The sequence below is a fragment of the Nonomuraea cypriaca genome (assembly GCF_015645445.1).
Lineage (GTDB): Bacteria > Actinomycetota > Actinomycetes > Streptosporangiales > Streptosporangiaceae > Nonomuraea > Nonomuraea cypriaca.
In genome coordinates this window covers 1-44,754 of the sequence record NZ_JADOGI010000073.1, presented here as the reverse complement: position 1 = coordinate 44,754, position 44,754 = coordinate 1, and the positions used below count along the sequence as shown (strand labels likewise).

43 protein-coding genes are annotated in these 44,754 nt (G+C 71.1%); 12 read left to right on the top strand and 31 right to left on the bottom strand.

Annotated features, from left to right (window positions below):
- From ITP53_RS23960 to ITP53_RS23890, 15 genes are all read right to left on the bottom strand, one after another.
- The coding region (locus ITP53_RS23960; protein WP_195897675.1) for a hypothetical protein at nucleotides 1-330 on the bottom strand (330 nt) is incomplete at its 3' end.
- Nucleotides 331-558: 228 nt separating this feature from the next.
- A complete protein-coding gene (locus ITP53_RS23955) occupies nucleotides 559-1,263 on the bottom strand; it encodes a VIT1/CCC1 transporter family protein (RefSeq protein ID WP_195897674.1) in 705 nt (234 codons plus the stop codon).
- Nucleotides 1,260-2,477, bottom strand: coding sequence for a prolipoprotein diacylglyceryl transferase (lgt, locus tag ITP53_RS23950; RefSeq protein ID WP_195897673.1), 1,218 nt, complete (start codon nucleotides 2,475-2,477; stop codon nucleotides 1,260-1,262). The genes ITP53_RS23955 and lgt overlap by 4 nt, the downstream gene beginning before the upstream one ends.
- A 26-nt stretch (nucleotides 2,478-2,503) precedes the next feature.
- Complete coding sequence (locus ITP53_RS23945; RefSeq protein WP_236051126.1) at nucleotides 2,504-3,247, bottom strand: DsbA family protein; 744 nt, start codon at nucleotides 3,245-3,247, stop codon at nucleotides 2,504-2,506.
- A 23-nt stretch (nucleotides 3,248-3,270) separates the two neighbouring features.
- The gene (locus ITP53_RS23940) at nucleotides 3,271-3,759 is read right to left on the bottom strand and encodes a MauE/DoxX family redox-associated membrane protein (RefSeq protein ID WP_195897671.1); all 489 of its coding nucleotides are present in this window, start codon (nucleotides 3,757-3,759) and stop codon (nucleotides 3,271-3,273) included.
- Between the two features lie 175 nt (nucleotides 3,760-3,934).
- Complete coding sequence (locus tag ITP53_RS23935) at nucleotides 3,935-6,958, bottom strand: endo-alpha-N-acetylgalactosaminidase family protein (protein WP_195897684.1); 3,024 nt, start codon at nucleotides 6,956-6,958, stop codon at nucleotides 3,935-3,937.
- Nucleotides 6,959-7,183: 225 nt separating this feature from the next.
- Nucleotides 7,184-7,978: a tryptophan synthase subunit alpha gene (trpA, locus tag ITP53_RS23930; RefSeq protein WP_195897670.1), complete on the bottom strand. Its 795-nt coding sequence runs from the start codon at nucleotides 7,976-7,978 to the stop codon at nucleotides 7,184-7,186.
- A 135-nt stretch (nucleotides 7,979-8,113) separates the two neighbouring features.
- Nucleotides 8,114-9,319, bottom strand: coding sequence for a tryptophan synthase subunit beta (gene trpB / locus ITP53_RS23925; RefSeq protein WP_195897683.1), 1,206 nt, complete (start codon nucleotides 9,317-9,319; stop codon nucleotides 8,114-8,116).
- 38 nt (nucleotides 9,320-9,357) lie between these two features.
- Nucleotides 9,358-10,197 (bottom strand): indole-3-glycerol phosphate synthase TrpC, encoded by an 840-nt coding sequence (gene trpC / locus ITP53_RS23920; protein ID WP_195897669.1) that lies wholly within the window; start codon nucleotides 10,195-10,197, stop codon nucleotides 9,358-9,360.
- A gap of 119 nt (nucleotides 10,198-10,316) precedes the next feature.
- On the bottom strand, nucleotides 10,317-10,748 hold the full coding sequence (locus ITP53_RS23915) for a DUF2752 domain-containing protein (protein WP_195897668.1): 432 nt from the start codon (nucleotides 10,746-10,748) through the stop codon (nucleotides 10,317-10,319).
- Between the two features lie 52 nt (nucleotides 10,749-10,800).
- Complete coding sequence (locus ITP53_RS23910; protein WP_195897667.1) at nucleotides 10,801-11,367, bottom strand: CD225/dispanin family protein; 567 nt, start codon at nucleotides 11,365-11,367, stop codon at nucleotides 10,801-10,803.
- Nucleotides 11,368-11,520: 153 nt separating this feature from the next.
- Nucleotides 11,521-12,147, bottom strand: a complete 627-nt coding sequence (locus ITP53_RS60415) for a DUF4190 domain-containing protein (RefSeq protein ID WP_328815544.1) — start codon at nucleotides 12,145-12,147, stop codon at nucleotides 11,521-11,523.
- 126 nt (nucleotides 12,148-12,273) lie between these two features.
- The gene (locus ITP53_RS23900) at nucleotides 12,274-12,930 is read right to left on the bottom strand and encodes a TIGR02234 family membrane protein (RefSeq protein ID WP_195897666.1); all 657 of its coding nucleotides are present in this window, start codon (nucleotides 12,928-12,930) and stop codon (nucleotides 12,274-12,276) included.
- Between the two features lie 9 nt (nucleotides 12,931-12,939).
- Nucleotides 12,940-13,296 (bottom strand): phosphoribosyl-AMP cyclohydrolase, encoded by a 357-nt coding sequence (hisI, locus tag ITP53_RS23895; RefSeq protein ID WP_236051125.1) that lies wholly within the window; start codon nucleotides 13,294-13,296, stop codon nucleotides 12,940-12,942.
- 62 nt (nucleotides 13,297-13,358) lie between these two features.
- Nucleotides 13,359-13,700 carry an STAS domain-containing protein gene (locus tag ITP53_RS23890; protein WP_195897664.1) on the bottom strand — a complete coding sequence of 114 codons (342 nt, stop codon included), beginning with the start codon at nucleotides 13,698-13,700 and terminating at the stop codon, nucleotides 13,359-13,361.
- A gap of 267 nt (nucleotides 13,701-13,967) precedes the next feature.
- Between ITP53_RS23890 and ITP53_RS23885 the strand changes: the two genes are divergently transcribed.
- A complete protein-coding gene (locus ITP53_RS23885; RefSeq protein ID WP_195897663.1) occupies nucleotides 13,968-14,336 on the top strand; it encodes an ATP-binding protein in 369 nt (122 codons plus the stop codon).
- Between the two features lie 3 nt (nucleotides 14,337-14,339).
- Here ITP53_RS23885 and ITP53_RS23880 read toward each other — a convergent pair whose 3' ends face one another.
- Both ITP53_RS23880 and ITP53_RS23875 read right to left on the bottom strand, forming a co-directional pair.
- Nucleotides 14,340-16,121 carry an ABC transporter ATP-binding protein gene (locus tag ITP53_RS23880; protein WP_195897662.1) on the bottom strand — a complete coding sequence of 594 codons (1,782 nt, stop codon included), beginning with the start codon at nucleotides 16,119-16,121 and terminating at the stop codon, nucleotides 14,340-14,342.
- A complete protein-coding gene (locus ITP53_RS23875; protein ID WP_195897681.1) occupies nucleotides 16,118-17,920 on the bottom strand; it encodes an ABC transporter ATP-binding protein in 1,803 nt (600 codons plus the stop codon). The genes ITP53_RS23880 and ITP53_RS23875 overlap by 4 nt, the downstream gene beginning before the upstream one ends.
- 115 nt (nucleotides 17,921-18,035) lie before the next feature.
- On the opposite strand from ITP53_RS23875, the gene ITP53_RS23870 reads away from it, so the two are divergent.
- The 3 genes from ITP53_RS23870 to ITP53_RS23860 all read left to right on the top strand — a co-directional run bounded on the left by ITP53_RS23870 (nucleotide 18,036) and on the right by ITP53_RS23860 (nucleotide 20,484).
- Nucleotides 18,036-18,665, top strand: a complete 630-nt coding sequence (locus ITP53_RS23870; RefSeq protein ID WP_195897661.1) for a TIGR03085 family metal-binding protein — start codon at nucleotides 18,036-18,038, stop codon at nucleotides 18,663-18,665.
- A 234-nt stretch (nucleotides 18,666-18,899) separates the two neighbouring features.
- Nucleotides 18,900-19,061 (top strand): hypothetical protein, encoded by a 162-nt coding sequence (locus ITP53_RS23865; protein WP_195897660.1) that lies wholly within the window; start codon nucleotides 18,900-18,902, stop codon nucleotides 19,059-19,061.
- 61 nt (nucleotides 19,062-19,122) lie between these two features.
- On the top strand, nucleotides 19,123-20,484 hold the full coding sequence (locus ITP53_RS23860; protein WP_195897659.1) for a glutamine synthetase family protein: 1,362 nt from the start codon (nucleotides 19,123-19,125) through the stop codon (nucleotides 20,482-20,484).
- 48 nt (nucleotides 20,485-20,532) lie between these two features.
- On the opposite strand, the gene hisF is transcribed toward ITP53_RS23860, so the two are convergent.
- The 9 genes from hisF to hisD form a co-directional block, all read right to left on the bottom strand.
- A complete protein-coding gene (hisF, locus tag ITP53_RS23855; RefSeq protein ID WP_195897658.1) occupies nucleotides 20,533-21,297 on the bottom strand; it encodes an imidazole glycerol phosphate synthase subunit HisF in 765 nt (254 codons plus the stop codon).
- The gene (locus ITP53_RS23850) at nucleotides 21,294-21,695 is read right to left on the bottom strand and encodes a Rid family hydrolase (protein ID WP_195897657.1); all 402 of its coding nucleotides are present in this window, start codon (nucleotides 21,693-21,695) and stop codon (nucleotides 21,294-21,296) included. Before ITP53_RS23850 ends, hisF begins: the two co-directional genes overlap by 4 nt.
- A gap of 21 nt (nucleotides 21,696-21,716) precedes the next feature.
- Entirely contained in the window at nucleotides 21,717-22,439 is a 723-nt protein-coding gene (gene priA, locus ITP53_RS23845) for a bifunctional 1-(5-phosphoribosyl)-5-((5-phosphoribosylamino)methylideneamino)imidazole-4-carboxamide isomerase/phosphoribosylanthranilate isomerase PriA (RefSeq protein ID WP_195897656.1), read from the bottom strand.
- The gene (locus ITP53_RS23840; RefSeq protein WP_195897655.1) at nucleotides 22,440-22,769 is read right to left on the bottom strand and encodes a hypothetical protein; all 330 of its coding nucleotides are present in this window, start codon (nucleotides 22,767-22,769) and stop codon (nucleotides 22,440-22,442) included.
- Nucleotides 22,770-22,833: 64 nt separating this feature from the next.
- On the bottom strand, nucleotides 22,834-23,466 hold the full coding sequence (hisH, locus tag ITP53_RS23835) for an imidazole glycerol phosphate synthase subunit HisH (RefSeq protein WP_195897680.1): 633 nt from the start codon (nucleotides 23,464-23,466) through the stop codon (nucleotides 22,834-22,836).
- The gene (locus tag ITP53_RS23830) at nucleotides 23,463-23,618 is read right to left on the bottom strand and encodes a hypothetical protein (RefSeq protein ID WP_195897654.1); all 156 of its coding nucleotides are present in this window, start codon (nucleotides 23,616-23,618) and stop codon (nucleotides 23,463-23,465) included. Before ITP53_RS23830 ends, hisH begins: the two co-directional genes overlap by 4 nt.
- The gene (hisB, locus tag ITP53_RS23825) at nucleotides 23,615-24,208 is read right to left on the bottom strand and encodes an imidazoleglycerol-phosphate dehydratase HisB (protein ID WP_195897653.1); all 594 of its coding nucleotides are present in this window, start codon (nucleotides 24,206-24,208) and stop codon (nucleotides 23,615-23,617) included. The genes ITP53_RS23830 and hisB overlap by 4 nt, the downstream gene beginning before the upstream one ends.
- Nucleotides 24,205-25,275: a histidinol-phosphate transaminase gene (locus ITP53_RS23820; RefSeq protein WP_195897652.1), complete on the bottom strand. Its 1,071-nt coding sequence runs from the start codon at nucleotides 25,273-25,275 to the stop codon at nucleotides 24,205-24,207. The genes hisB and ITP53_RS23820 overlap by 4 nt, the downstream gene beginning before the upstream one ends.
- On the bottom strand, nucleotides 25,272-26,588 hold the full coding sequence (gene hisD / locus ITP53_RS23815; RefSeq protein ID WP_195897651.1) for a histidinol dehydrogenase: 1,317 nt from the start codon (nucleotides 26,586-26,588) through the stop codon (nucleotides 25,272-25,274). The genes ITP53_RS23820 and hisD overlap by 4 nt, the downstream gene beginning before the upstream one ends.
- Before the next feature lie 432 nt (nucleotides 26,589-27,020).
- Here hisD and ITP53_RS23810 point away from each other — a divergent pair, with 432 nt between their 5' ends.
- The 3 genes from ITP53_RS23810 to ITP53_RS23800 all read left to right on the top strand — a co-directional run bounded on the left by ITP53_RS23810 (nucleotide 27,021) and on the right by ITP53_RS23800 (nucleotide 30,017).
- Complete coding sequence (locus ITP53_RS23810; protein WP_195897650.1) at nucleotides 27,021-27,215, top strand: hypothetical protein; 195 nt, start codon at nucleotides 27,021-27,023, stop codon at nucleotides 27,213-27,215.
- A 48-nt stretch (nucleotides 27,216-27,263) separates the two neighbouring features.
- The gene (gene ligD / locus ITP53_RS23805; RefSeq protein ID WP_195897649.1) at nucleotides 27,264-28,274 is read left to right on the top strand and encodes a non-homologous end-joining DNA ligase; all 1,011 of its coding nucleotides are present in this window, start codon (nucleotides 27,264-27,266) and stop codon (nucleotides 28,272-28,274) included.
- A 441-nt stretch (nucleotides 28,275-28,715) separates the two neighbouring features.
- Complete coding sequence (locus ITP53_RS23800) at nucleotides 28,716-30,017, top strand: trypsin-like serine peptidase (RefSeq protein WP_236051129.1); 1,302 nt, start codon at nucleotides 28,716-28,718, stop codon at nucleotides 30,015-30,017.
- A gap of 116 nt (nucleotides 30,018-30,133) precedes the next feature.
- On the opposite strand, the gene ITP53_RS23795 is transcribed toward ITP53_RS23800, so the two are convergent.
- Nucleotides 30,134-31,246, bottom strand: a complete 1,113-nt coding sequence (locus tag ITP53_RS23795; protein WP_328815535.1) for an MFS transporter — start codon at nucleotides 31,244-31,246, stop codon at nucleotides 30,134-30,136.
- A gap of 53 nt (nucleotides 31,247-31,299) precedes the next feature.
- On the opposite strand from ITP53_RS23795, the gene ITP53_RS23790 reads away from it, so the two are divergent.
- Nucleotides 31,300-32,043, top strand: coding sequence for an AraC family transcriptional regulator (locus ITP53_RS23790; RefSeq protein WP_195897647.1), 744 nt, complete (start codon nucleotides 31,300-31,302; stop codon nucleotides 32,041-32,043).
- A 59-nt stretch (nucleotides 32,044-32,102) separates the two neighbouring features.
- Entirely contained in the window at nucleotides 32,103-32,558 is a 456-nt protein-coding gene (gene ybaK / locus ITP53_RS23785) for a Cys-tRNA(Pro) deacylase (RefSeq protein ID WP_195897678.1), read from the top strand.
- Nucleotides 32,559-32,597: 39 nt separating this feature from the next.
- Here the strand turns inward: ybaK and ITP53_RS23780 are convergent, their stop codons facing one another.
- Nucleotides 32,598-35,114: a transglycosylase domain-containing protein gene (locus tag ITP53_RS23780; protein WP_195897646.1), complete on the bottom strand. Its 2,517-nt coding sequence runs from the start codon at nucleotides 35,112-35,114 to the stop codon at nucleotides 32,598-32,600.
- Between the two features lie 53 nt (nucleotides 35,115-35,167).
- Nucleotides 35,168-36,478, bottom strand: coding sequence for a UDP-N-acetylglucosamine 1-carboxyvinyltransferase (gene murA / locus ITP53_RS23775; protein ID WP_328815532.1), 1,311 nt, complete (start codon nucleotides 36,476-36,478; stop codon nucleotides 35,168-35,170).
- A gap of 63 nt (nucleotides 36,479-36,541) precedes the next feature.
- Between murA and ITP53_RS23770 the strand changes: the two genes are divergently transcribed.
- Nucleotides 36,542-37,054 carry a hypothetical protein gene (locus ITP53_RS23770; protein ID WP_195897645.1) on the top strand — a complete coding sequence of 171 codons (513 nt, stop codon included), beginning with the start codon at nucleotides 36,542-36,544 and terminating at the stop codon, nucleotides 37,052-37,054.
- Here ITP53_RS23770 and ITP53_RS23765 read toward each other — a convergent pair whose 3' ends face one another.
- Nucleotides 37,055-38,425, bottom strand: coding sequence for an amidase (locus ITP53_RS23765; RefSeq protein ID WP_195897644.1), 1,371 nt, complete (start codon nucleotides 38,423-38,425; stop codon nucleotides 37,055-37,057).
- A gap of 194 nt (nucleotides 38,426-38,619) precedes the next feature.
- Nucleotides 38,620-42,135, bottom strand: a complete 3,516-nt coding sequence (dnaE, locus tag ITP53_RS23760; protein WP_195897643.1) for a DNA polymerase III subunit alpha — start codon at nucleotides 42,133-42,135, stop codon at nucleotides 38,620-38,622.
- 170 nt (nucleotides 42,136-42,305) lie between these two features.
- Here dnaE and ITP53_RS23755 point away from each other — a divergent pair, with 170 nt between their 5' ends.
- Nucleotides 42,306-43,682, top strand: coding sequence for an amino acid permease (locus ITP53_RS23755; RefSeq protein ID WP_328815528.1), 1,377 nt, complete (start codon nucleotides 42,306-42,308; stop codon nucleotides 43,680-43,682).
- A 28-nt stretch (nucleotides 43,683-43,710) separates the two neighbouring features.
- Nucleotides 43,711-44,754 (top strand): SGNH/GDSL hydrolase family protein (locus tag ITP53_RS23750; protein WP_195897642.1); only part of this gene is annotated, 1,044 nt, incomplete at its 3' end.

Below are 44,754 nucleotides of genomic sequence, written 5' to 3'. Positions count from 1 at the left end.
ACCGGCCACTACCTCGGCCCGCCGCAGACCGGCCACCGCCATCCGCACCCGCCGCAGGCCAACCGCCACTCTCCGGACCCGCCGCAGACCGGCCACTACCTCGGCCCGCCGCAGACCGGCCACCGCCATCCGCACCCGCCGCAGGCCAACCGCCACTCTCCGGACCCGCCGCAGACCGGCCACTACCTCGACCGGCCCCGGACCGGCCACCGCCATCCACACCGGCTGCGGACCAACCGCCACTCTCCGGACCCGCCGCAGACCGGCCACTACCTCGGCCCGCCGCAGACCGGCCACCGCCATCCGCACCCGCCGCAGGCCAACCGCCACTCTCCGGACCCGCCGCAGACCGGCCACTACCTCGGCCCGCCGCAGACCGGCCACCGCCGTTCGGACCCGTCGCGCGCCAATCGCCGCTCTCCGGACCCGCCGCGGAGCGGCCGCTACCTAGGCCCGTCGCGCCGGCGCCATCGCCACCCGGGGGGCCGCCGCCGTTCGGGGAAGGGCCGTTGCCGGAGCGGCCGTCGCCCTGGCGGGGGGTGGCTCGTCTGCGGGCCATCACAGGCCCGCCGCCCCGATCAGGTTGCCGACGGCGAACGTGACGCCGGCCGCCACCGCGCCGACCGTCAGCTGACGCAGCCCGGAGTACCACCAACTGCGTGCCGTCACGGCCGAGACCACCGCGCCCGCCGCGAACAGCGCCACACAGGACACCACAGCGGAAACCGCCAGCCCACTCACCCCGAACAGGTACGGCAGGAGCGGCAGCGCCGCCCCCACCGCGAACGACAGCAACGACGAGACCGCCGCCAGCATCGGCGAGGGCAGCTCCCCCGGGGAGACGCCCAGCTCGGTACGGGTGTGGACCTCCAGCGCCCGGTCCGGGTTCTCGGAGATCTGCCTGGCCACCTCGGCGGCCAGGTCCGGGGCCACGCCCTTGTCGGCGAACGACTGGGCCAGCTCGGCCCGCTCGTCGTCGGGGTGACGGGCCAGCTCACGACGTTCGACGGCGATCTCGGCCTGGGCCAGCTCGCGCTGACTGGCCACCGAGACGTATTCCCCGCCTGCCATGGACAGGGCTCCCGCGGCCAGTCCGGCGACACCGCCAAGGGCGATGACCCTGGTGTTGGCGGTGCCGCCCGCGACGCCTGCGATGAGCGCGAAGTTCGACACCAGGCCGTCCATCGCGCCGAACACCGAGGGCCGCAACCAGCCTCCGGTGACGTCACGATGCTGGTGGTGGGCCTCCGCGCGATCGCTCATCGCGTGTTCTTCTCCTTGCTCACGGCGTCGGCGTCAGAGGTCTCGGCGCTCGCGGCGTCGGCGTCAGAGGTCTCGGCGCTCGCGGCTTGGGCGTCAGAGGTCTCGGTCCGGCCGGTGTCCGTCGAATCGCCCTCCGCCCCGGCGCCCTCATCCGGCTTCGGCTCGGACGCCGCCGCCGACGCCTCAGCCGCAGAGGTCTCATCGGAAGCGGTGGCCTCAACAGCGTCCTCGGACGCCGCCGAGGAGGACCCATCGTCCGAAGAATCGGGCGAATCCGAGGAATCCGAAGAGTCCGCGGCCGAGTCCGGCGAATCGGTGTCCGCCTGGTCGGCCGAGTGCGCCGGGTCCGCCGGATCCGCCCCGGGCCCCGCCCCGAGGTCCGACGGCGGCACCACGACCTCCGCCGAGTCCTTGTTCCTGACCGCCCAGAGGTAGACCAGCGCCCCCAGGAACACCACGATGGACGTCCACTGGTTGAGCCGCAGGCCGAGCAGCGTCACCGCGTGGTCGACACCGCCCACCGGATCGATGCGCAGCCCCTCGATCCAGAAGCGGCCCAGCGTGTAGCCGGCGACGTAGACGGCGAACAGCCGCCCGTGGTGCAGCGCGAAGCGCCGCCCGGCGAAGATGAGCACGAAGCCGAGCGCCACGTCCCACAGCGACTCGTACAGGAACGTCGGGTGGTAGAGCACGCCCGGCTCGCCGCCGTGGTCGATGTCGATCTCCAGGCCCCACGGCAGTGTGGTCGGCGAGCCGTACAGCTCCTGGTTGAACCAGTTGCCCCAGCGGCCGATGGCCTGGGCGAAGGCGATGCCGGGGGCGACCGTGTCGGCGACGGCGCCCATGGAGATGCCGCGCTTGCGCACGGACAGCCACACGCCGACACCGCCGAGCGCGACCGCGCCCCAGATGCCGAGGCCGCCTTCCCAGATGAAGAGCGCCTGGTAGGGCTCTTTGACCCGGTTGTCGCCGAAGTAGGTCTGCCAGTCGGTGATGACGTGGTAGAGGCGGCCGCCGATCAGGCCGAAGATGACCGCGGGGACCGCGATATCGATGATCGTCCCCTTCTGGCCACCGCGGGCGCGCCAGCGGCGCTCGCTCAGCCAGACGGCGACGACGACGCCGAGCACGATGCACAGTGCATAAGCCCGGATCGGGATGACTCCGAGATACCAGACCCCCTGAGAAGGGCTGGGAATCGAGGCAAGGGGCATGTCAGGTGAGGGTAGCGGAAGCGAGGCTACTTGGCGGCCTCCGTGACCGCATCGCGCAGTTCCCGCGGGCTGAAGATCACACCATTCTCGATCTCCGTTCCGTTGAGCTTCACGGTCGGCGTGTGCGTGAGCTTCTGCTCGTCGCCGATCTTCTTGCTGTACGCGAGCTGCGCCTCACTGTGCTGCCCGGAGGTGACGCACTGCTGGAAGCCCGGCGCCGTCACCCCGGCCTGCTGACCGAGTTGTACGAGCTGGTCGGGCTTGAAGCCCTGCTCGGTCTCCGGCGGCTGGTTCTCGAAGAGCAGGTTGTGGAACGCCAGCCACTGCTTGCCGTCGGCGATGCAGCGGGCGGCGTTGCCCGCGCGTACGGAGTTGGACTTGGTCGGCTCCTGCGAGAAGATCGTTATCGGGTGGTAGACGACCTTGGCCTTGCCCTCGCCGGCGAGGTTCTTGAACGTCTGCCCGCTGACCCGCTCGGCCTCCTTGCAGGCCGGGCACTGGAAGTCCTCGTAGATGTCCAGCACGGGCCGGGTGACGCCCTGCCTGGCCATCACGACGCTGCCGTCGGCCTGCACGGTGATCGGCGCCATGGCGCCGGCGGCCTCCTCCGGCTGGGAGGTGCTGGCGGCATACCACCAGCCGAGCCCGACGGCGGCGACCGCGACCACGCCTGCGGTCACGTAGGTCACGATGCGCCTGCGCCGGTCGCGGGCGCGGGCCGCGGCCTGCTGCTCCCTGATCTTCTCACGTGCGGATTTACGGTCGCTCATCTTCGTACGCTGGCCCTTGCTCATCAGTCGTCTGCCCCTTCATCGTCAGTGTCGCCCCCCAGCCCGAGGGCTCCGTCGAGCGCGAGGCGGCCCGGCGGGAAACGGACCGTCCAGGCACCGAGCAGCACGAGGCCGAAGTCGCGCAGGATGTCGAGCAGATATGTCGGCTCCTGTCCCGCCCCCAGCTGACCTCCGCCGCCGAAACAGCCGCAGTCGATACGCAGACCGTTCGCCCAGGCCCAGGCGATGCCGAACACGAACGCGAACATGAGCAGCCCCGCCACGACGGCGGCCACCCTGGTCAGCAGACCGACGACCAGCAGCACGCCGACCACGATCTCCAGGATCGGCAGGGCGTAGCCCACCGGGACGGCGATCGAGTCGGGCAGCAACTGGTATGCCTTGACCGCCACGACGGAGTCCGCCGGGTTGCCGATCTTGAGCGCCCCCGCCACGATCAGCACCCCGCCGAGAACCAGTCTGGCGACGGTCGTCACCCAGGGTATCGCCATTCGCACGTTGCGTGACGGTTGTGACGCGGCCACAGGTCATCTCCTCTGTCTCTGCGCTGGGATGCGCACAGTACCCGCAACTCATTCGATCACGCTGGAGATAAGCATCGACTAAGCCATGTCCCAGCTTACGAACCAGGGAGAACGCCCATGTATCCGGCTGTATCCGAAGTCGTCAGCGGCACCTCGGCGTGTCGGGCGCGGAGCCGAGGTCGGTGATGGAGAAGTCGTCGAGGATGAAGTCCGCCCCGGCCTGCTCGGCCTTGAGCGAACGCAGCCCAACCCACACGTCGCCGCACCCGGCCACCACCCGCTCGGTGAACCTGGCCGTGGCGCGCCGCTCGGGGATCGGCGTGCGCCGGGTCTCGACGCCGGTCCCGCCCTCGTCGTGGCCGGTCACCCACTCGTACGTGCCGGCCAGCGCGTTCTGGTAGGAGAACGACACGTCGTACGCGTGTCCCGGCTCGAACCGCGCGGTCCACGGCAGCGTACGGTAGACCAGCCCCTGCCGCTCCTCATGGACCTTCAGCGACCAGTCGCCGCTCAGCACGTCGTCGACCGTCTTGCCGTTCCACCCCGCCTGCGTGTACGGCTCGTGCCGCTCGGACAGGTGCGTGCGCGCGTCGAGCGAGCCGCCCGCGTCGCCCTTCACGAACGGCCCCCACCCGGGCTCGACGGACTCGAACGTCTCCACCGGGCTCTCCGGCTCCCGCCCGAACAGGCGCACGTCGTCCACCCGCACCTCCCCCGCGCCCGCGGCGGCCGTGATCCGCAGCGTCGTGGCCGGTCCCCGCGCGGCGAACGTCACCTTGACCCGCTGGAAGTAGGTGTCGTGCTTCTCGTCGGAGGCGACGTGGTTCCTGACCGTGGACCGGTTGATCGTCACCGACTCCCCGCCCGCCTCCAGGGTGGTCTCACGTGTCCGTCCCGGCTCCACCTCGACGAACGCGGACGCCGTGTACGTACGGCCCGGCTCGAGGCCCGTCAGCCGCTGCTCAAGCCGCGCCTGCGTCCCTCCGCCGAGCAGCGCCACCCGTTGGCCCAGGTCGTTCTTCTCGACGCGCACAGGGCCGCTGACGCGCCATCCGGCGAGCCGGTCGCCGTTGAAGCCGGGATCGCGCACGCCGCTGCCCTCCCCCCAGCCCGGTTCCGCCTGCTCGGGCGCCTCGCCGGGGTAGAGCGCGTAGGGCACTCCCGCGGCGGCCCGCAGGGTGATCTTCCCGTCCACCGGAGTGACCGTGCCGGCCGGCACGCGTCCCTGGTCGGTGAGCTCGTAGACGGTCAGGGGCCGGTCGGCCTCCCACGTGGTCTCGCCGCCCGCCGGGTTGTAGTGGTAGAACCTGCCCTCCCACGGCAGCAGGTACGTGTCGCCGTCCAGCACCTTGCGGCCCTCGGCGTACCACTCGCGCCTGCCGTCCCGGTACGTCCCCCGCACGCCGCCGGTGAAGACGATCTCGTCGGCGTTCCAGTCCATGATCTCGTGGTGCTGCAGGAACTTGGCCGGCAGGTTGTGCTCCCAGATGTTGCGGTAGAAGGCGGTGAAGTCGTTCTCCGCCGTCCAGCCCTCGAACTCGACGATGCGGGCGTTGCCGAGGATGGGGTGCGGGTTCCAGACGTCCTTCTCGCCGTTGCGGATGAACCTGATGATCTGCGAGTTCAGCCCCTTGTTGGTGAGCCCGCCGTAGTTGAGGTCGTTGGCCCAGTGCGCCCACAACGACGCGCGTTCGAGCTTGTCCGACCACTCCGTGGTCACCTGCCAGCCCTGCCTGCGCAGCTCCGCCAGGGTGCGGTCGGCCACCCACCCGTGGGGCCTGAACACGTCCACGTACAGGACCGCGAGATTCCTGTCGGTCTCGGCGCGCAGCCGCGCGAGCCGCCCGGCGAGGGTGCCCCTGGTCAGGTCGCCGCGCTGGTCGATCAGGTACGCCTGGTCGAGCCAGTTCCAGCCCTTGGCGCCCGGGTCGGCGAGCCGCTCGTCGAAACTCTTCGCCTCCGGGTGGGCCTCTGTGGCGTTGACGTGCGCGCCGAACGTGGCGTTCCAGCTCTTGCCCGCCTTGAGCAGCGTGTTCAGGTCCTTGAGCCCGCCGGCGCGCCGGTTGTGGTTGCCGCCGTAGTCGGGGTGCGCCGCGTCGTGCCCCTCCGACTGGTAGCCCTTGAGCAGCGCGAGCTGGCCCAGCCCGTCGGTGGCCAGGGAGACGCGCTTGACGTCGTCGAGCGTGCGCAGGAACGGGTGCGTGGCCTGGCTGGAGAAGTTGAACGGGATGTGCGTGACGGCCCGGTCCCTGGTCAGCTCCGCGCCGAGCGCCTTGATCCCGATGCTCCTGAACGCGATCGCGCCGTCCTGCCAGTCGAGGCCGCCGTCGCCGTTGGCGTCGGGCGTGACCACGACCTTGGCCCAGGGCGGCTCCTCGGTGGACGGCGACCCGGTGGCCCGGTGCGTCCACTGGCCGCTCCACACGCCCACGGTGACCGCGCCGCCGGCGTCCCTCCTGGCCTGGTGCCAGAGTCTGGCCGCGTCGCGGTCGGTGGCGCCCGAGGGCCGGTCGTAGGTGGAGTTCGACTCGACGGCGGCGGCCAGGCGGCCGTTGTTCACGATCGCGTACGTCGCCCCGACCGGCGCCTGGTCGGCCGCGGTGTCGCCGGTTACCTGGCCGAACACGTCGGCGGTGCGGGTGGAGTCCGGGTCGAGCCTGGTGAACGCGGTGGCCGCGCCCGCCTCCTCGCTGGAGACGGACACCAGGTCGTGTCCGGGCAGGTCGATCGTGTTGACCCGGAACTCCCCGGTGTCGGCCACCGAGTCGATCATGAACGTCGTCACCCGTTCCCGCACCCCGACGCTCGCCCCCAGGGCCACGCCGGGCAGCCCGGCGAAGGTCAGCCGGTAGCGCACGATCGCGCCGTCGTTCGCGGTCAGGGCCACCGTGGCGGGCCGCGCCTGGCCGTTCAGCACGACGGCGGGCACCCCGGCGGCGCCGCCGAGCGTGGCGCCGCTCGCCCGGTCCGTGTAACGCAGGACGCGCGGGAAGCCCGGGTCCAGGTCCACGCGCAGCGACCCCGACGAGATCGTGATCGGCTCCGCCACGGGCGCCGGCCTGGGCGACTGGTTCTGCGCGGTGGGGCTCGGCGGCGGCGCACCGGTCCGCGACGGCTCCGGTGAGGGCAGTTCGTACGTCGGAGCAGGCGGCTCCGGGGAGGCCATGGCCGTGGCCGTGAGTGCGAGGACTGTCGCGAGAATGACGGGACCTGGACGCATAGATGTCCTCTCGGATCATGCGTCACACCGCTCAGGAGCCCCGATCAGCACCGGGGCGCGGGCACGCACGCCATGGACCGACGCGCTAGATCCTCGCATTCATCCACAAATTTCGTCACAACATCTGACAAAAAAGGCAAAGCGCTGAATCATGTGGCACCCCACCTGATGTCAGCGGCGCACGCCCCGCGCCATGTCCTCGGCCAGGGCCGCGACGGAGACCAGGCCCGCGGCCTCGTCGGGCGCGTCGAGGAGGCGGCGGATGAACGCCGACCCCACGATGACCCCGTCGGCGTAGGCGGCCACCTCGGCCGCCTGCGCGCCCGTGCCGACCCCGAGGCCCACGCAGACGGGCAGGTCGGTGTGCTCGCGGGTCCGCTCGACCAGCCCTTCCGCGGCGACGTTGACGGTCTCCCTGGCGCCCGTGACGCCCATCAGCGAGGCCGCGTAGACGAAGCCGGTGCAGCAGTCGACGACGGCCTTGATCCGCGCCTCGGTCGAGCTGGGCGCCACCAGGAACACGGTGTCGATGCCGGCGCCGGCCGACGCCGCGCGCCACGGCTCGGACTCCTCCGGCGTCAGGTCCGGCGTGATCGTGCCCGCGCCGCCCGCGGCGGCCAGGTCACGGGCGAAGCGCTCGGCGCCGTAGCGGTCGATCGGGTTCCAGTACGTCATGACCAGCGTGGCCGCGCCGGTGGCCGCGACGCCCTCGACGGTGCGCAGCACGTCGGCGATGCGCGTGCCGTTGGTCAGCGACCGGTGCACCGCGTCCTGGATCGTCGGGCCGTCCATGAGCGGGTCGGAGTAGGGCAGGCCGATCTCGATGACGTCGCAGCCGGCCTCGACCAGGGCCGTGGCGGCGGCGACAGCGCCTTCCTTGGAAGGAAAGCCCGCGGGCAGGTAGCCGATGAGCGCGGCCCGGTTGTCCGCCTTCGCCTTGGCGAAAACCGTCTGAAGAGTCGTCATGTCTGTCCGTTTCGAAGGTCGAGTCTCACCATGATGCCCTGCCGCGCGCTCCGCCCAGAACGACCCTCGCCGACAGGGCGGCGGAGTCGCGGGGACGCCGCGCGGCCGGGGACTCGGCGCGGGCCGGAGGCGGGGTCAGAGGTTGAAGTACTTCATGGCCGTGCCCATGTCCTTGTCGCCGCGGCCCGAGAGGTTGACCAGGATGGTCGTCTCGGGGCCGAGCTCGCGGCCGAGCTCCAGCGCGCCGGCGAGGGCGTGGGAGGACTCGATGGCCGGGATGATGCCCTCGGTCCTGGACAGCAGCGAGAACGCGGCCATCGCCGCGTCGTCGGTGACGCCGTGGTAGGTGGCGCGGCCGGAGTCCTTCAGCCAGGCGTGCTCGGGGCCGACGCCCGGGTAGTCGAGGCCGGCCGAGATGGAGTGGGACTCGATGGTCTGGCCCTCGTCGTCCTGCAGCACGTAGGTGCGCGAGCCGTGCAGCACGCCCACCGAGCCGGCGGTGAGCGTGAGCGCGTGCTCGCCGCTCTCCAGGCCGCGCCCCGCGGCTTCGTAGCCGTGCAGCCGGACACCCTCGTCGCCGATGAAGGCGTGGAAGATGCCGATCGCGTTGCTGCCGCCGCCGACCGCCGCGCACACCGCGTCGGGCAGCCGGCCGGTCAGCTCCAGGATCTGGCGGCGGGCCTCGACGCCGATGATGCGGGCGAAGTCGCGCACGATCTCGGGGAACGGGTGCGGCCCCGCGACGGTGCCGAACAGGTAGTGGGTGGTGTCGACGTTGGTCACCCAGTCGCGGAACGCCTCGTTGATGGCGTCCTTCAGCGTCTGGGAGCCGTTGGTCACCGGCACCACCGTGGCGCCGAGCAGCTTCATCCGCGCCACGTTGAGCGCCTGGCGCTCGCAGTCGACCGCGCCCATGTAGATGACGCACTCCAGGCCGAGCAGAGCGGCCGCGGTGGCGGTGGCCACGCCGTGCTGGCCCGCACCGGTCTCGGCGATCACCCGCTTCTTGCCCAGCCGCTTGGTCAGCAGCGCCTGGCCCAGCACGTTGTTGATCTTGTGGGCGCCGGTGTGGGTGAGATCCTCGCGCTTGAGCACGATCCTGGCGCCGCCGGCCTGCTCGCCGAAGCGCGGCACCTCGGTCAGCGTGGTGGGCCGGCCTGCGTACGTGCGCAGCAGGTGGTCGAACTCGCGCAGGAACTGCGCGTCGTTCTTGGCCTTCTCGTAGACCGCGGCCACCTCGTCGAGCGCCGGGATGAGCGCCTCGGGCACGTAGCGGCCGCCGAAGACGCCGAACTTGCCGTGAACATCGGGGTCGTCGCCGTGCGCGCCGTTACCGGCCAGGTCGGCGGCGGTCAGGATGGAGCCTTCGTATGCCACTGCTATCCCTCTGCTGAGTGGTCGGGGCGCGTCGACGGGTGGGCGCCGGCGGTCACCAGCGCCTCCACTGCCTTGCGCGGGTCCTTGCCGGTGACCAGGCTCTCCCCCACCAGAACGGCGTCGGCGCCGGCCCTGGCGTAGGCGAGCAGGTCGTGCGGGCCGCGCACGCCCGACTCGGCGATCTTGAGCACGTTATCGGGGATCTTCGGCGCCAGCTTCGCGAAGACGTCGCGGTCGACCTCGAGTGTCTTCAGGTTGCGGGCGTTGATCCCGATGACCCGGGCACCGGCGGCGACCGCCCGGTCGAGCTCCTCGTCGGTGTGCACCTCGACCAGCGGGGTGAGCCCGATCGACACGGCCCGCTCGATCAGCGACACCAGCGCCTCCTGCTCCAGACAGACGACCATCAGCAGCGCCAGGTCGGCGCCGTGGGCCCGGGCCTCCCAGAGCTGGTAGGAGGTCAGGATGAAGTCCTTGCGCAGGATCGGGATGTCGACCCGGGCGCGCACCGTGGCCAGGTCGTCGAGGCTGCCGCCGAACTTGCGCCGCTCGGTCAGCACACTGATGACGTGGGCGCCGCCCGCTTCGTAGTCGGCCGCCAGCGCGGCGGGGTCGGCGATCGCGGCCAGCGCGCCCTTGGACGGGCTCGAGCGCTTGACCTCGGCGACCACCGAGATCCTTTCGCCCCCCAGCGCGGCCATCGCGTCCCTGGGCGGCTGCGCCCGCTCGGCTCGCTGCTTGAGCTGGTCAATGGACACGGCCTGCTGACGTGTCGCGAGGTCGGCGCGCACCCCGTCGAGGATGTCGTCGAGGACACTCGGCCCTTCCGTCCGCTCACTCACGCGCTTGAGGTCCCTCCGGTCGACAGTGGGGGCGGCTGAGAGTTCGCGTCGCGTCCGCTCCCGGCCTTGTCCTGCGATGGTATCGGCCCCGTCGGGGTCACCTCACCACAGGCCCCGCACTAGGGCGCGAGGAACGCCCCGAAGGGCAGGTTACGGACGACCCAGTAGACCATGACGACCGCGATGAACGCCCAGAGCCACGCCGGATGGGCCAGTGTGGTGCGCCGGGGCCGGCCCTGCCAGGCGCGTACGACCCACCTGCCCCACCAGAACAGCAGGAACGGGATCATCGCCAGGGCAAGGGGATTGAGCCCGAGCGCGGCGACCGGGTCGAGGTGGGCCAGCGCGTGCATGGTGCGCAGCGTGCCGCAACCGGGACAGTAGAGGCCGGTCAGCCACAGGAACGGGCAGGTCGGGTAGTGGCCGGGCTGGTTGGGGTCCACCGCGCCGACGAAAGCGAACGCGGCGACCGCCGCGCCCGCAACACCGAGCGGCGCGAGCAGGCCTTTGAGGCGAGTCGTGTGGCGCCACTCGGTGTTCGCGATGCTCATGCTTCCAGTATCCGCCTTCCCGTACGCACCGATCCTCCCGCCTGCCCGCCCACTACGAGCTGTACGTACCGACCGAGGTCGAGACGCTCGCGAGCAGGACGAAGACGACGATGTAGAAGATGATGACCAGCACCCACCAGATGATGCCGATGATCATGGTGCGCTTCCACCAGGTCTTGGCCTCCTCGGAGGCCTGCATGGCGCCCTGGAAGTCGCCGATCTGCCACTTCGTGTTCACCTGCGATGACTTGACGATCGCCACGATGCCGAACGGGAGGCAGCAGAACAGGGTGGTGAGGATGGCGGGGACGAGGTGGTTGTCCGGCGGCGGCTGCCCGGGCCCGCCACCGTAACCACCGCCGCTCGGCGGCTGCTGACCGTAGCCACCGCCATAGCCGCCACCGCTCGGCGGCTGCTGACCGTAGCCGCCGCCATAGCCGCCGTCGCTCGGGGGCTGCTGGCCGTAGCCGCCACCACTCGGGGGCTGCTGGCCGTAGCCGCCACCACCGCTCGGCGGCTGCTGGCCATAACCGCCACCACCGCTCGGGGGCTGCTGGCCGTAACCGCCACCAGGAGGCTGGGCACCGTAGCCGCCGTCACCCTGGTTTCCGTAACTCATGCTAATGACTCCTCATGTCGTCATCTTCGAGGCGAGTTGCGCGCGGCAGCCTAGCGAGAAAAGCATCCCCCACGTGGATCAACATCCAATTTCCCGACAATTCGTAATCGGACCGCAAGCGGTACGTCACGGTCCGGCTATGCTGAGCCGGGCTCAGTATTGGTAGGTGTCGTAGTCGGGGACGGTCTCGGCGATCCCGATGAGGGTCAGGATCATGCCGCCGAAGATGATCCAGCACAGGACCCAGATCACGACCGTGATGTACGACGTGACGAGGCCGCCCACGGCCATGCCCTGGCCCTCCTCGCCGGTGCGCTTGATCCGGCTGAGCGCGACGTGTCCGAGAATCACGCCGGGGATGCTGGTGATGCCGCAGAAGACCAGGCCGATGATGCCGAGGACGAGCGAGGCCACCGCCATGCCGTTGGTCGGCCTGGGCTGGTAGGGCGGGCCGTAGGGGTTGTAGCCCTGGCCGTAGCCGGGGTCGCCCTGCGGGCCGTAACCGCCGCTCGGAGGGAGCTGACCGTAGCCGAGCGGTTCCTGGGGATAGCCGTAACCCCCGGCGCTGGGCGGCTGCTCGCCATAACCGCCACCGGGATTGCCGTAACCGCCGCCGCTCGGGGGCTGCTGACCGTAACCGCCGCCGCTCGGAGGCTGCTCGCCGTAGCCGCCGCCCGGGGGGCCGTAACCGCCGCCCTGACCGGGCGGCTGCTGACCGTATCCACCACCTGGCGGCTGCGCACCGTAGCCGCCGTTACCGCCCTGCTCCCCGTAGCTCATGCGCCTGGCTCCTTTGTGGTCGTGGCGAGTTGCTCAGGCAGCATATTGAGGAAACGTTTGCCAAGCCGACAGAGGTTCAGAACAGTGGAGAATTCGTAACTGTCGCCGGAGCCGGGCGATCCGGGGTCAGCGCGAGTCGGTAGGGTCGTCGCCGCGGTCGAGCGCGTCCCAGAGCGCCTTGTCGCCGTGGAGCGCCCTGTCGCCGTGTGCCGGCTCCGCGCCGTCGTGCCCCCGCGCCGCGGTGTCGCCGGCGCCCCGGTCGTACCGTGTGGACATCCCCGCCCACCTGTTTCCGCGCACGATCGCGACGACGCCTCCGGTGACGAGCAGGACCGCTCCGGCCGCCGAGACGACGGGCCAGCCGGGCACGACCTCCCAGGGCAGGCCGGCGCCGGCGCTCAGGATGTTCGCCTCGGCCAGCCGGGCGGTCACGGTGGCGCCGTCGAGGGCCGTCCACGTGGCCGCCGCCGCCCCGGCCCCGCACAGGGCGAGCAGCCCGCCGACGACACGACGCCCGATGCCCTTGGTGGCCAGCACGGCCACCACCCCTGCCAGCGCGGCCAGGGCCACGGGCGTGAGGACCGGGCTGAGCTCTCCGCCCGTGGGTGCCGGCCCCGGCCCGCCTCCGGTGTGCGCCCCGGCCGCCGGCACCAGCACCCAGACCTGGCTCGCCGCCAGCAGGACGAGGAGACAGCCCAGGACGGTCAGGCCCACCCAGCCCCACAGCTCCCGGCGCCCCGCCGCGGGCCGGCTCGTCTCCATGACGTGGTCCCCGGACTCCATCGGAGCGCCTCAGCCGACCGGGATCTCGAGTGGGGCGGCGTCGAAGCACGTGTGGTCGCCCGTGTGGCACGCCGCGCCGACCTGGTCGACCTTGACCAGGACGGTGTCGCCGTCGCAGTCGAGCGCCACGGCCTTGACGTGCTGGACGTGCCCCGAGGTGTCGCCCTTCACCCAGAGCTCGGACCTGCTGCGTGACCAGTAGGTGGCCCTGCCGGTGGTGAGCGTCCGATGCAGCGCCTCGTCGTTCATCCAGGCCAGCATGAGCACCTCGCCGGTGTCGTACTGCTGCGCGATCGCGGGCACGAGGCCCTCGGGGTTGCGCTTCAACCGGGCGGCGATCCCGGGGTCAAGGGACATGCCGTCCATTCAACCAGCTCACCTGGGCGCCCCTCGCGCCGGCACGACCGGCGGCCAGGACGCCCGGGAAGTCAGGTCAGGGCATCGGAGAGCGTGTCATAGATGGGGAACAGCGGCGCCAGGTTGGTACGGCGCAGCCGCCGCAGCACCTGACCGTCCGGCGCCACCAGGGCCATCGTGCCGTCCCTGTCGCGCAATGTGGCCAACTGGCGCACCAGGACGCCGAGACCGGTGGTGTCGATGAAGGTCAGCCCCGTAAGGTCGACCACCAGCCTGGGGCCGTGCGCCGCCACCGCCTCATCGAGACATTTCCGGACCTGGGACACGTTATCCGCGTCCACCTCGCCGGTCAGGGTGACCACCACGAGCTCACCATGCCGGCTCCACGTCATCTCCAGCACATCCACGCTCATGCCCTCTACCTCCCCCGCGGGTGCAAGCCCCGCGTTCCCCCGGCTCATGCTCCCCGTGGCCACTCCCCGCAGAGGCGTGCTCCCATGAAAGGGCGAGGAAGAGGCGTTTTGCCGCCGCGGGAGCGATCTCCTGCGGCCCCGCTGAAAAGGTACACCTGTCAGCATCGCGTCACGGTGGGTTTTACCGAGAATGCGCTACGTGATGGGTCGGAACGCGGTAATTTCAGCAGATGGAGATCACTACCTGTGCGTAGGCAGGTACTCCACGTGAGCTTCGCGCGGGGGCGCCTCGCCATGCTGCGGGGGGCCGTCGCGGAGCACGCCGCCCGCGAGGGGCTCGCAGGACCGTTCCTGGAGGACTTCGTGCTGGCGGTCAACGAGATCAGCGCGAACGCGGTGCTGCACGGTGGCGGGCACGGCCGGTTGCGGTTGTGGTCGTACGAGGGGCGGCTGTGGTGCGAGATCACCGACCACGGGCCCGGGCTGCCGCCGGGGTGGACCGGCGACCGGCCCCCGCCCGCGGTGCTCGACCACCGCGGGCGGGGGTTGTGGCTGACTCGCACGCTGTGCGACGACCTCACCATCGTGTCGGGGCCGGGTGGCACCACCGTGACCTTCGCCGGGCGCGTGACCTGATGGTCAGGAGTGCGCGGCCGAGATCCAGGAGGCGTGCAGGCCGGCGTACACGCCGGGCTCCTTGACCAGTTCGGCGTGCGGGCCGCGCTGCACGAGCCGGCCGGAGTCGAACACCAGCACCTCGTCGGCGTTCTCCGCCGTGGAGAGCCGGTGCGCGATCGAGATGGCGGTGCGGCCCCTGGTGACGCCTTCCAGGGCGCGGGCGAGCCGTACCTCCGTGGCGGGGTCCACCGCCGAGGTGGCCTCGTCGAGGAGGAGCAGGTCGGGGTCGGCGAGGTAGGCGCGGGCCAGGGCGACGAGCTGGCGCTCGCCCGCCGACAGCGACTCGCCGCGCTGGCCGACGGGCGTGTCGAGACCGCCCGGCAGGCCCTCCACCCAGTCGGCCAGGCCCAGCTCGGTCATCGCCAGCTCGATCTCCTCGGTGACGGCCGACGGCTTGCCGTAGCGGACGTTCTCCTCCAGCGTCCCGTCGAACAGGAAGCCGTCCTGCGGCACCATGACGATGCGCTCGCGCAGCGAGGAGAAGCGGACGTCGCGCAGGTCGTGGCCGTCCACGGTGACCCGGCCCGAGACCGGGTCCATGAGCCGGGTCAGGAGCTTGGCGAACGTGGTCTTGCCCGAGCCCGTCTCCCCCACCACCGCGATGCGCGAACGGGGCGGGATCCGGAGCGTGATCTCGTGGAGCACGGGCACGCCGCCCGGGTAGGAGAAGTGGACGTCCTCGAAGGCGACCGAGATGGGGCCACGGGGCAGGCCGACGCCCTGCTCGCCGGGGTCGGCCACGTCGGGCGGGGTGTCGAGGACGCCGAGGATGCGGCGCCAGCCCGCGACCGCGTTCTGGGCCTCGTTCAGCACCTCGGTGGCGGTCTGGAGCGGCGAGACGAACAGCGTGACCAGGAACAGGAACGCCACGAGCTGCCCCTGCGAGATGCCGCCCGACAGGCCGAGCCGCACGCCGAGCAGCACGATGCCGGCGATGGCGACGGCGGCCACGATCTCGGTCAGCGGGAAGACGAAGCCGACGATGGTCTGCGCCCTGATCTGGGCGCTCCGGTTGGCGTTCACGGTGTGGTCGATGCGCTCCGCGGTACGCCGCTCCGAGGCGTACGCGCGGATGACGGCCGCGCCGACGACGGACTCGCTGACCGCGGCCAGCATGTCGCCGGTGCGCTCGCGCACGACCGTGTACGCCCGCGACAGCAGCCGCTGGAACCGCGGCAGGGCGATCAGCAGCGGGACGAAGCAGGCCCAGACCAGCAGCGTGAGCTGCCAGGAGTAGACGAACATGAGCACCGTGGCCACGAACAGCTGGCCGAACGACACAATGATCATCAGCCCGCCCCACTGCATGAAGTTGCTGATCTGGTCGATGTCGTTCGTGACGCGTGAGACGAGGGCGCCGCGGCGTTCGGTGTTCTGGGTGAGCACCGACAGGTCGTGCACGTGCCGGAACCCGCGTACGCGCAGGGTGGCCAGGGAGGATTCGGTCGCCTTGTAGAGGCGGACGTTCATGACGTACGCGGACAGCGCCGTCAGCAGCACCGCCGCCGCGCACACCAGCACGGCCGAAGTGATGTAGGGGATGTCCGGAGTGCCGTCCTTGAGTCCCGTGTCGATCGTCTGCTGCACCGCGATCGGCACGATGATCTTGCCGACGGTCGCGACGACGGCCAGCAGCAACGTGACCGCCAGGCCCTTGCGGAACTCCGGCGTGAACGAGAGCCCCTGCCGGATGGTGGCCAGCGCGGAACGTTCCGAGTTCGCCCTGATGCTCTGCGCCGTCATGCGCTGACCTCTTCTTCCTCTTCTTCCACCCGTTCGTCCGCGGGCACGTCGATGGCCGCCCGCTCGGCCTCCTCGCGCTCGTAGGCGGTGACGAGGTTCCGGTAGCCGGCGCAGCGGCCGATCAGCTCCTCGTGCGGTCCGCGGTCCACGATCCGGCCGTGGTCCAGGTAGACCACCTCGTCGGCGAGCGCGATGGTGGCCATCCTGTAGGCGACCACCACGACGGTCGACGCCTCGGCCGCGTCGCGGAGCCCGTACAGGATCCTGGCCTCAACCTGGGGGTCCACGCTGGAGGTGGCGTCGTCGAGTATGAGCAGGCGCGGCCGGCGCACGACCGCGCGGGCCAGGGCGATGCGCTGGCGCTGGCCACCGGACAGCGACGTGCCGCGCTCGCCGACCCGCGTGCCGAGCCCGTCGGCGAGCCTGCCGACGAACCCGTCGGCCTGCGCCAGCCGCAGCGCGGCCCACACCTCCTCGTCGCCGGCGTCGACCCCGAGCGCGACGTTGCCGCGCACGGTGTCGTCGAACAGGAACGTCTGCTGCGGCACCAGCGCCACCGACGCGGCGATCTCGCCGTAGGCCAGCTCCCGCAGGTCGACGCCGTCGAGCAGGACCCGGCCCGAGCCGGGGTCGACCAGCCTGACGAGCAGTTGCACCAGCGTGGACTTGCCGGAGCCGGTGGGCCCGACCAGGGCGATGGTACGGCCGGCCGGCACGCCGAAGGTGACGTCGTGCAGCACCTCGGCCTCGCCGTAGGCGTACGAGACGCCGTCTGCCTCCAGCCGGGCCGGCCCGGCGGACGACTGGGCGGCCGAGCCGTACTCCATGGAGCCCGTCGCCTCGAGCACGGCCTGCACCCGCTGCCAGCCGACGACGCTGCGCGGCAGCTCGGCCAGCACCCAGCCCAGCGCCCTGATCGGGAAGGCCAGCAGCGTGAACAGATAGGCGACCTGCACCAGGTCGCCGGAGTCGATCGAGCCCGTGGACAGGCGCGTCGCGCCGACGGCCAGCACCGCGAGCACACCGATCGTGGGCAGCGCCTCCAGCATCGGGTCGAACAGCCCGCGAACCCGGCCGACCGCGATGTTGGCGTCGCGCAGTTCGTGGGCGCGCCGCTGGAACCGCTCGGTCTCCAGGTCCTCCCTGCCGAGGGTCTTGACGACGAGCGCGCCGTCGAAGCTCTCGTGCGCGATCTCGCTGACCTCGGCGCGCAACTGCTGCGCGCGGGTGGCGAGCGGGCTCAGCTTCCGCTGATAAACAAGATTAAGTACGGCGATAGCCGGAAAAATCAGGAAACCTACCGTCGCCAGCACCAGGTCCGTGAACAGCATGGCGACGGCGGCGGTGAACAGCATGACGATCACGCCCACGGCCATCGGCAGCGGCGCGAGCGGCGCCCAGGCGGCCTCGGCGTCGGCACTGGCGTTCGAGAGCAACTGACCGGTCGGGTGCCGGTGGTGCCACGACAGCGGCAGCCGCAGGTACTGCTTGGTCACGTCCCTGCGTGACCTGGCCTGCATGCGGAACTGCATGACGCCGGCGAGGATGCGGCGCCCGGCCACGCCGAGCGCCTTGAGCAACGCCGCGCCGAGGATCAGTAACGCACCCGTCCACAATGTGCCCGCGGCGACCTGGCCGTCCGCGAACGTGGGCAGCACCACGTTCTCCGTGGCCCAGCCGAGCGCCCAGGCGGACGCCACGGTCATGCCGCCGTAGACCGCGCTGGCGAGCACCGCCAGCGTGAACACCTTCTTCTCCGTGCGAATGGCCACCCCAAGGACACGCAGCCCTTGACGCATTACGGCCGAGGTGACCTTGCTCGCCACTCGGGTGGATTCCCTTCAAGATGACTTATGTACCTATGTCACTATCACGGCTGATCAACCGGTTATTCCCACGGGTAGGGTGGTCCACGTGACTCACGCTCGTGGCGAACGCTCCGCGCTGTGCGACGTGCTCGACCGGCTCGGCCCGGACGCCCCCACGCTCTGCACGGGCTGGAACACCTATGACCTGGCCGCTCACCTGGTGCTGCGCGAACGCAGGCCGGACGCGATGGGCGGCGTGGCGATCAGCGCGCTGGCCGGCTACACCGCCAGGGTCCAGGAGGGCCTCAAGACCCGGCATCCCTACCCGGAGCTGGTCGGCCTCGTACGCAGGCCGGGCGGCGTCTACGGGCTGCTGCCCGCCCTCGACGCGGCGGTCAACACGCTGGAGATGTTCGTCCACCACGAGGACGTCCGCCGCGCCCAGCCGTCGTGGGAGCCGCGCGAGCTACCCCCGGACCTGGAGCAGCTGATCTGGAAGCGGGTCTCCACGGGCGCCCGGCTGATGCTGCGCAGGGCGCCGGTGGGCGTGGTGCTGCACCGGCTCGGCGGCGGCGTGGCGCTCGGCGGGCCGCGGGGCGGCGCCAAGGTGGAGGTCACCGGCAGGGCGGCCGAGCTGCTGATGTTCTGCTTCGGGCGGCAGCGGCACGCCCGCGTGGAGCTCACCGGCGATCCGCACGCCGCCGACCGGCTGCGCGAGGCCACCCTCGGCGTGTAGCACCCCTAGGCGCGCAACCCCTGCGCATGTGGCCCCAAGGTGCGAAGCCGCTCACCGCGCGGCCCCCTATCGCGCAAAACCCGGCGCGGCAGGCGCTCACGCCCGATCTCTTGCCCTTACCATGGCATAGGAAAGAAGCCCCCCGGTTAGGATCATGAACATCTTCACAGAAGATGCCAGTGATCGCCCAGATCCGGGTATATACGGCTGGGAATGGACTGCAGGAGGCCCCCCATGCAGGTCAAGAAGGTGATCACCTACGTGGCTGTCGCGTTCGTGGTCTTCTATCTGTTCACTCGGCCGACCGAGGCTGCCGCAGCGGTGACCGGCGTGTTCGACGGAATACTCGCAGGAGCGAACCAGTTGGCCACGTTCTTTTCCAATGTTCTGACCTGACGGATGGTTCTGTCTGCGTTGGATGCTTCCCCGCGCTGCCAGATCGTGTTACGCAGGCAGAATGAGAGATCGCCCGAGCGGCACCAAGATCAATCAGCTCGATCCGCACGCGCGGCGCATCCTCGAGCGAGCTGAGCTCGAGGGCATCGAGCTGATCCGTTTTCTGTACGCCGACCACGGTGGCGTGATTCGTGGCAAGGCGGCGTCCCGGTCACGGTTGGCCGAACGGCTCAACACGGGCATCGGGCACACGGTGGCCATGATGGCGATGAACATGCTCGACCAGCTCCAGGACGTCGAGCACATGGGTCCGGTGGGCGAAGTCCGCATCGTTCCCGACCCGGCCACGTATGTCCCGCTGCCCCACGCGCCCGGCGCCGCCGCGATGCTGTCCGACCTGCGCCTGCCGGACGGCTCGCCGTGGGGCGCCTGCGCGCGGACGTTCCTCAAGGACGCGATCGCCGACCTCGCCACCGACGGTTACACGCTGGTGGCGGCGTTCGAGCCGGAGTTCACCCTCGGCCGCCGTCTGCCCGACCCGGCGGGCGGCCCCGATCGGCTGGTGCCGCTGGACGACTCGCTCTGCTACGCCGGCGCGGGATTCGACACGGCCCACGACTACACGATCAAGCTCATCCGCGCCCTGGAGACGCAGGGCCTGCGCGTCGAGCACTACCACCCGGAGCTCGGCCCCGGCCAGCAGGAGCTGTCCATCCGCCACGCGCCCGCGTTGCGCGCCGCCGACAACCACATCCTCTACCGCGAGACCGTGCGCGGGGTGGCCACCCGCATGCAGATGTGGGCCACGCTGGCCCCCAAGCCGCTGGCCGACCAGGCCGGCAACGGCGCCCACCTGCACCTGTCGCTGTGGAGCGACTCACAGAACGTCTTCGCCGGCGACAGCGACGCCCGCGACGGGTTCATCGGCGGCCTCATCGCCCACCTGCCCGCCCTGACCGCGCTGACCTGCGGCAGCGTCAACAGCTTCCGCCGGCTGACGCCGCGCGCGTGGGCGGGCGCGTACGCCGTGCACGGCCCCGACAACCGAGAGGCCGCGGTACGCCTGTGCTCACCCCTCGGCGAGAGCGGCGAGCCCAACCTGGAACTGAAACCGTCGGACTCGTCGGCGAACCCCTACCTGTCGCTCGGAGCCGTCATCCACGCCGGCCTGGACGGCATCCGGCGCAAGCTCGACCCCGGCACGCCCGTGGACGTCGACCCGGACACGCGGCCGGGCCTCTACCCGCGCCTGCCGTCCTCGCTGGACGAGGCGCTGGACGCGCTGGAGGCGGACGAGGTGCTCATGGAGGCGCTCGGACCGCTGCGGCGCAGCGCGTACCTGACCGTGAAGCGCTCCGAGGCGGCCGCGTTCGCCGCCAAGGACGTGTCGTACGAGCTGTTCAACCACCTGCGGGTGTTCTGACCGCCTCGGGACATCCCCACGGGCGTGGGGATGCCCCGGCCGGGGTGGTCACAGCCGCACCGGGTGGCCCGCGGCTGCCAGCGCGTCCTTGATCTCGGCGATCTTCAGTGTCCCGAAGTGCAGCACGCTGGCCGCGAGTACGGCGTCGGCGCCCGCCGCGACCGCGGGGGCGAAGTCCTCCAGGCGCCCGGCCCCCCCGCTGGCGATCACCGGGACCCGCACCGCCGCCCGGACCGCGCGCAGCATCTCCAGGTCGTAACCGTCGAGTGTGCCGTCGCCGTCCATCGAGTTGAGCAGGATCTCGCCCACGCCCAGCTCCTCGCCCCTGGCGGCCCACTCCACGGCGTCGATCCCGGTGCCGCGCCGCCCGCCGTGGGTGGTCACCTCGAACCCGCTCGCGGTGCCCGCCGCCCGGCGGGCGTCCACCGACAGCACGATGCACTGCGCACCGAACCTGCGCGACGCCTCGGTGAGCAACTCGGGGCGGGCGATGGCGGCCGTGTTGAGCGACACCTTGTCGGCGCCGGCCCGCAGCAGCCGGTTGACGTCCTCGACCGAGCGCACGCCGCCGCCCACGGTGAGCGGGATGAACACCTGCTCGGCGGTCCTGCGTACGACGTCGAGCATGGTCTCGCGCTCGCCGGACGACGCGGTGATGTCGAGGAAGGTGAGCTCGTCGGCCCCCTCCTCGTCGTAGCGCCTGGCCAGATCGACGGGGTCGCCCGCGTCGCGCAGGTTCTCGAAGTTGACGCCCTTGACGACGCGTCCGGCGTCCACGTCGAGACAGGGAATGACTCTTACCGCCACGGTCATGCTCGCAGTGCCTCTATCTCGATCTCGACCAGCATTCTCGGGTCGATCAGTCCGGCCACCCGCACTCCGGTGCAGGCGGGGCGTACTTTGCCGAAGACCTCGTAGATCGCCCGTCCGACGAGGTCGAAGTGGCGTTGCTCCACCACGTAGTAGCGGATCATGATGACGTCCTCGCGGGTCAGGCCGCCCATCAGCACCGCCTCCAGCGCGATGTCGATCGCGGTCAGGCTCTGCCGGTAGGCGTCGCCGACGTGGTGGACCTCGCCGTCGATCGTGGCCGTGCAACCGGACACGATCACCCGCTCGCCCACGACCACGGCGCGGGCGTAGCCGTACTTCTCCTCCCAGATGCCGCCAGAGAACACCCTCATGCCGGTGCTTTCCATGCCGACGCTCATTCGGCCCCCTCCCTGGTGAAGCTACACGCGTACCGCGGCGAGCGCGTTTTCCAGAGTGAACGCGTGAGCGTACAGGGCTCTGCCCACAATGGCCCCCTCCACTCCGTCGGGCACGAGAGAGGCGAGTGCGACCAGGTCATCGAGGCAGGACACGCCGCCGCTGGCCACGACCGGCTTGTCGGTGCGGGCGCAGATGCGGCGGTAGAGGTCGAGGTTGGGACCCTGGAGCATGCCGTCCTTGGTCACGTCGGTGACGACGTAACGGGGGCAGCCGTCGGCCTCCAACCGGTCGAGCGCCTCCCACAGGTCGCCGCCGTCCTTCGTCCAGCCGCGGGCGGCCAGCGTGGTGCCGCGCACGTCGAGCCCGACCGCGATCCTGTCGCCGTATTCGGCGATGACCTTCCTGCACCACTCGGGATTTTCCAGGGCGGCGGTGCCGATGTTGACCCGGCGGCAGCCGGTGGCCAGCGCGGCGGCCAGGGAGTCGTCGTCGCGGATGCCGCCGGACAGCTCCACGTTCACGTCGAGCCTGGCGATCACGCCGGCGATCAGCTCCCGGTTGCCGCCCCGGCCGAACGCCGCGTCCAGGTCGACCATGTGGATCCACTCGGCGCCCGCCTCCTGCCAGGCCAGCGCGGCGGCGAGGGGCTCGCCGTGGCGGGTCTCGGTCCCGGCCTCGCCCTGCGTGAGGCGTACGGCCTGGCCGCCGACGATGTCCACGGCGGGCAGCAGTACCAGCGACATTCAGATCCTCCGGTCGAAGGCGAGGGTCATGACAACGGGTGCGAGCAGCAGGGAGACGACGAAGACGGCGAGGCTGACGGTGCTGGACTCCCAGACCAGCCAGACGATCGCCTGGACGAGCAGGAAACCGAGCGCCACCACGACGTTCTGGGCGCGGTGGCGGCGGGCGAGCAGGCCGCCCTGGCGGCGGACCCGCACCGGGCGCGGGGTCAGCCGGGCGATGAGGGCGTGGCGGCGGGCCCGGCGGGCCTGCCGCTCCTCGTTGGCCCGCATCGCGCGCGCCCGCTCGGCCTCCCGCTCGGCCCGCCGGCGCGCCCGCTCCTTGCTCACGGCGTCGTCTCCCCCGCGGGCTCCCTCACCGGCTGCTCCGCGGGTTCTCCCATCGGCCGCCTGGTCACAGGGCGCCGAGCCAGTTCGCGAGCAGCGTGGCGCCGGCGTCGCCGGACTTCTCAGGGTGGAACTGGGTGGCCATCAGGGGGCCGTTCTCCACGGCGGCGACGAACGGCACCCCGTGCTCGGCCCACGTCACCACCGGCTCGGCGAACCCCTCGCCCGTGCGCAGCTCCCACTCGCGCACGCCGTAGGAGTGGACGAAGTAGAAGCGGGTGGCGGCGTCGAGACCGGCGAACAGCACGCTGCCGGCGGGCGCCTTGACCGTGTTCCAGCCCATGTGGGGGAGCACGGGCGCGTCGAGCCGCTCGACCGTGCCCGGCCACTCGCCGCAGCCCTCGGTCTCCACGCCGTGCTCGACGCCCCTGGCGAAAAGGATCTGCATGCCGACGCAGATGCCCAGCACCGGACGGCCGCCGGACAGGCGGCGGCCGATGATCTGCTCGCCGCGGACGCTCTTGAGCCCGCTCATGCACGCCTCGAACGCGCCGACGCCCGGCACGACGAGCCCGTCGCAGCCGAGCGCGGCGTCGAAGTCGGACGTCACGGTCACGTCGGCGCCGGTCCTCGCCAGCGCGCGCTCGGCCGAGCGCAGGTTGCCCGAGCCGTAGTCGAGCACCACGATGTTCCACTTCACCACCACATCACCCCCGCCGTGATCGCCATCGCCGCGCCGACCGCGCAGAAGATCGCTCCGATCTTGAGCCCCTGCCTGCCGAGGGAGAACACGCCGCCGATGAGGAACAGGCCCAGGAACACCATCACACCGGCGATGAGGTTGTCCGTCATAGGACTCCCTTGGTGCTCGGCACGCCGGTGGCGCGCGGGTCGGGCTCGGACGCCTCGCGCAGGGCCCGCGCCAGGGCCTTGAACTGGGCCTCCACGACGTGGTGCGCGTTGCGGCCGTACGGGACGTGCACGTGCAGGCAGATCGCGGCCTGGGCGACCAGCGACTCCAGGATGTGGCGGGTCATCGTGGTGTCGTAGTCGGGCCCGATCATCGGCGCGATGCCCTCGGGCTCGGTGTGCACGAGGTAGGGACGGCCCGACAGGTCGACGGTGACCTGGGCGAGCGACTCGTCCAGCGGGCACGACGCGCTACCGAACCGCCTGATGCCCGACTTGTCGCCCAACGCCTCACGGAACGCCGCGCCCAGCGCCAGCGCCGTGTCCTCGATCGTGTGGTGCGCGTCGATGTGCAGGTCGCCCTCGGTCTTGACGGTCAGGTCGAACAGCCCGTGCTTGCCGAGCTGGGCCAGCATGTGGTCGAAGAAACCGACCCCGGTCGACACCTCGACCCGGCCCGTGCCGTCGAGGCCGACCTCCACCAGGACCGAGGTCTCCTTCGTTGCGCGCTCGACGCGGCCTACGCGACTCACAGGACTCCTTCCAGGGCGGCACGGAAGGCCGCCATCTCCTCGCCGGTGCCGATCGACACACGCAGCCATTGTGGCGGGCCCACCTCGCGGATGAGCACTCCGCGCTCCAGCAGCCCCTCCCACACCGCGCGCCGGTCAGGGAAGCGCCCGAACAGCACGAAGTTGGCGTCGGAGTCGGCCACGGCCAGACCCTTGGACCGCAGCCAGGCCACCGTCTCGTCACGCTCGCGCCGCAGCGCGTCGACCGTGCCGAGCAGATCGGCGTGGTGCCGCAGCGCCACCCGCGCCGCCGTCTGGGTGAGCGTCGACAGGTGGTACGGCAGCCGCACCAGCAGCAGCGCGTCCACCACTGCCGGGTGCGCGGCGAGGTAGCCCAGCCGCGTGCCCGCCATGGCGAACGCCTTGGACATCGTCCTGGTGACGATCAGCCGCGGGTGCTCGGGCAGCAGCGTGAGGGCCGACGGGGTGCCGGAGCGGGCGAACTCGGCGTAGGCCTCGTCCACCACCACCATGCCGGGCGCCGCCGCCAGCACGGCCTTGATCGTCTCCAGTGGCTGCGCGGTGCCCGTCGGGTTGTTCGGCGAGGCGATGAAGACGATGCCGGGGCGGTGCTCCTCGATCGCGGCCACGGCCTTGCCTGGGTCGAGCGAGAAGTCCTCCTCGCGGGTCGCTTTGATCCACTCCGTGCTGGTGCCGCTGGTGATGATCGGGTGCATCGAGTAGGACGGCTCGAACCCCAGGGCGCTGCGGCCGTGGCCGCCGAAGGCCTGCAGGATCTGCTGGAGCACCTCGTTGGAGCCGTTGGCGGCCCACACCTGCTCGGTCGTCAGGCCGTGGCCGAGGTAGGCGGCCAGGTCGGCGCGCAGCGCGGTGGCGTCCCTGTCGGGGTAACGGTTGAGCTCGCCCGCGTGCTCCCCGATCGCCGCGGCCAGGTCGGCCACCAGCTCCGCGGACGGCGGGTAGGGGTTTTCGTTGGTGTTGAGCCTGACCGGGACGTCGATCTGGGGCGCGCCGTACGGCGTCTTGCCCCTCAGGTCGTCGCGGATGGGCAGGTCGTCCAGGTTCACGCGGTCTCCGTGGGCACTCGCCAGTCGAAACGGGCGCGGATCGCGGCGCCGTGTGCGGGCAGGTCTTCGGCGTCGGCCAGGACCGACACGTGGGCGGCGGCTCCCGCGAGGGCCTCGCGGGTGTAGTCGACGACGTGGATGCCGCGCAGGAACGACTGCACCGACAGGCCGCTGGAGTGGCAGGCGCAGCCGCCCGTGGGCAGCACGTGGTTGGACCCGGCGAGGTAGTCGCCGAGCGAGACCGGCGCGTAGGAGCCGACGAAGATCGCTCCGGCGTTGCGGATCCGCGCGGCCACCTGCGCCGCGTTCGCGGTGTGGATCTCCAGGTGCTCGGCCGCGTACGCGTCGACGACCTTGATGCCGTCGTCGAGCGAGCTCACCAGCACGATGCCGGACTGCTTGCCGCTCAGCGCCTCGATGATCCGCTCGGAGTGCTTGGTGGCCGAGACCTGCTCCGGCAGCGCCTTCTCGACCGCGTCGGCCAGCTCGGGGCTGGTGGTGACCAGCACGGCGGCGGCGATCGTGTCGTGCTCGGCCTGGCTGATCAGGTCGGCGGCCACGTGGACCGGGTCGGCCGTCTCGTCGGCCAGGACGGCGATCTCGGTCGGGCCTGCCTCGGAGTCGATGCCGATGCGGCCCTTGAGCAGCCGCTTGGCCGCCACCACCCAGATGTTGCCAGGGCCGGTGACCATGGTGGCCGGCGGGCACTCCTCGGTGCCGTACGCGAACATGGCGACCGCCTGCGCCCCGCCCACGGCGTAGACCTCGTCCACGCCGAGGAGCGCGCACGCGGCCAGGATCGTGGGGTGCGGCAACCCGCCGAACGCCTTCTGCGCCGGGCTGGTCACGGCGAGCGAGCGGACGCCTGCCTCCTGGGCGGGGACGACGTTCATCACGACGCTGGACGGGTAGACCGCGCGGCCGCCGGGGACGTAGAGCCCCACCCGGTCGACCGGCACCCACCGCTCGGTCACGGTGCCGCCGGGCACGACCTCGGTGGTGACGTCGGCGCGCCGCTGGTCGCGGTGGACCAGCCTGGCCCGCCTGATCGACTCCTCCAGCGCGGCCCGGACCTTGGGGTCGAGCTCGCTCAGCGCGCGCTCGACGGTCTCGGCGGGGACCCGGGTGGAGGCGATCTCGACACCGTCGAACCTGGCGGTCAGCTCCCGTACGGCTGCCGCCCCGCGATGGCGTACGTCCTCGCAGATTGGCCGCACCTTCTCCAGGGCGGCCTCGACGTCGAGCTCGGCGCGTGGCAGCACGTCGCGCAGGTCCTCTGGCAGGGCACCGCGCATGTCGATACGGGAAATCACGCTGACAGTCTACGGAGTCCAGTGGCCGGATCTCGTTCTGTCCAGCATCCGGGACGCTTCCCGCACTGCCGGAATCCGCGGCGGGATCCGCGGCGGGACCGCCCCGGACGTACGACGGCCGTGGGGGCGGCGGCGCTCGCCGACGCCCGCCCCCACGGCCGTCCTGCCCCGGACCGGGCCTGCCGGGGCGTCGCCGTGGCCACCACGGGGACGCGGCCACGGCCGGGAAAAGCTTCGGCGGTTCTCTCTGCCCCTTGGACGCGCCGGCTAACGCGAATGGCTCGGAAAACTCTATGTCGCCAAAAGGTTACATGATGTTATTTTTACCAGGCGGACACGCGCCTCAGGCGTCCCAACCGACTGACATCACGAGTAAAAAATACCCATGTATACCTTGTTGTCCTTTTTGTCCGAATGCGTATGATTGCCGCCATGAGACAGTGGCGAGCCCCCGACGGCATCCTGGTGGAGGCGATCATCCTCGACGATCGTCCCCTGCTGCGCGTCTCCCACCGGGTCAACGGCAGGACCTACCTGCGCGGCTACTGCGCCACCGTCGCCGAGCTCGTCGACCACGGCATCGACCTGGCCGAGCTCGTCGAGGACACCGCCCTTGACCATCTGTAGACCGCGCCCCGCAACTGCCGGTCGGCCGGACGGGGTACGGCATGCACCATGGTGCGGCTGCCGGCGTACGCGCCGATGCTGGCCCAGCTCGGCACCCTGGCCTCCGTCCAGGGCGGCGGCTGGGCGGTGGAGATGAAGTGGGACGGCGTACGCGCGCTGGCCTACCTCGAGGATGGCGCCGTCCGCCTGATGTCGCGTAACAGCAAGGACATCACCCCCGCCTACCCCGAGCTCCAGCTCATGGCCGGCGCCACCGGCGGCCGCCCGGCCGTGATCGACGGGGAGATCGTGGCGTTCGACGAGACCGGCCGGCCCAGCTTCGAGGCGCTGCAGCCCCGCATGCACCAGCGGCACCCGGCCACGGTGGCGGCGCTTTCCGGCACGGTGCCGGTGACGTTCATGGCGTTCGACATCCTGCATCTGGACGACGCCAGCTCCGTCTCCCGCCCCTACACCGAGCGCAGGGAGCTGCTGGAGAGCACGTTCACACCGGGTTTCCGGTGGGAGGTGCCCGTCTGGTTCTCCGACCAGGCGGAGCGAGCGTTCGACTCCTCCAGGGAGCTGGGCCTCGAAGGGGTCGTGTGCAAGCGGCTGAGCTCGCCGTACCGGCCCGGCCGGCGCAGCGCGGAATGGACGAAGATCAAGAACGTCAGCGCGGTCGAGGTCGTGATCGGCGGCTGGCGGCCCGGCGGCGGGCGGCGCTCGGGGATGATCGGGTCGTTGCTGATCGGCGCCTACGACGAGCGGGGCCGGCTGCTGTACGTGGGGCACGTGGGCACCGGGTTCACCCAGGCCATGCTGCGCGACCTGGGCGAGCGGCTGGCGCCTCTGGAACGGGCCGACTCGCCGTTCGCGGTGCCGGTGCCGCGCGAGCACGTCAGGGACGCGCGGTGGGTGGAACCGCGGGTGGTCGGGGAGGTCCAGTACGCGGAGGTCACCGGCGACGGCCGGCTCCGCCACCCGTCCTGGCGGGGGCTGCGCCCGGACCGCGAGCCGCAGGACGCCAGCACGGCCGAGATCCTCACGCCGCCGACGAACGGGGGCCAGGCGGCGGGCTGAGTCGCGACACGACACCCCTCATTACGCTTAGTGGCATTTTCGTGACTTACAGTGGGCGAAGTGTTACTGATCCGCTGAGGGGGAACCGTGCCGAAGACTCTGGTCATCACGCTCGCCACGCTGGCGGGCGTCGCACTCACGGCACCCGGCGTCCCTCCGCACCCGGCACCCAGCGTTCCTCCGCACCCGGCACCCAGCGTCCCTCCGCACCCGGCGGCCGGCCTTCCGCCCCGCGCGACACCCGGCGTTTCTCCCCACGCGGCCGGTCTCCCTCCACACGCGACACCCGGCTTTCCGCCCCGCGCGACGGCCGGCCTTCCGCCCCGCGCGACGGCCGGCCTTCCGCCCCGCGCGACACCCGGCGTTCCGTCCGCGGCCCATCGGCCGCCGTCCGCCGCCCCGGCGCGGGATCGGGTCTGGGGAGCCGAGTCGTCTCCGGTGATGCAGCCTCGGCGGGCGGTGCGTTACTGGACGCCGGGCAAGCAGGCCAAGGCCAATCCCGCCGGCCTGCCGGAGAGCGCCGCGGACCGGGGAGGGGCTCAGCGGCTCAGCAGCGTGCCCGCGAACCAGATGCTCACCCCGGGCGGCGACACCAACGGGTACGCCCGCATGCGCCGCCCCTACACCGGCGCCGCGCTCAGCAGGATCAGCGGCCGGCTCTTCTTCGTCAACGCGGCCGGGCGCGGCGACTCCTGCACCGCCTCCGTCGTACGCTCGGCGGCCGGGGTGCTCATCATCACCGCCGGCCACTGCGTGTACGGCGTGCCGGAGGGCTCGCCGACCGGCCGGTGGCACACGAACTTCGCGTTCGTGCCCGCGTACGACGGGCGCGGCGCCACCGAACGGCAACGCGAACCCTACGGCCGATGGGGCGGACGGCGAGCCTGGAAGCCCGAGGGCTACACCGGGCAGACCGGCGGCGACTGGAACTCGGTCTACGACGTCGCGCTCATCGAGGTGGGCCGCAGGAACGGCACACTCGAACAGGCGGTCGGCGGCTTCACGCCGATGCTCAACCAGGGCGGCAGGCACACCATCGCCACCACGGGCTACCCAGGGGTGCTGGGCAGGAAGCCGTACGACGGCAGGGACCAGCTCTGGTGCCTCGGCAGGACCCGGCAGGCGCACGCGATCTCGGGCTCGATGCTCGCCGCGCGGGTCGCCCCCGCGCCGGCGGCGGGGCGGATGGAGACGCACAACTGCCACCTGTCCCAGGGGCACAGCGGCGGTCCGTGGGTCGTCAAGGGCACCGGCGACCTGGTGGGGGTGCTGTCGGCGGGCAAGGAGGACGGGGCGGCCGGCGGCAACTCCGTCGCGACCGCACTCAACGTCGAAGGCTACGGCGCGATCGTCGAACAGGCCGACCCGCGCGGAGTCTACGGCGCGCTGTCCATCAGGGCCACGGCCCCGGCGCGGGCGGTCAGACGCGGCGGCCACACCACGGTCAACGCCATCGTCACCATGCGCGGGCTGATGGCCGCCGCGCGGGTGCCCGTCACCCTCACTCTGCCGCCGGGCACCACCCTGGGCGCGGTCAGCGGGGCCGCCTGCCGGCGCAGCGAGCAGCGGGCCGCGTGCACGATCGCCGCCGTCCACCCGGGGCGGCCCGTGCGCATCTCCGCCCGCGTCAACATCGCCGCCGACGCCAACCGCTCCCTTCCTGTCACCGCCCACGTCGCCTCCTCCCGCCTCGACCCCACTCGCCGCGACAACACCGCCACTCGATTGATCGTCTCTCGGTGATGTTCATCTTTTACGGCGGAGCACGGGAGGGCGCCGCCCGCCGTCGTCACCACCCCCCGTCGTTTCAACGCCCCTCGGGCGCGCCGCGCCGCGACCGTGACGTCGCACGGTGGGTTTCAGCTCGCAGGTTCCTTGAGGGTGTGGGTGAGGAGGTAGGCGAGGAAGGGGAAGGCGATCAAGGTGGCCAGAGCCGCCTGGAGTGTGGTGGCCTCGGCCATCGCGCCCACCAGGGGGCTGGTCAGGCCGCCGACGCTCACCGCCAGGCCCAGGGTCACGCCGCTGGCCGTGCCGACCCGGCTCGGCAGGAAGTCCTGGCCCAGCGTGACGTGCAGGGAGAACGGCACGTACAGGGCGATCGACGAGGCGGCGATGAAGGCGTACGCGACAGGTCCAGGTGCCAGCACCACGCCCGCCACGGCGGGCACCGCCAGCGCGTACGCCACTCGCATCGTGCGCACCCGGCCCCAGCGGGCCGCCAGCCTGCCGCCCAGCACCGTGCCCGCCGCCCCGCCCGCGAACAACACGAACAGCGCCACGGCCCCCGCCGTCCCGCCGCCCATGTAGAGGGCGACGAAGGCGCTGAGCCCCACGTACACGACCGAGCGGAAGACGATCACCAGCGTCAGCCTGGCGAACGACGGCCAGTCGTCCCGGCCGGACACCGGTGCGGCGGTCCTGGTGGCCTGCCCACCACCGGCCGTCGCACGGATCGCCGGGAGCGTGAGCAGCGCGGCCAGCACAGCAGGCACCACGAGGAACGGCGAGGCCCCCAGGCCCCACGCCGCCAGCAGCGGCGTCACCAGCACCGGAGCCGACGCGAACCCGAGGGTCCCGCCGAGCGAGAACCAGCTCATCCGGACGTGGCTGCCCTCACTGGCGATCCTGGCCAGTCGCGCGGACTCGGGATGGTAGGCGGCCACGCCCAGCCCGGACAGGGCGACGGCCAGCCAGGTCAGGGCGTAGGAGTCCGTCACTCCGCCCACCGCCACCCCCGTCCCTGCCACGACCATGCTCACCGGGATCAGCCACGGCATCCGCCACCTGTCCGTCAGCACGCCGAACACCGGCTGCACGATCGAGGACAGCAACGTGGCCGCCAGCACGACGCCCGAGACGGCGACGTAGCCGTACCCGCGTTCGGCCACCAGGAACGGCACCAGCGCGGGGACCGCGCCCTGATAGAGGTCAACGGCCGCGTGGCCGGCGGCGAGCATGGGGATCTTGTTCACGCTTCGATCATTTCCCGGCCGTGGCTGGCTCGCTTCCGATAAAATGCCAATCGATGACGGGAATCCGCCACCTCTCCGAGGCCCCCACCGGGCGCCGGCCGCTCGCGCCGGGCGCGGGCATCGACGCGCACCTGCACGACACCCACCAGATCGTGTACGCCTGCCGCGGCGTCCTGTCCGTCACCACCGAATCGGGCACCTGGGTGGCCCCGGCGAACCGGGCGATCTGGATTCCCGCGGGCACCGTCCACGAGCACCGCGCCCACGGCGACACGGACCTGCGCCTCGTCGGCCTCACCGACCGGCCGCCCGGCCTCGACCGCCCCGCCGTCCTGGCGGTCGGGCCGCTGCTCCGCGAGCTGATCATCGCCTACACCGACGACACCACTGGCGCGGCGGACGGTGGGGAGCGGGAGCGGTTGCGCGGGGTGTTGTTCGATCAGTTGAGGCGGGCGCCGGAGCAGCCGTTCCATCTGCCGGCGGCCAGGGATCCCAGGCTGGCCGCCGTCTGCGCGGTGCTGCACCGCGACCCCGCGGACGGCAGGACCCTGGCACGGCTCGCCGCGCAGGCCGGCACCAGCGATCGGACCCTCGCCCGGCTCTGCCGCAGCGAGCTGGGCATGAGCTTCCCGCAGTGGCGCACCCAGTTGCGCCTGCACCACGCGCTCCTGCTGCTCGCGGACGGCCTCCCCGTGACCGCTGTGGCCCATCGGTGCGGGTGGGCGTCCGCGAGCGCGTTCATCGACGTGTTCCGGCGGGCGCTCGGCTACACACCGGGCCGGGCCTTTACAATGTAGATTCGCTACACTCGGATGTCGTGAGCAAATCGAAAGGCAAGGGCGGCACCCCGGCCACCATGGCGCTGACCAAGGCGAAGGCCGAGTTCGCGGTCCACCCCTACGAGCACGACGCCTCCGCCCAGGCGTATGGCGAGGAGGCCGCGGACGCGCTCGGCGTGCCGTACGAGCGGATCTTCAAGACGCTGGTGGCGGAGGTCGAGAGCGGCCTCGTGGTGGCAGTCGTGCCGGTGGCGGGCAAGCTCGACCTCAAGGCGCTGGCCGGTGCGCTCGACAGCAAGCGGGCCGCGATGGCCGACGCCGCCAAGGTGGAGCGGGTGACGGGCTACGTCGTGGGCGGCATCAGCCCGCTGGGCCAGCGCAAACAACTGCCGACGGTGGTCGACTCCTCGGCGCTCGACTTCGAGACGATCTATTTCTCGGCGGGCAGGCGTGGTCTGCAGATCGAGACCGCGCCCGCCAACCTCATCACGCTGACCAGGGCCGTCACCGCCCCCATCGGCAAGGCCGGCTGAGCAGGGCCTCTCCGGGTTCACGCGTGCGGCGTGACGCCGTCACATGCCGTGGCGGTCGCGTCGCGGCCGTTCAGGGTACGGGCCTGCCGGGCGCCCCCAGCGTGGCCCGTCCATGGGCGGGCCGTCGGGGCGCAGGCGCGGCCGCTCCATGGGCGGACCGTCGGGGCGGCGCCAGCGCGGTGGCTCTATGGGGTGCCTCTGGACAGGCGGCCGCTCGATGGGCGGAATATCCGGGCGGCCCCATGCGGGCCCGTCGTCCAGCCGGACGTCGCGCCGATCCCAGCCGGGCCGCTCCGCGTACGGATCGGCGGGACGGTCGCCGTGTGACCCTCCCCAGGGCGAGTCCTCGGAGTGGCGCCACCCCGGAGACGGGCCGTCCATGTCCTGCTGGAGCAGCCACTCGAAGAGCCTGCGGTGCCGCCTCATGAAGGCACGGTCGCCGCGCCTCTTCTTGCGCCGGTCCTCCGCGACCACCGCCTCCTCCAGCCCGGGCGTGTGGCCGCCGCCGAAGCGCCCCATGTCGGGCCCCGGGAACCCCTTGGGCTCGAACCGGCGCAACGCGGACCGCATCGACTCCACCCAGATCGGCCCTGGCAGCGACGCGCCCTGCACCGAGCCGTAGTAGCGGTCCCCGATCTGCACGCCCTGCAGCGGGAAACGGTAGGAGCCGCGGATGTCGCCGACGCTGACCGCGGCCGCCAGGTGCGGCGTGTATCCGGCGAACCAGGCCGAGGTGTACCCGTTGTTGGTGCCCGTCTTGCCCGCGGCGGGCCTGCCGATGCTCTGGCCCTGCATCGTGCCCTTGTCGAACACGCCGCTCAGCACGTGGTTGACCGCGTCCGCGACCTGTCGCTCGATGGCCTGCTCACAGGCCGGCGGCACATGCGTACGCCGCCCGTCCCTGCCGGTGATCTCCACGATCGCCAGCGGCCGGCAGTACTGCCCCCTGGCCGCGAACGCCGCGAACGACGCCGCCACCGTCACCGGGTCCATCTCGTTCACGCCCAGCGTGAACGTCGGCACCTCGCGCAGCGGCCCCCCGTCCGCACGGATCGCGCCGAGCGCCCTGGCCGTCCTGACCACGTCGCAGAGGCCGACCTTGCGCTCCAGCATCATGTAGAAGATGTTCACCGACTTCCAGGTGCCGGTCTCGATGCTGTGCGGGCCGCCCTCGCCCTCGCCGCTGGCGTTCAGCACCCGGGTGTTCGGGTCGTTCACCGACCGGCCCGCGCAGTTGCGGTAACCCTGCCCGGGCACCAGCGCCCCCGGCGTCTCGAAGCCGTCGTTGAAGCGCCATCCCTGCTTCAGTGCGGTGGCCAGGGTGAACACCTTGAACGTCGATCCGGCCTGGAAACCCTGCCCTCCGCCGTGCGCCACGTCGGCGGGCAGGTTGAAGGTGGTCCTTGAGCCGCTCTTCTTGTTGCCGGGATTGCGGCCGAACCTCTTGCTCGCCGCCATCGCCGTGATCCGCCCGGTCCCCGGCTCCACCATGGCCTCGGCGGCCACCTCGGTGTCCTCGGGCGCCACGTGGCGGCTGATGGCCCGCTCGGCCGCCTGCTGCGCGGCCGGGTCGAGGCTGGTCCTGATCACCAGGCCGCCCCTCGCCATCCGCGCCCGGCGTTCGGCGTCGGTGTTGCCGAACGCGGGGTTCGACAGGAGTTCGCGCTGCACGTACAGGCAGTAGAAGGGGTAGCGGCTCTGCTCGCAGCCGCCGGGCTCGGGCCGGAGTTTGATGGCTAGCGGGGCGGCCTTGCCGGCCGCCGCCTGCTGCTGGGTGATCAGCTTGAGCCCGGCCATGCGGTCCAGCACGAGGTCCCGCCGCATCTTCAGACGGGCCCGATGCGACCCGCCGAGCGAGGGATCGGTCGAGTATGGCATCCGCACCGCGCCCGCCAGCGTGGCCGCCTGGGTCAGCGTCAGCTTGGAGGCCGACGTGGAGAAGAAGCGCCTGGCCGCCGCCTGCACGCCGTGCGCTCCCGCGCCGAAGTAGGCGATGTTCAGATAGCGCTCCAGGATCTCGTCCTTGCGGTATTTCTTCTCCAGCGCCAGGGCCAGCCGCAGCTCGGTGATCTTACGGGCCAGGTTCGGGGCGCGGGCCTTGTCGCGTTCTACGCCGGTACGGGCGCTCTCCACCAGGATGTTCTTGACGAGCTGCTGCGTCAGGGACGAGCCGCCCTGCTTGATTCCACCGGCCTGGGTGTTGGTCAGCAGCGCACGGAACGTGCCCCGGACGTCGAGGCCGCCGTGCTCGTAGAAGCGGGCGTCCTCGATGGCCACGATGGCCCTGCGCATCACCGGCGCGACGGCGCCCAGCCGCACGGCCGTCCTGTTGGCCTCGTAGAACTGGGCGAACTGCCTGCCGTCCTTGTCCAGCAGTCTGGTCACCTGCGCGAGCGGCTCCTCACGCGGGGCGGGCGGCAGGTCGACGAACATGTTCGTGACGCCCATCGCGGCTATGCCGCCCCCGCTCGCCACGGGTGCGATCAGTGCGGCCGTCAGGACCCCGCCGAGCGCTCCCGTCAGTCCGAGTACGCCGATGGATCTGAGTACGGTCACGTCAGATGGTGTGCGACGTCCCGATCAGTGACAAACGCCCGCTTCCCACCTCTTTACCGTTGCCTGCTGATGTTCAGACCAAGCGACGCGAACTGCTCGAACGGGTGGTGGTAGCCGCGTTCGATGTGGTGGACGCCGCGCAGCGTGGACGGCCCGTCGGCCACCGCGGCCGCCAGCACGGCGGAGAATCCGGCTCTTATGTCGGGCAGCGTCACGTCGGCGCCCTTGAGCTGGGACACGCCGCGCACCACGGCCGAGTGCCTGGCGTTGGTGTCGTGGTAGCGGCAGGCCGGGCCGCCGAGGCACTGGTCGAACACCTCGATCTCGCAGCCCATCTTCTGCAGCGCGGGGACGTACACCAGGCGGTTCTCGAAGACCGTCTCGTGCAGCACCGACATGCCCTGGCTCTGGGTGAACAGCACCATGAGCGGCGTCTGCCAGTCCGTCATGAACCCGGGGTGGGTGTCGGTCTGCACCGCCGCCGCGCGCAGCCCCTCGGGCGGCGCGGTGGCGCACAGGTACTCGTCGTTGATGTCGAACTGGGCGCCCATCCTGGCCAGCGTGGTGATCGCGGTGACCAGGCGGTCCTGCGGGCAGCCGTGCACCCGGACCTCTCCCCCGGTGACCAGGCCGGCCGCCAGGTACGAGAACGCCTCGATGCGGTCGCCGGTCAGCCAGGTGGAGGCGCCGCGCAGCCGTTCGACGCCTTCGATGACGATCCTGCGGTCGGGCGACAGCTCGATCCTGGCGCCCATCCGCTGCAGGAACAGCGCCAGCTCCACCACCTCGGGCTCCATGGCGGCGTTCTTCAGCACCGTCTTGCCCTCGGCCAGCACCGCCGACATCAGGACCGTCTCGGTGGCGCCCACGCTGGGGTAGGGCAGCTCGATCCGGGTGCCGTTCAGCCTCTTGGCCTTGGCGAAGATGCCGCTGTCGCCCACCTCCACCTCGGCGCCCATCGAGCGCAGGGCCTCCACGTGGAAGTTCACCGGCCGCCGCCCGATCGGGTCGCCGCCGACCAGCGGGACGAACGCCTCCCCCGCCAGGTGCAGCAGCGGGCCGAGCATGAGGATGGGGATGCGGTTCAGCCCGGTGAACGCGTCGGGCACCCTCGGCCTGATCTCGGGGCCCTGCTCGATCCTGATCTCCTTCCTGGTGATCTCGACGTTGATGCCCAGGGCCTCCAGCATCGCGGCCGTGATCTCGACCTCGCCCACCTCGGGGGCGTTGTGGATGCTGCTCTCTCCGGCGCCCAGCATGGCGGCGACCATGTGCTTGGAAACGCCGTTCTTGGAACCGCGCACCTCGATGTCTCCCCGGAGCGGGCCGGAGGGCTCTATCAACCAGACCTCTTCTGCAATCACGAAGCGAGCCTAACCGGGCGATAGCATCAAGCTGGTTCGGACGTACATGTGAGGGGGAGTGGCGTGACGAGGGAAGTACGCGCTTTTGCGGTAACTGTCCTCACACTCGCCACTCTCGGGGTCGCCGCCGGACTGGTCTGGTCCGGGCTGTCCCCCCGGGCTCCCTACCAGGTCACGGAGCAGGGACCGGTGCTGGCCGACCTGAGCACGCAGGCGCTGATCGCGGCCGACGGCTGGTTCGCGGTGATCACGGGCGGGCTGGGGCTGCTGTGCGGCGGGGTCGCGTGGTTCGCGGCGCGGCGGTGGATGCTGCCGGTGCTGCTCGGGCTGTGCGCGGGCGGGGTGGCGGGCGCCCTGCTGACGTTGTGGGTCGGGTCCACGTTCACGATCGGGGCGGTCATGGTCGAGGCCGCCGCCGCGCCCGGCGTGAAGATCGTCCCGGGGGCACTGAAGCTGACCGCCTCGGGTGTGCTGGTGTCCTGGCCGCTGCTGGCTGTGGGGCTGTTCGGGCTGCTGGAGGGCATGCACGGGTACCGCGAGTCGCCGCTGCGGCACCCGTATGGGGACATTCCCTAGCTAGAGGGGCGGGCGGCGCCGGCCGTGGCCGGTGGCCTGCTCGAACGCACGCGCCACGCGCAGCACCCTGGCGTCCTCGAACGGCCGCCCGACGATCTGGACGCCCACCGGCAGGTCGTCCGTGGTGAACCCGGCCGGCACCGAGGCGGCCGGGGAGTGCAGGACACTGATCCAGTACGCGGAGCGCATCCAGGAGAGGTAGTCGGGCAGCGGCAAGCCGTTGATCTCGCTGACGTGGGGCTGCTCGACCGGGAACGGCGGCACCTGGCTGACCGGCGCGATGAGCACGTCGTAGGTGTCGAAGAACGCGGCCATCCGCTGGTATAGGCCGCTGCGCGCCTGCTCGGCCCTGGCCAGGTCGGCGCCTGTGACCTGGCGGCCCTGCTCGACGTTCCAGCGGGTGTTGGGACCGAGCCGGTCGAGGTCGCTGAAGGACAGGGCGTAGTTCCAGGCCCGGTAGGTCCGGAACGCGTCCTCCGCGCCGGACAGGTCCAGCTCGACCTGCTCGACGTGCGCCCCCAGCCGCTCGAACACACCGGGCGCCGTCGCGGTGACCGCCGCCGTGCGCTCGTCCACCGGCAGCCCGCCCAGGTCGGGACTCCAGGCCACCCGCAGGCCCGCCACGCCCTCCTCGGGCTCGGGCGCGAAGACCTCCTTGATCGAGTACGGTGACCGCCGGTCGAACCCGGCGATGGCCCCGAACATCAGCGTGACGTCCTCGACCGTCCGCGCCATCGGCCCCAGCACCGACAGCGTGTACCAGGCGTTGGTGTCGGACACGACGGGGACGCGGCCAGGGGTGGGCCGCAGGCCGACGACGTTGCAGAAGGAGGCCGGGTTGCGCAGGGAGCCGCCCATGTCGGAGCCGTCGGCCAGCGGGACCATGCCGGTGGCCAGCGCGACGGCGGCTCCCCCGCTGCTGCCCCCGGCGGACTTGGACAGGTCGTAGGGGTTCCTGGTGGCGCCGAACACCTCGTTGACGGTGTGGGAGCCGGTGCCGAACTCCGGCGTGTTGGTCTTGCCCACGGTGATGGCGCCGGCGGCGCGCAGCCGCTGAACGATCAGGTCATCTTTTTCCGGGATATTTTCGGAAAAGATCGGTGAGCCGTAGGTTGTCCGGATATTGGCGGTGTCGACGAGGTCCTTGTGCGCGACCGGCAGGCCGTGCAGCGGGCCGCCCGGCTCGGCCGCGTCGGCCGCCTTCGCCGCCTCCAGCGCCTGCTCGGCGACCAGCGTCACGATGGCGTTGACGCGGGGATTGACCTGCTCGATGCGGTCGAGGTGGGCCTGGAGGAGTTCGACGGCGCTCACCTGGCGGGTCCTGATCAGGTGGGCCAACTCGGTAGCGCTCAGGTAATGCAGTTCACTCACCCTCCGATCCTCCCCCACGGGACCCGGAAGAACGACGGCGAACCTTGCCAGGCAGTGGGGAGACCACGTGGCGGGCCCACTGTGCGCGCGTCACGGCGGCCGGCCCGGCACACCGGAGGAGCGTCTCCCTGGACGGAGCCCGGCCACGTGCCGAGGGTGGGGGCGGCCGTGCTCCGCCGTAAAAGAAGAATGGTTCAAAGGAGGCACGCGGGACCGAGCAGCTCCTTGAGGTCGCCCATCAGGGCCGGGGACGGCGTCACGCGCGGGTCCACCCGCAGCACCGTCGTCCGCGGCCCGTCATGCACCTGCAGGTGGACCTCCGACGTGCCCGGGTGCGTGGCGAGGATCTCCTTCAGCCGCCCCACCACCTCGGGCGTGCAGCGCGTCAGCGGCAGGTTGACCAGCAGCGGCCCGCCCGCCTCCCGCGCCAGGTCGGGCGCCGTCACCTCCATGGCGATGATCTTCGCCACGTCCTCCCGCTTGTCAATCCTGCCCTTGACGAACACGATCGCGTCCTCGGCCAGGATCGTCGAGCTCAGCAGGTACGCCGACGGGAAGATCATCACCTCGATCGAGCCCTCGAGGTCCTCCAGCTGGGTCAGCACCCACGTGTCGCCCTTCTTGGTGACCTTGCGCTGCAACCCGCTGAGGATGCCGCCCACGGTCACCACCTGCCCGTCGGGGCGGCTCTCGTCCTGCACCGCCGCGATCGAGCAGTCGGCCCCGGCGGCGAGGACGTGCTCGACGCCGAACAGCGGGTGGTCGGACACGTAGAGGCCGAGCATCTCGCGTTCGAACTGCAGCAGGGTGCTCTTGTCCCACTCCCCCAACGGGATCCGCACGTCGAAGGTCCGATCGTCGCCCCCGGTCACGCCGAACAGCGAGTCCTGCCCGATGGCCTCGTTGCGCTTGATGTCGACGATCGCGTCGACGGCCTGCTCGTGCACCGCGACCAGGCCCCTGCGCACGTGGCCGAGCGAGTCGAAGGCGCCCGCCTTGATCAGCGACTCGATCACGCGCTTGTTGCAGACGACTGCCGGCACCTTGCGCAGGAAGTCCCCGAAGTCGGCGAAGCGGCCCAGATTCCGGCGGGCGGCGATGATGCCGCCGACGACGTTGCCGCCCACGTTGCGGACGGCCGACAGGCCGAAGCGGATGTCGGTGCCGCGCGGGGTGAAGTCGAAGTCGGAGTCGTTGACGTCCGGCGGGAGGACCTTGATGCCCATCCGGCGGCACTCGTGGAGGTAGAGAGCCGACTTGTCCTTGTCGTCCTTCACCGAGGACAGCAGCGCGGCCATGTAGGCGGCGGGGTGGTTGGCCTTGAGGTAGGCGGTCCAGTAGGCGATGAGGCCGTAGGCGGCGGTGTGGGCCTTGTTGAAGGCGTAGTCGGAGAACGGCAGCAGGATGTCCCACAACGCCCTGATCGCGCCGTCGGAGAAGCCGTTGTCCTTCATGCCCTGCTCGAAGGAGGCGAACTGCCGGTCCAGCTCCGCCTTCTTCTTCTTGCCCATCGCGCGGCGCAGCAGGTCGGCGGCGCCGGGTGAGTAGCCCGCCACCCGCTGCGCGATGGCCATGACCTGCTCCTGATAGATGATCAGGCCGTAGGTCGTGTCGAGGATGTCCTCCAGCGGCTCCGCCAGCTCGGGGTGGATCGGCGTGATCTCCTGCTGGCCGTTCTTGCGCAGCGCGTAGTTGGTGTGGGAGTTGGCGCCCATCGGGCCCGGCCGGTAGAGGGCGAGGGCGGCGGAGATGTCCTCGAAATGGTCGGGACGCATGAGGCGCAGCAACGAGCGCATGCCGCCGCCGTCGAGCTGGAACACGCCCAGCGTGTCGCCCCTGGCCAGCAGCTCGTAGCCGGCGCGGTCGTCGAGCGGCAGCTCGAGCAGATCGATCCGCTCACCCGTGGTCGCCTCGATCAGCTTGAGGCAGTCGTCCATGATCGTGAGGTTGCGCAGGCCCAGGAAGTCCATCTTCAGCAGGCCGAGCGCCTCGCAGGCCGGGTAGTCGAACTGCGTGATGATCGCGCCGTCGGAGTCGCGGCGCATGATCGGGATGTGGTCGGTCAGCGCCTCGCGCGACATGATCACACCGGCTGCGTGGACGCCGGTCTGCCTGATCAGTCCCTCCAGGCCCCTGCCGAGGTCCATCGTCGCCCTGACGGCGGCGTCCTCCTCGTAGAGCCTGCGCAGCTCGCCGGCCTCGGCGTAACGCGGGTGGTCCCGGTCGAAGACGCCCGCCAGCGGGATGTCCCTGCCCATGGCGGCGGGCGGGAACGCCTTGGACACCCTGTCGCCGAGCGCGTACGGGTGGCCGAGGACGCGACCGGCGTCCTTGACGGCGGCCTTCGCCTTGATGGTGCCGAACGTGGTGATCATCGCGACCTTGTCGGCGCCCCACTTCTCGCTCACGTAGCGGATCACCTCGCCCCGCCTGCGCTCGTCGAAGTCGATGTCGACGTCGGGCATGGACACGCGCTCGGGGTTGAGGAACCGCTCGAAGATCAGGCCGTGCGGGATCGGGTCGAGGTCGGTGATGCCCATCGCGTACGCCACCAGCGACCCCGCCGCCGAGCCACGACCTGGGCCGACCGGGATGCCGTTCCGCTTGGCCCACATGATGAAGTCGGCGACCACGAGGAAGTAGCTCGGGAAGCCCATCTGCTCGATGATCCCGATCTCGTACTCGGCCCGCTTCCTGTGCTGCTCGTCGTAACCCTCCGGCCGGCGCCTGGCCATGCCCTCCCAGACGCTCCGGCGGAAGAACCCGCTCTCCGTCATCCCCTCGGGGACGGGATAGGCAGGCATGAGGTTCTTGAACTCGAAGAACCCGGCCGGATCGGTCCTCTCGGCCACCAGCAGCGTGTTGCGGCAGCCCTCGGCCCACAGGTCGGAGGAGTCGGCCGCGCGCATCTCGCCGGCGGTCCTGATGGAGTAGCCGGTGCCGTCGATGCGGAACCTGTCGGGGTCGGACAGCTGACTGCCGGTCTGGATGCACAGGAGGGCGTCGTGGGAGGCGGCGTCGGACTCGTGGACGTAGTGCGAGTCGTTGGTCACCAGGGGCGGGATGCCCAGCTTCTTGCCGATCCGGGCCAGACCGTCGCGGACCCGGCGCTCGATGTCGAGGCCATGGTCCATGATCTCCAGGAAGAAGTTCTCCTTGCCGAAGATGTCCTGATATTTCGCGGCGGCCTTGACCGCCTCGTCGTACTGGCCGAGCCGCAGCCTCGTCTGCACCTCGCCCGACGGGCATCCCGTGGTGGCCATCAGGCCCTCGGCGTGCTCGGCGAGGAGCTCGGCGTCCATCCGCGCCCACTTGCGGACGAACCCCTCCGTGTAGGCTCGTGAGGACAACCGCATCAGGTTACGCAGGCCGACCTTGTCACGCGCCCAGATCGTCATGTGGGTGTAGTAGCCACCGGCCGAGACGTCGTCGCCCCGCTGGTACGGCTCGCCCCACAGCACCGGTTTCCTGTCGTGCCGCGACCCGGGTGCGACGTATGCCTCGATGCCGATGATCGGCTTGATGCCCGCGCCGGTCGCCTGCCGGAAGAAGTCGTACGCGCCGTGCATGTTGCCGTGGTCGGTGATCGCGATCGCGGGCATCCCCAGGTCGCCGGCCCGCTCGAACAACTGCTCAAGCCGGGCCGCACCGTCCAGCATCGAATATTCCGTATGCACGTGCAGATGGACGAACGAGTCCCTCGACGACATCGAACGGCGCCTCCCCGGTCTGACGCTTGACCTGCTTCGACTGTAGTAGCCGCCACCGACATTTCCGGATCCACGCCTCGTGACCGCGCGAACCCGGCGTGCCGGGGTACCGCCGCGATCGGGGGCCCCTATATCGTCGATGTCACTCTTAGTAATTGAGGAGACACTCGGTGCACAATCAGACCGACGAGGGATACCAGCACTCGCTGGGCAACCGGCAGGTCCAGATGATCGCCATCGGCGGGGCGATCGGGGTGGGCCTGTTCCTGGGCGCCGGAGGCCGGCTGGCCGCCGCCGGGCCCGCGCTCGTGCTCTCGTACGCCGCCGCCGGGCTGGCCGCGTTCTTCGTCATGCGGGCGCTCGGCGAGCTCGTGCTCTACCGTCCGGCGTCGGGGTCGTTCGTCGAGTACGCGAACGAGTTCATCGGGCCGTGGGCCGCGTTCGCCAGCGGCTGGATGTACTGGGTCAACTGGGCGTTCACCGGCATCGCCGAGCTGACCGCGATCGCCGCGTACATCCATTACTGGGCCCCCGCCTTCCCCGAGTGGGGCACGGCGCTGATCGCGCTGGGGTTCGTGATGACGGTCAACCTGTTGTCGGTGAGGCTGTTCGGCGAGCTGGAGTTCTGGTTCGCCATGCTCAAGGTGCTGGCGATCGTCGTCTTCCTCGTCGTGGGGCTGGTGCTGGTGGTGTTCACGGTCGGGCAGGCCGGGCCGCAAAACCTCGCCTCGCACGGCGGTTTCTTCCCGACCGGCGTTCCGATGGTGCTGATGAGCCTGCAGTCGGTGGTGTTCGCGTACGCCTCGATCGAGCTGGTCGGCATCACGGCGGGCGAGACGGCCAGGCCGCACGAGGTCATGCCGAAGGCGATCAACGGCGTGGTCTGGCGCATCGCGATCTTCTACGTGGGCTCGGTGGCGCTGCTCGCCATGGTCCTGCCGTGGACCGCCTACAGCGCGGGCGTCTCACCGTTCGTGACGGTCTTCTCCGGCCTCGGCGTCCCGTGGGCCGGCGACGCCATGAACCTCGTCGTGATCACCGCCGCCCTCTCCTCCTGCAACTCCGGCCTGTACGCCACCGGCCGCATCCTGCGTTCGATGGCCATGAAGCACGAGGCGCCCCGCTTCGCCGGCACCCTCAGCTCCCGGCACGTCCCGATCGGCGGGATTCTCTTCACGGCCGTCATGTTCCTGGGGGGCGTCGCGCTCTTCTACTTCCTCCCGGAGCGAGCCTTCAACATCGCCACCGCGGCGGCCTCCCTCGGCGTGGTCACCACCTGGGGCGTCCTGATCTTCTGCCAGATCCGGCTGCGCCGCTCCGGCCACCGCTCGACGTTCCCCATGCCCGGCTCCCCGTACACCAACTGGCTGACCCTGGGCTTCCTGGGCCTGGTCGTGCTGCTGATGCCGTTCGCGGACCAGGACCAGCGCATCGCGTTCTACCTGATCCCCGTCCTGGTCGTGGGCATCGCCGGCGGGTGGTGGATCATCCGCCGCCGCAGGCGCGCGGCGGCGGCGTGCCTGCCGCAGGAATCGTCGGCTGGGTAGTCTCTGTGGCGCAGGGGTCGCCGCTCGGGTGGGGGAGGTCGCGCTGGACGGCACGAGACGGAACATCGTCCGGGTCACTGCCGCCGTCGCCGCGGGTGTCGTACTGGCGTTCGGGTGCCTGCAGCTGGGCGTCTACCCGAAGCTGGCCTGCGCCCTGCTCGACGCGGGCTGCCCGACCACCCGGGAGCCGGCCGGGCGGTTACCGCAGGCGACGCGGCTGACGCCCGTACAGGTCGCTCAGAGCGGCATGTACGTGGCACTCGGCGACTCGTACTCCTCGGGTGAGGGCGTCTACGAGCTGGACAAGCAGCCGCTCAACGACGGCGCCGACCGCTGTCACCGGGCGAACGGCTCGTACGTGCCGCTGGTCGCGCGGGCCTACCGCTTCGGCGGCGGCACCGCCTTCTACGCCTGCAGCGGCGCGACCACGAGCCAGCTCCTGTCCGGCCAGTACGGTCACCAGCCCCAGATCACCCGCGTGGACACGGCCGCCAGCCTGGTGACGCTGAGCATCGGCGGCAACGACGCCGGCTTCACCAAGGTCCTGACCGGCTGCATCGTCAAGCTGCCGTGGTCCACGGCCTGCGTCGACCAGGACACGGCCGTCAACCGCCGCATCGAGCAACTGGGCCCCAACCTGCTGAAGGTCCTCAGGGAGCTGCGCGTCCGCGCCCCCGGCTCCCGCGTCATCGTGCTCGGCTACCCGCGGCCGTTCCCCGAGAATCCGGCGGAGACCGTCGACAACCTCAGCCCCGCGGACCAGCGCTGGCTGAACGACGTGACCCGGCGGCTCAACGGTGTGGTCGGCTCGGTGGTGTCCGACTTCGACCGCGCGATCGCGGCGTTCGGCGCGCCGGGAAGCGTCGAGTACGTGGACGCCTACGAGGCGTTCACGGGCCACGAGGTCGGCCGCCCCCAGCCGTTCCTCAACGGCCTGCACGTGGACGTGGAGCAGATGAAGGTCAACGCCAGCAGCTACCACCCGACGGGAGAAGGTTACCGCCGCTTCGCCGACCTCATCACCAAGCAGATCGCCGCCGGCCCCGGCCGCCCCATGAACAACTACCGCCTG

What these genes read in the sequence shown, in the direction of transcription:
- ITP53_RS23900 (WP_195897666.1), bottom strand. Translation starts at nt 12,930, where the DNA reads ATGGAGTCCGGGGACCACGTCATGGAGACGAGCCGGCCCGCGGCGGGG.
- ITP53_RS23955 (WP_195897674.1), bottom strand. Translation starts at nt 1,263, where the DNA reads ATGAGCGATCGCGCGGAGGCCCACCACCAGCATCGTGACGTCACCGGA.
- hisI (WP_236051125.1), bottom strand. Translation starts at nt 13,296, where the DNA reads ATGGACGGCATGTCCCTTGACCCCGGGATCGCCGCCCGGTTGAAGCGC.
- lgt (WP_195897673.1), bottom strand. Translation starts at nt 2,477, where the DNA reads ATGCCCCTTGCCTCGATTCCCAGCCCTTCTCAGGGGGTCTGGTATCTC.
- ITP53_RS23940 (WP_195897671.1), bottom strand. Translation starts at nt 3,759, where the DNA reads ATGGCGATACCCTGGGTGACGACCGTCGCCAGACTGGTTCTCGGCGGG.
- ITP53_RS23875 (WP_195897681.1), bottom strand. Translation starts at nt 17,920, where the DNA reads ATGCGTCAAGGGCTGCGTGTCCTTGGGGTGGCCATTCGCACGGAGAAG.
- ITP53_RS23890 (WP_195897664.1), bottom strand. Translation starts at nt 13,700, where the DNA reads ATGAGCGTGGATGTGCTGGAGATGACGTGGAGCCGGCATGGTGAGCTC.
- priA (WP_195897656.1), bottom strand. Translation starts at nt 22,439, where the DNA reads ATGTCGCTGGTACTGCTGCCCGCCGTGGACATCGTCGGCGGCCAGGCC.
- ITP53_RS23800 (WP_236051129.1), top strand. Translation starts at nt 28,716, where the DNA reads ATGCAGCCTCGGCGGGCGGTGCGTTACTGGACGCCGGGCAAGCAGGCC.
- ITP53_RS23810 (WP_195897650.1), top strand. Translation starts at nt 27,021, where the DNA reads ATGAGACAGTGGCGAGCCCCCGACGGCATCCTGGTGGAGGCGATCATC.
- ITP53_RS23910 (WP_195897667.1), bottom strand. Translation starts at nt 11,367, where the DNA reads ATGAGTTACGGAAACCAGGGTGACGGCGGCTACGGTGCCCAGCCTCCT.
- ITP53_RS23865 (WP_195897660.1), top strand. Translation starts at nt 18,900, where the DNA reads ATGCAGGTCAAGAAGGTGATCACCTACGTGGCTGTCGCGTTCGTGGTC.
- hisF (WP_195897658.1), bottom strand. Translation starts at nt 21,297, where the DNA reads ATGACCGTGGCGGTAAGAGTCATTCCCTGTCTCGACGTGGACGCCGGA.
- ITP53_RS23850 (WP_195897657.1), bottom strand. Translation starts at nt 21,695, where the DNA reads ATGAGCGTCGGCATGGAAAGCACCGGCATGAGGGTGTTCTCTGGCGGC.
- dnaE (WP_195897643.1), bottom strand. Translation starts at nt 42,135, where the DNA reads ATGTCGTCGAGGGACTCGTTCGTCCATCTGCACGTGCATACGGAATAT.
- trpA (WP_195897670.1), bottom strand. Translation starts at nt 7,978, where the DNA reads ATGACGACTCTTCAGACGGTTTTCGCCAAGGCGAAGGCGGACAACCGG.
- ITP53_RS23945 (WP_236051126.1), bottom strand. Translation starts at nt 3,247, where the DNA reads ATGAGCGACCGTAAATCCGCACGTGAGAAGATCAGGGAGCAGCAGGCC.
- ybaK (WP_195897678.1), top strand. Translation starts at nt 32,103, where the DNA reads ATGGCGCTGACCAAGGCGAAGGCCGAGTTCGCGGTCCACCCCTACGAG.
- ITP53_RS60415 (WP_328815544.1), bottom strand. Translation starts at nt 12,147, where the DNA reads ATGAGCTACGGGGAGCAGGGCGGTAACGGCGGCTACGGTGCGCAGCCG.
- ITP53_RS23790 (WP_195897647.1), top strand. Translation starts at nt 31,300, where the DNA reads ATGACGGGAATCCGCCACCTCTCCGAGGCCCCCACCGGGCGCCGGCCG.
- ITP53_RS23860 (WP_195897659.1), top strand. Translation starts at nt 19,123, where the DNA reads ATGAGAGATCGCCCGAGCGGCACCAAGATCAATCAGCTCGATCCGCAC.
- ITP53_RS23830 (WP_195897654.1), bottom strand. Translation starts at nt 23,618, where the DNA reads ATGACGGACAACCTCATCGCCGGTGTGATGGTGTTCCTGGGCCTGTTC.
- ITP53_RS23915 (WP_195897668.1), bottom strand. Translation starts at nt 10,748, where the DNA reads ATGAGCATCGCGAACACCGAGTGGCGCCACACGACTCGCCTCAAAGGC.
- ITP53_RS23880 (WP_195897662.1), bottom strand. Translation starts at nt 16,121, where the DNA reads ATGACGGCGCAGAGCATCAGGGCGAACTCGGAACGTTCCGCGCTGGCC.
- ITP53_RS23935 (WP_195897684.1), bottom strand. Translation starts at nt 6,958, where the DNA reads ATGGCCTCCCCGGAGCCGCCTGCTCCGACGTACGAACTGCCCTCACCG.
- ligD (WP_195897649.1), top strand. Translation starts at nt 27,264, where the DNA reads ATGGTGCGGCTGCCGGCGTACGCGCCGATGCTGGCCCAGCTCGGCACC.